The organism is Micromonospora sp. NPDC047521 (assembly GCF_055587305.1).
The window spans coordinates 1-57,671 of record NZ_JBVJGN010000018.1; the positions used below are offsets into that span (position 1 = coordinate 1).

Consider the following 57,671-nt stretch of genomic DNA (forward strand, 5'->3'; position numbering starts at 1 on the left):
TTCAACCACACCCTCACCCGCACCGCCCTGCGCGCCACCGAAGCCGGCACGTACGACGTCATCCACGCCCACGACTGGCTCGTCGCCCACACCGCCGTCACCCTCGCCGAGCACCTCGACCTGCCACTGGTCACCACCATCCACGCCACCGAGGCCGGCCGGCACCAGGGCTGGCTGCCCGAGGAGATGAACCGCACCATCCACGGCGTCGAACACTGGCTCAGCGGCTCGTCCACCCGCGTGATCACCTGCTCGGGGTACATGCGCGACCAGGTCACCACCCTGTTCGACCTGCCGGCCGCGCTTGTCGACGTGGTGCCCAACGGTGTCGACGACCGCGCCTGGCGGGCACGTCCGCGCGCGGTCGCCTCGGCCCGCGCCCGGTTCGCCGGCAGCGGCCCGCTGGTGGGGTACGCCGGGCGGCTGGTCTACGAGAAGGGCGTCCAGCACCTCGTGCACGCGGTGCCCCGGCTGCGCGAGGAGCACCCCGGGCTGCGGGTGGTGATCGCGGGCGACGGCCCTTACCGCGCCGAACTGGAGGCGCAGGCCCGCCGCCTGGCGCTCAGCTCGACGGTCCGCTTCACCGGTTTCCTCGACGCCACCCAACTGCCCGCCGTGCTCGGCGCCACCGACGCGACTGTGGTGCCCAGCCTCTACGAGCCGTTCGGCATGGTGGCGCTGGAGGCGGCGGCGGCCGGCGCGCCCCTCGCCGTGGCCCGCACGGGCGGCCTCGCCGAGATCGTCGAGCCCGGCGTGACGGGTGTGACGTTCCCGCACAGCGACCCGGACGCGCTCGCCGGTGCGGTCGGTCAGCTCCTCGGCGACGAGATCTTCGCCCGTCGGGTGGCCCGCCGGGCGCGCACCATGGTCGGCGAACGGTACGGCTGGGCCACGATCGCGGCGCGCACCGCCGCCAGCTACGCCGGCGCCCGCCGGGAGCACGGCCCTCTCCAGGCCCGGCGTGCCGCCGCCCGGCTGGCCGGCGGACGTACCCGGATCGCCATTCCGGAGGGCAATCTGCTCGCCGCCGTCGACCACGCCGCCTGCTGAGGTTACGTCAGATGACCTATAGGTGACTTCCGATCCGCTGGTTAGGGTGTAGCCCGGACAGCGGCTGAGGAGGAGCGTGCGCAGGTGCTGATCGCTGGTCGGTACCGGCTGCTCGACCTGGTCGGTCGCGGGGGCATGGGTCGGGTGTGGCGGGCCCGCGACGAGATGCTGCACCGCGAGGTCGCGGTCAAGGAGGTCGTGCCGCCGAGCTGGCTGGCCGACCACGAGCGGGCGGAGCTGCGCTCGCGCACCCTGCGGGAGGCGCGGGCGGCGGCCCGGCTCGTTCACCCCGCCGTGGTGCGGCTGTACGACGTCGTGCCGGTCGAGGACAGCCCCTGGATCGTGATGGAGTACGTCCCGTCGCGCACCCTGCAGGACGTCCTGGACGTCGAGGGTCCGCTGGAGCCGGCCCCGGCGGCCCAGATCGGCCTGGCGCTGCTCGGCGCGCTGCACGCCGCGCACACGGCCGGGGTGCTGCACCGCGACATCAAGCCGCAGAACGTGCTCATGGCGCACGACGGGCGGGTGATGCTCACCGACTTCGGGCTGGCCACCTTCGACGGCGGGGACGGCGCGATGACCCGCCCCGGGATGGTGCTCGGCTCCCCGCAGTACGTCGCCCCGGAGCGGGCCGCCGAGGGGGTGTCCACGGTGGCCGCCGACCTGTGGTCGCTCGGGGCCACCCTGCACGCGGCAGTCGAGGGCCGCTCCCCGTACGCCCGCAGCACCGCGATGGCCACCCTGAGCGCGCTTGCCGCCGGACCGCCGGACCCGGCCCCGCACGCCGGGCCGCTCGCACCGGTGCTCGCCGGCCTGTTGAGCCGCGACCCGCGTGAGCGTCTCGACCACGAAGCGGCCCGCCGGCTGCTCATGAGCGCGGCGGGCGGCCACACCGATGCGCCTGTGGCGTCCGACGGGCCCGACCCGCGGGCGGCGTCCGCCCTCGACGAGCCGGCGTCCGACGGCCGGCCCGCCGATGCCGACGAGCCGGCCGCCGACCAGGAGGCCACCATCCCGCTGTCCGAGCCCGACGGGTCCGGCACCGACCCGGCAGACCCCGTCTCCCCCGCCGCTCCGGCTCGTCGGCGCGGCGCGCTGATCGCGGTGGCGCTGTTGGTGGCCGCCGCCGCCGGCGTGGGCACGGCGTTGGCCGTCACCGCTGACGAGCCCCGCGACAACGCCGGCCAACCCGCGGCGTCGCCGTCGAGTCGTCCCCCGGACGGGCCGGGCGGCCCGGGTCGCGGCCCCGACCGGCCCGACCCGCCGCCGGTGGGGCGGGGGGACGTGCCCCCGCCACCGTTCGAATGTGTCCGACCGCACGTGACAGGCGCGCCGGTGCTGGCCGGCGCGCCGCTGCCCGGCGAACGGCTCCGGCCGCCACCCGGCTGGGTCTGGCACGCCGACACCGCAGGCTTCCGGGTCTCCGTACCGGCGACCTGGTACTACTCCCGCGACGGCGCGGTCGCCTGCTTCCAGGACCCGGCGACCGGCCGGGCCTTCAGCGTCGCCGCGGGCGACGGCACCGATCCGCTGGTCCGGCTGCGTGCGACACGCGACGCGGCGGCCGGGGCCGGGGCGTTGCCGGGGTACGACGAGATCCGGCTCGCCGTGATCGACGGCGGGGCGGAGTGGGAGTGCCGCTGGTCGGCGCCGTACGGCGCGTGGCTGCACGCCCGGCAACAGGCCGTCACGGCCGGCCGTTGGACGCTGGGTTGGATCACCGACGACAGGGACTGGATCGGGGCCGGCAGAGACTGGACGACAGTCCGAAACAGTTTCCGACCACCCCCCTGACCTGCACCGTATGGTCATGATCCCGACCACCGTCCGGCGTGGACCGAGACCGGTCAGCGGATGAGAAAACCCGCTTTGGTGGTTATCGTGTAACTCGGGGTGACCGAGGGGGAGCGAACCGTGCAGCAGTTGCTGATCGCGGGTCGGTACCGGCTGCTCGACCTGGTCGGCACCGGCGGAATGGGTCGGGTGTGGCTGGCTCGCGACGAGATGCTGCACCGCGACGTCGCGGTGAAGGAGGTCGTGCCGCCGTCCTGGCTGGCCGAGGCCGAGCGTGAGCAGGTGCGGCTGCGGACGCTGCGCGAGGCGCGTACCGCCGCCCGGCTCAACCACCCGAACGTGGTCCGGATCTACGACGTCGTGCACGACCGGGAGAGCCCCTGGATCGTGATGGAGTACGTGCCGTCCCGCTCGGTGCAGCAGATCCTCGGCGTCGAGGGGCCCCTGAGTCCGCAACGTACCGCCCGGATCGGGTTGGCGGTGCTCGCCGCCCTGCGGGCCGCGCACGCCGCCGGGGTGCTGCACCGCGACGTGAAGCCGCACAACGTGCTGGTGGCCGACGACGGGCGGGTGGTGCTCACCGACTTCGGGCTGGCCACCTTCGACGGTGGTGACGGGTCGATGACCGGTCCGGGAACTGTGCTCGGCTCACCGCAGTTCGTCGCCCCGGAGCGGGCCCGCGAAGGGGTGTCGGATCCGCGTACCGACCTGTGGTCGCTGGGCGCGACGCTGTACGCGACAGTGGAGGGGCAGTCGCCGTACGCCCGGTCGAGCGCGATGGCCACGCTCAGCGCGCTGGCCACCGAACCACCGGATCCGATGCGTCGGGCCGGGCCGCTGCGACCGGTCCTGACCGGTCTGTTGCAGCGTGATCCCTGGCGGCGGTTGACCGCCGCCGAGGCGGAGCCGTTGCTGCGCCGGGCAGCGGCCGACCCTGACGAGCCCGCCGCCGGGACGGCCCCCTCCTCGGCGGTGGCGGCGGTGCGCAGCGCGAGCCGGAACCTGGCCCAGACCCCCCTCGGCCCGCTCGGCGGTCCCGCGCCGCCGACCGCCCGGCCGGCCCCCCGGCCCGCCGGCCGGCGTCGACTGCTCATCGGCCTGGCGGGCGCGGCAAGCGCGCTGGCCATCGCCTGTGGCGTCACGGTGGTGCTGGCGACCCGGGACACCGAGCGGACACCGCCGTCCGGCTCCGGGGGCGGCGCGGCCACCGCCCGGCCGGCCGCGTTCGCCTGCTCGACGCCTCCTCCCCCGACGGCGACTCCTGTGGTGTCGTCGTCGCCGGCCGCCGACGGGCGGTACGGGCTGCGTGAGGGCTGGACCTGGCATGACGACCCGACCGGGTTCCGGATCGCCGCGCCGGTGGGCTGGGCGCGCTGGAACGAGGGTGCGGCGACCTGCTTCCGCGAGGCCGACGGGGCCCGGGTGCTCAGCGTCGAGGCGGGGCCGCCGCGGGACGACCCGCTGGCGTACTGGAAGGCCGAGGAGGCTCGGCTCACCCGTGGCGACGCGTTGCCGGGCTACCGCATGGTGGACATCTCGGCGATGGACATCTTCGAGGGCGGGGCCGTGTGGGAGTGCGGCTGGGAGAACGCGGTGGGCGAGCAGGTGCACAGTTTTCGCCTGCTGGCCAACACGTCGGCCGGTCGTTCCTACACCGTCTCGTGGTTGACAAAAGAGTTCGACTGGCAGGTCAACGCGGCATACTTGCCGATGATCCGGCAGAGCTTCACCCCCGCTCTCTGACACAGTCCTCTGTGGATCGTCCGGGTGATGCCCCTGCGGCGCCGGCGCTGACTACAGTGGCGTAGTTTTGGGCGCTCAAGATCCCTGGGGAGGGTGAGCCGAGATGATGGGACCGTCGCACGCGCTGTCCGGCGCGGCGGTGTGGCTGGCCGGGTCCTGGGCGCTGGACCAGTTCGCCGACTACCACCAGTCACCGCTCGCGTTGGCGGTGGGCACCGCGGTCTGCGCGGGTGGCGCCCTCTTTCCCGACCTCGACATGTCGGGCAAGGTGACAAGGAACCAGGGCGGGGCCACCGTGGCCCGTACCTTCGGGGTCTTCTCGCTCTTCGCTGCCGAGGTGATGGAGAAGATCTCCCTCGGGGTCTACTACGCCACGAAACTCAGCAAGGATCCACGCCGCAACAACGGGCACCGGACGCTCACCCACACGCTCCCGTTCACGGTCCTCGTCGGGTGGGGCACCACCGCGCTGTGCGCCGCGTACGGCAAGTGGGCGGTGATCACCATCCTGTTCTTCATGTTCGGCCTGGCCCTGCGCGGGTTGTTCGACGAGTGGGCCGAGCGGGCCGGCTGGGTGATCATCACTCTCGCGTCGGCGGGGGCGGCCTGGTTCACCTTCGCGAACCTCCCGGGCGGGCGCGGCTATCCCCTGATCGGCACGGCCCTGGGGGTGGGCTGCTTCGTGCACATCCTCGGCGACATGATCACCCGAGCGGGCGTGCCGATCCTGTGGCCCATCCCGATCAAGCGGCGCATGTGGACGATGATCGGCCTGCCGAACAGCATCGCCCTGCGTACCGGCAGCAAGGCCGAGGTTGTCGTGCTGCGTGCCGTGCTGACCGTCGTGGCGGTGCTCGCCACCACCGGCCTGATCGCGCCCTCGGTGCTGCAACGGTTCAACATCGAGATATGACCGGACCGGCGGAGCAGTCCCCGCCCGAGGCCGACCGGCAGGTGCCTGACATCTGGCGGACGCTGGGGCTGCCGGGGCTCGCCGACGTGCACGTGCACTTCCTGCCGCCGCGCCTGCTGCGCCGGGTGTGGGCGTACTTCGACGCGGCCGGTCCCCTGGTCGGCACCGAGTGGCCGATCCGCTACCGGTGGAGCGACACCGAGCGGGTCGCGCACCTGCGCCGGCTCGGCGTGCGGGCGTTCAGCGCCCTGGCGTACGCGCACCGGCCGGGCATGGCGGCGGACCTCAACCGATGGACGCTGGAGTTCGCCCGGGACACCACGGGCTGCCTGGCCTCGGCCACGTTCTTCCCCGAGCCGGACGCCGTCGGGTACGTCGGGGCGGCCCTCGCCGACGGCGCCCGACTGTTCAAGGTGCACCTTCAGGTGGGTGGGTTCGCGCCGACGGATCCGCTGTTGGATCCGGTCTGGGGGTTGCTTGCCGACGCGGCGGTGCCGGTGGTGGTGCACGCCGGGCACGCCCCGGTGGGGACCACGCACACCGGGCCGGACCCGTTCGCCGCCCTGCTCGCCCGTCACCCCCGACTGAGCGCCGTGGTGGCCCACCTCGGGGCCCCCGACTACCGGGCGTTCCTCGACCTGGCGGAGGCGTACGAGCGGGTCCGGTTGGACACGACTATGGCGTTCACCCCGTTCTTCGACCGGTTCGTTCCGTTCCCCGCCGACGAGCTGCCCCGGCTACGCGAGCTGGGTCTGGCCGGCAAGGTGCTGCTGGGCAGCGACTTCCCCAACATCCCCTACCCGTACGCCGACCAGCTGACCGGACTGGTCCGGCTCGACCTCGGCGACGACTGGCTGCGGGCGGTCTGCTGGGACAGCGCCGTGGACCTGTTCGACCTGCGCTGACGACGCGTCACCAGGCCGCGCCCCCGGGATCGCGCCCCGACCCTGCCCGGGACGCCGGGTGCGAGCGCTACGACTTCTTTTCGACATCGGCTATTGACGTCCCCGTAACGGGTGGCCTAGCGTCCTGTCGAACCGCTTCGTCGAAACGCTTCGACGCAGATTCGGGAGCGGTCCCACGCCTGGCCGGAGGAGGTGCGCGTGGCCACCATGCACGACGTCGCCCGCCTCGCCCGGGTCTCGGTCAGCACCGTGTCGTACGTGCTCACCGGCGCCCGCCCGATCTCCCAGGCCACCCGGGACAAGGTGCTCGCCGCCATGGAGGAGCTGCACTACCAGCCCAACGCGATGGCCCGCGGCCTGGCCAGCCGGCGCAGCCGGATCCTGGGCCTGCTGATGCCGATGGACGAGCGTGGCCTGGGCGCCACCGAGACGGCCTTCGTCACCGGCGCCGCCGCCGCGGCCAGCGCCGCCGGCTACCACCTGGTGCTCTCCCCGGTCGGCGGCGGTGACCTCGACGACCTGCGCCGGCTCGCCACCCAGCGGATGCTCGACGGTGTCGTGCTGATGGAGGTGCAGCTCGCCGACGAGCGGGTCACCGTGCTCCAGGAGGCGGACGTGCCGCTGGTCCTGATCGGGCGCACCGGCGACACCAGCGGGCTCTCCTACGTCGACATCGACTTCGAGCAGACCGTGCGGGAGGCCGTCGGGCACCTGGTCGGCCTGGGGCATCGACGGATCGTCTACGTCAACCACTCCGCCGCCACGCTGGCCACCGGCTACGGCCCCGCGCTGCGTACCCGGGACGCCTTCGTCTCGGCGATGACCGACCACGGCCTGGAGCCGGTGATGATCGCCGCCGAGGACAGCGCCGCGGGCGGGCGGGCCGCCCTCGCCGCCGCGTTCGCGCAGGCGCCGGAGCTGACCGCGGTGCTGGCCATGAACGAGACCGCGATCTTCGGCATCCTCGGCGAGCTGACCGGGCGCGGGCTGTCGGTGCCCGACGACGTCTCGGTCGTCTCGATGGTCACCTCACCGCAGGTCGCCGAACTGGCCACCCCGGCGCTGACCGCTATGACGTCCCCCGGGTCGGCGCTGGGCCGGATCGCGATCGAGGCGCTGCTGCGCCACCTGGACGGTCCCGGCGGCGCGCGCCACCAGCAACTGCTGCCGTGCGCGCTGGAGATCCGGGGCTCGACCGCCGTACCACGGACCCGCCAGCTCATGGGGGCCGACAAGTGAAAACAGCCCGCCGCCGCGCTGCAACGCGACGACGGGCCTCATCGAGGTACCGCTAGATACTCAACGAGGAGGATAGCAATGCAGCGATTCCGCCGGATCGTCGCCGCGATCGCCCTGGCGGCGACCGCGACGACCGCCGTGGCCGCGTGCGGCGGTGGTGACAGCGAGGACGACAGCGGGGCCAAGACCCTCAAGCTCTGGCACTACGAGAGCGAGAACAGCGCCATGGGGGTCGGCTGGAACCGGGCCATCGAGATCTTCAAGGCGGAGCACCCGGGCGTCGAGGTGCGCTTCGAGCGCAAGGCGTTCGAGCAGATCCAGCAGAACGCCGGCATGATCATCAACTCGTCCGAGGGCCCGGACATCATGGAGTACAACAAGGGCAACGCGACGGCCGGCCTGCTGTCCTCCCAGGGCCTGCTCACCGATTTGAGCGCCGAGGCCGACAAGCGCGGCTGGGCCGACAAGCTCAGCCCCAGCCTGCAGACCACCGCCAGGTACAGCGACAAGGGCGTGATGGGTTCGGGCAACTGGTTCGGCGTGCCCAACTACGGCGAGTACGTCACTGTCTACTACAACAAGGACCTGTTCGAGCGCAACGGGGTCAAGGTGCCGACAAGCATGGCCGAGATGACCGCCGCGATGGACACGTTCGTCGGCAAGGGCGTCACCCCGCTGGGGATGGCCGGCGCCGAGTACCCGGCCGGGCAGCTCTTCTACCAGTTGGCCCTGTCCAAGGCCGACAGGCAGTTCGTCGACAACTACCAGCTCTACAAGAACCCTGTCGACTTCAAGGCCGACCCGCTCAAGTACGGCGCGGACACCTTCGCCGACTGGGTGCGCAAGGGCTACGTCGCCAAGGACTCGGCGAGCCTCAAGGCCGAGGACATGGGCACGGCCTTCATCGCCGGCAAGACGCCGATGATCGTCTCGGGCAGCTGGTGGTACGGCCGGTTCAAGACCGAGATGAAGGCCAACTGGGACACGTTCCTCTTCCCGGGCAACACCCTGCACGCCGGCTCGTCGGGCAACCTCTGGGTGGTCCCGGCGAACAGCAAGGCCAAGAGCCTGGCGTACGACTTCATCGACATCACCCTGCGTCCGGAGATCCAGGATCTGATCGGCAACAACGGTGGTGTCCCGGTCGCCGGTGACCCCGCGAAGATCAGCGACGCGAAGGACCGCAAGCTGATCGAGGACTTCAACACGGTAAGCAAGCAGGACGGTCTGGCCTTCTACCCGGACTGGCCGGTGCCCGGCTACTACGACGTGTTGGTCGGCGGTTTCCAGGGTCTGATCAACGGGTCCAAGACCCCGGACCAGGTGCTCGACACGATCGCCAAGCCGTACGCCGATGGCGTCAAGGAGATCACCGGCAAGTGACACGGCGAGCGGCGGGCGCGACAGGTACGACCGGCGCGCCCGCCCGCCCCGCCGGGAAGGATCTTCCATGGCAGTCTCCGAGACCGTCGCCGCCACACCCGCGGCGGCGACTTCCACCCCGCCCCCGCCCCGCCGCCGACCTCGCGGCCGCAACGCGGCGTACTGGCTCTATCTGCTCCCCGGAGCGGTGCTGTTCATCCTGGTCATCGGCGCGCCGCTGGTCGGCACCGGCTACCTGTCGCTGACCAAGTGGTCGGGGATCGGCGACCCGACGTTCGTGGGCCTGGACAACTACCGGCAACTCCTGCACGACGACGTGTTCTGGGCGTCGTTCCGCAACACCGTCGCGATGATCATCGCGATGGTCGTGGTCCCCACGGCGCTCGGGCTGCTGCTCGCCGCGGTGCTCTTCGACGTCATCGGCCGCCGCTTCAAGCCCCGCACGGCCGCCGCGCTGCGGGCCGCGTTCTACCTCCCGCAGGTGCTGCCCGTCGTGGTGGCCGGCATCGTCTGGGGCTGGATCCTGCGCCCCGACGGCGCGTTCAACAGCCTGCTCGACGCGGTCGGCCTGGGCGCGCTGCGTCACGACTGGCTCGGCGACCCGGGCACCGCGCTGCCGGCGGTGATGGCCGTGATGATCTGGGTGCAGATCGGCTACCCCGTTGTCGTCTTCATGGCGGCGCTGCAACGGGTCGACCCCGAGCTGTACGAGGCGGCCGAGGTCGACGGCGCGAACTGGCTGCACCGGTTCCGGGCCATCACCCTGCCGCAGATCCGGCCGGAGACCTTCGTGGTGGCCCTGACCTGCACCATCGCCGCGCTGAAGGTGTTCGGGCCGATCTTCGCCCTGACCCGGGGCGGCCCGGAGAACGCCACGAACGTGCCGTCGTACTTCGCCTACTACACATTCTTCAAGAAGCTCCAGGTCGGCTACGGTTCCGCGATCTCCACGGTGCTCACGGTGATCATCGTGCTGGTGGCAGTGCTCTTCATCTGGATGCAGGCCCGCAGCGAGCGCCGCGACCGGGGGTTCTGAGATGGCTGTCATGATCACCGAAACGCCCGCGCCGGCCGGCCGGCCGGTCCGCGACCGGCACCACCGCGGCGCGAGCCGCTGGGTGGTGCTCGCCCTGGTCACCGTCGGCGCGCTCGTCATGCTCGTGCCGTTCGCGTTCATGCTGCTCAACGCGTTCAAGTCACCCGGCGACTACTCCTCGGGCGGGCCACTGAGCTGGCCTGACGAGTTCTACACCAAGGGTCTGCGCACGTACTGGACCACGGTGAACTTCCCGCTCAAGCTCTGGAACTCCACGCTCATCGCCGGTTCCGTGGCGGTCCTCGGCGTGGCCGTCTCCCTGCTCAACGCGTACGCGCTGGGCATCGGGCGGGTCCGTGGACGGCTCTGGATCGTCGGGCTGTTCCTGCTGGCCAACATGCTGCCGCAGGAGGCGCTGATCTACCCGCTGTACTACGTGGCGAAGGAGATCGGCCTCTACAACACCCAACTCTCGGTGATCATCATCTTCACCGTGATCCAGAGCGCGTTCGGCACGTACCTGCTGGCCTCGGTCATGGGGACGTTCCCGCGCTCGCTGCTGGAGGCCGCCGCGCTCGACGGCGCCGGCAAGTGGACCGTGCTGTGGCGGGTGGTCTTCCCCAACCTGCGACCCACCCTCGCCGTGCTGCTCATCTTCTTCTTCATCTGGACCTGGAACGAGTTCCTCATCCCGCTGGTCATGCTCATCGACAACCAGACGCAGACCATCCCGGTCGCGCTCGCGTCGTTGCAGGGTGACCGCCTGATGGACGCTCCGACCACGAACGCCGGCGCGCTGATCAGCCTGGTGCCGGCCATCCTCTTCTTCCTCATCTTCCAGCGCACCCTCGCGCGCGGCATCACGGCAGGAGCCGAGAAGTGAAGTTCACCGACGGGTACTGGCAACTGCGCCCCGGTGTCAGTGTCCTGCGACCCGGCACCGTCGAGTCGGTCCAGCCGGACGACCGCGGATTCACCGTCTTCGCGCCGGCCGGTCGGATCACCGGACGCGGCGACACCCTCAACCGGCCCGTCGTCACCGTCCGGTTCTTCACCCCCGCCCCCGGCGTCGTCGGGGTCACCATCGCCCACCACACCGGCGGGCTGCCCCGCGAGCCGCACTTCGGGTTGACCACCGACGACGCGCACCCGGTCACCGTTGACGTCACGGGCCTCAGCGCGTCACTGACCACAGGTGACCTCACCGCACGCGTCGCGCTCATCGACGGCTGGCGGGTCGAGTTCCTGCACGGCGACCGGCTCATCACCGCGTCCACCGGGCGCAGCATCGGCGTCGTCACCGACGCCGAGGGCCGCCGGCACGTCCACGAGCGGCTCGCGCTGGGCGTCGGCGAGACGGTGTACGGGCTGGGCGAACGCTTCGGCCCGTTCGTCAAGAACGGTCAGACAGTCGACATCTGGAACGCCGACGGCGGCACGGCAAGCGAGCAGGCGTACAAGAACGTGCCGTTCTACCTCAGCAGCGCCGGCTACGGGGTGTTCGTCGACCACCCGGAGCACGTGTCGTTCGAGGTCGGCTCGGAGGTCGTCGCCCAGACCCAGTTCAGCGTCGAGGGGCAGACCCTCACCTACTACGTCATCGACGGGCCCACCCCGAAGGAGGTGCTGCGCCGCTACACGGCGCTGACCGGCCGCCCCGCCCGGGTGCCCGCCTGGTCGTACGGGCTGTGGCTGTCCACGTCGTTCACCACCTCGTACGACGAGAAGACGGTTACCGAGTTCGTCGACGGGATGGCCGAGCGGGGGCTGCCGCTGTCGGTGTTCCACTTCGACTGCTTCTGGATGCGCCAGTTCCACTGGGTCGACTTCGTCTGGGACCCGGCGACCTTCCCCGACCCGGAGGGGATGCTGCGCCGGCTGCACGAGCGCGACCTGAAGGTGTGCGTCTGGATCAACCCGTACATCGCGCAGCGCTCCTACCTGTTCGAGGAGGGCCGCGAGGCCGGCTACCTGGTCCGCAACCCGGACGGCTCGGTCTGGCAGTGGGACAAGTGGCAGGCCGGCATGGCGCTCGTCGACTTCACCAACCCGGACGCCGTGCGCTGGTTCACCGGCAAGCTCAAGGCGCTGCTGGACATGGGCGTCGACTGCTTCAAGACCGACTTCGGCGAGCGGATCCCGACCGACGTGGTCTGGCACGACGGCTCGGACCCGCAGCGGATGCACAACTACTACTCGTACCTCTACAACAAGGCGGTCTTCGAGCTGCTGGAGTCCGAGCGTGGGAAGGGCGAGGCGGTGCTGTTCGCCCGCTCGGCCACCGCCGGCGGGCAGCAGTTCCCGGTGCACTGGGGCGGCGACTGCGAGTCGACGTTCGTCGCGATGGCCGAGTCGCTGCGCGGCGGGCTGTCCCTGGCGGCGTCCGGTTTCGGCTACTGGAGCCACGACATCGGCGGTTTCGAGGGCACCCCCGACCCGGCCGTGTTCAAGCGGTGGGTCGCGTTCGGGCTGCTCTCCTCGCACTCCCGGCTGCACGGCTCCGGCTCGTACCGGGTGCCGTGGGAGTTCGACGACGAGGCCGTGGACGTGCTGCGGCAGTTCACGCACCTCAAGCTCAGCCTGATGCCGTACCTCGCGGCCGCCGCCCAGGAGGCGCACCGTGACGGTACGCCGATGATGCGCCCGATGATCGTGGAGTTCCCGGACGACCCGGCCACCGCGTACCTGGACCGGCAGTACATGCTCGGCTCCGACGTGCTGGTCGCGCCGGTGCTCAGCGCCGACGGGGAGGTCACCTACTACGTGCCCGCCGGCACGTGGACGCACCTGCTCACCGGCGCGCAGGTCACCGGGCCGGCGTGGGTGACCGAGAAGCACGGGTACGACAGCCTGCCGGTGCTCGCCCGCCCCGGCGCGGTCATCCCGTTCGGCTCCCGCACCGACCGACCGGACTACGAGTGGGCGGACGACGTGCGGCTGCGGCTCTACGCACCGGCGCGAGGGCAGCGGACCCGGGTGCGGGTACCGTCTCCCGGGCACGGTCCGGGCGCCGAGTTCGAGGTGCGCTACGACGGTGTGGCGGCCAGCGCCGAACTGGTCACCGGCGCCTCGACGGGCTACATCTGCGAGATCCAGGGGACAGAACGATGACGCAACACCACTTCCCGGAGAGCTTCCTGTGGGGGTCGGCGACCGCCGCGTACCAGATCGAGGGCGCCGCGACCGAGGACGGCCGTGGACCGTCCATCTGGGACACGTACAGCCACACACCCGGGCGGACGCTCAACGGTGACACCGGTGACGTGGCCGCCGACCACTACCACCTGTGGCAGCAGGACCTGGACCACATCGCCGAGCTGGGTCTGGGCGCGTACCGGTTCTCCGTCTCCTGGCCCCGGGTCCAGCCGGGCGGGTCGGGCCGGTTCAACCAGGCGGGCATCGACTTCTACTCCCGCCTCGTGGACGGGCTGCTGGAGCGGGGCGTCCGCCCGGTGGCCACCATGTACCACTGGGACCTGCCGCAGGAGCTGGAGAACGCCGGCGGCTGGGCGGTACGGGACACGGCGCTGCGCTTCCAGGAGTACGCGGCCGGCATCGTGGGCGCGCTGGGCGACCGCGTGCACACCTGGACCACGCTCAACGAGCCGTGGTGCTCCGCGTACCTGGGCTACGCCTCCGGCGTACACGCGCCGGGCCGGACCGAACCGGCGGCGGCGCTGGCCGCGGTGCACCACCTCAACCTCGCCCACGGCCTGGCCGGGCGCGTGGTGCGGGAGGTGGCGCCCGCCGCCGAGCTGTCGGCGACGCTGAACCTGCACGTCATCCGGCCGGCCTCGGACTCCGAGGCGGACCACGATGCGGTACGGCGGATCGACGCCCTGGCCAACCGGGCGTTCCTCGGCCCGATGCTGGACGGGGAGTACCCGGCCGACCTGCTCGCCGACACCGCGTCGGTCACCGACTGGTCGTTCGTCCGCGAGGGCGACGAGAAGCTGATCGCGGTGCCGCTTGACGTGCTCGGAGTGAACTACTACTCCAGCACCCTCGTCCGGGCCTGGGACGGGGTGTCGGCGCGTTCCGACGCGGACGGGCACGGCGCCTCCACCTCGACGCCCTGGGTCGCCGCCGAGCACGTCGACTTCCTGCCGCAGCCCGGCCCGTACACGGCCATGGGGTGGAACATCGACCCGCCGGCCCTGACCGAGCTGCTGCTGCGCCTGCACCGGGAGTACCCGAGCCAGCCGATGATGATCACCGAGAACGGCGCAGCCTTCGACGACGTGGTGTCGGCCGACGGCCGGATCCACGATGACCGGCGCATCGACTACCTGCGCCGGCACATCGGCGCGATGGCCGACGCCCGGGCGCAGGGCGCGGACGTCCGTGGCTACTTCGTCTGGTCGCTGCTGGACAACTTCGAGTGGGGCTACGGCTACGACCGCCGCTTCGGGATCATCCGCGTCGACTACGACACCCAGGTCCGCACCTGGAAGGACAGCGCCCACTGGTACCAGCACCTGGCCGCCACCGGCGAGCTGGACCAGCCGCAGGATTGACGATTTCTCCGCGCCGGCAAGCCTGACCGACGATGGTCCGCCAGGCTTCCGGCGCGGGAGCACCAAAGCGGCGATCGGTGGCAGCAGCAGGGCGGCACCCGGCGTGTCGAGTCGATCAGCTGCCAACGATCAAGGAAAGTCCAGCTCCAGGTCAACACTGGGGCAGACCGAGACCGCCTCGCTGGCTGGGCTGGATCCAGACTTCGGAGATGTAGCCGACACGGCCGTCCAGCTGGACGCCGTAGTACCGGGTCGAGGTGTACAGCTGCGGATTAGTGTCGTCGGCCGGGTCGGAGTCGTTGCCGTTGGTGGTGCGTGGGCCCTGGGTCTGACAGACGGCCGGCTTGTAGGTGTCGCCCGTACGCCGATCGGTTCCGCCGATGTTGCAGCCCTTCTTGCTGCACGACTTTTCCGGGTAGGTGGTCAGGTAGGCCGGTACCGGATCCTCGCCCATGCCGGAAGCACCTCTGGTGGCGAGGTTGTGGACGGTCAGGGCCACCTGGGCGGGAGCCGGGGGCGGCGAGGGTGCCTGGGGCGGCATCTGCCGCTTCGGAGTCTGGGTGGTCGGCAGCGGCCTCAACGGCGGCGCGGTCAGCGTCGGTAGCGGGGCGGCCGCCGTCGGCTTGACGGTCGGGGCTGGGTTGGCGTTGGGCAGGACGATCGGGGCGCAGCCGACGATCAGGCCGACCAGCGGATGAGCCAGACCCGCGGTGTTCAGATAATCCTGCAGGGTCCAGCCATTTTGGGCGTCGTCGATAACTACCGCCAAGCTGAGCGCATCATTGTCGAGCCGTGCGGTCAGGACACTGAAAGCGCAGGCGGCCGACTTGTCGCGAATTTCGGCGCCGCTGCAGGGGTTGGTCAAGCCGCCGTAGGAGCAGATGGTGCGGGACAGGTCCTTGCGGCCGACGCTGAAGGTGCCGTCGTGTTTGGACCCGGCTTTGCCGTTTTGATCGCGGCACTCCAGGTGCCACTTGATCGTAGTCTTGTCGGACTTCGCCGGGACCGTGGCCTTGAATTCGTAGCCGGTGAAGTAGGGCGGGCGGTAGATCGATCCGAATCGCGAATGCTGCAACTTGAACGGGAAGGGCAGGGTCTCGGAGACGCGGCCATCGGTCATCGTGAGCAGGGCCGGACTGCCGCCGAAGCCGTCCGAGAGACTCGTCGCCGACGAGCACGAGACAGAGCCTCTGACCATGACGGTCTGCGGATCCTTATTGCTCGGCGGGCTCCAGGGCCAGGTGACCGCGAATCCCGGGGTTGCCACCAGCAGCACGACAGCCAGGCCCACAACGGCCGAGGCAGCGCCGATCAACAGGCTCGGTCGGTGCATTGCCACGTCGCCTCCCGATTGGACGGACTGGACGCCATGGTGGCAGTTCGGGCGAGCAGGTGCCGAGGCATTCCCAGAGAGCATCGCCGTCGGCTTGACGACAGTGCCGCCTACGGTTGAGGGCCCAGGCCATGATCAGCGGGTGGCTAATGGGCAGGATTGCACACCCTGACCGGGTTGGCAGCGGCTAGACGCCCACGCGCTGCGGCGGGACGGTCAGGCCGTACAGCGCCATCAGCTCCGGGGTGTCGACCCGGCTGCCGTCGGCCACCGAGTCGCAGGCGATGTCGACGATCTGGTCCTTGTGCGCCAGCAGGTACGGGCGTGCGCCCACGTCGGCGCTGGCCAGCGTGGCGATGCCGGGCCAGTGCCGACGGCCGAACAGCATCGGGTAACCGCGCAACCCGTCGTAGGTGGCGCAGACAAGCACGTCCGGGTACGGCAGCGCGGCCACCCGTCGGACCGCCGCGGCGGTCAGGCCCGGCATGTCGACAGGGACCACCACCACCGCCTCGATCCCGTCGTCGTCCATCGCGGCCAGGCCGGCCCTGATGGACGAACCGACCCCGGTGCCCCACGCTTTGTTGATCACAACGGTGGCCCTGCCCAGGTCCGCGGTTTCCCGGACCTGATCGGCGGCGGCACCCAGCACGACCACGATCTGCTCGCAGCCCGCTTCGGTCATCGTGTCGATCATCTGGTTGACCAGTGGCTTCTCACCCTGGTGCAGCAGGGCCTCGGGACCACCGATCCGTCGTCCCCCGCCTGCGGCGATGATCATTGCTGCGATCCGGTTCAGCTGCGCCCCCTCCAGCACGGCACCGACCGTGACCGGTCGGCCCCTCCTACGGACACTGCAACGAGGACGGCGGCTCGCGGGTGGCGGGGCGAAAAGGAGAAATAGTGCAACCGTTACGCATCGGAGCCCACCACCGCCGAGGACGCGATGCCGGACCGGCGGTCACTGACGGGTCGGCACCAACCGGTCAGGCCGCGTCCGCGTAACAGTCGACGATGGACAGATCCAGCGGAAAACGGACAGGCGTGGCACCGAACAGCAGCGCCGACGCCCGCTCCCCCGCCCGGCTGACCGCCTCGGCGACGTCGGCGGCCTCGCCCGCCGGGGCGTGCACGACCACCTCGTCGTGCTGGAAGAAGACCAGCTCGGCGGTGCTGCCGGCCAGCTCCGTCCGCAGGGTCGCCAACAACGTCGACGCCCACTCCGCGGCGGTGGCCTGGATGACGAAGTTGCGGGTGAACCGCCCCCTCGACCGGGCGGCCCGCGCCCGAGGACCCTGCGGATCGGCCGCCGCGTCCGGATCGAGCGGCGCGTCGTCGGGATCACCAAACCCGTACGTGCCCGGCGGGCACGTACGCCCGAGCCAGGACCGCACCAACCCACCCGCCTCACCAGTACGCGCCGCCGCCTCGACGAAGCCGAACGCCGTCGGGTAGCTGCGCTTCAGCACCGCCAACGCGGGCACCGCCGCCCCGCCGGTCTGCCCGTACATCGCACCGAGCAGCGCCACCTTGGCTCGCGCCCGGTCACCGCCGAACGAGTCACGTGCGAGCGCGGCGTAGAGATCGCCGGCCCCGCCCGCCGCCGCCAGCCGGGCGTCGCCGGAGACCGCCGCCAGCACACGCGGCTCCAACTGACCGGCGTCGGCGACCACCAGCCGCCAGCCCGGGTTGGCCACCACCGCCCGGCGGATCACCTTCGGGATCTGCAACGCGCCGCCGCCCCGGGTCGCCCAGTGGCCGGAGACCACCCCGCCCGGCACGTACTCCGGCTGGAACCGCCCGTCGCGCACCCACTGCTCACGCCACGACCAGCCGTGCGCCGTCCAGATTCGGTACAGCTCCTTGTATTCGAGAACCAGCGGCACCGCCGGATGGTCCACGCCGCGCAGCACCCAGGCCCGGGTGTTGGGCAGCTCCACGCCGACCCGCGCGAACGCCTTCAACAGCTCCGCCGGGGAATCGGCGTGCAGCCGGCGTACGCCGAACGCGTCGGCGATCCGGGAAGCCAGGTCGGCCAACCGGCGCGGCGGCCCACCCACCGGGGACGGCTCGCCCAGCAGCTCGGCGAGGATCGCGTCGTGCACCCCGGCCCGCCAGGGCAGCCCCGCGGCGCCCATCTCCACGGCGACCAACGCGCCGGCCGACTCGGCGGCCACCAGCAGCCGGAACCGGCCCGGGTGCTCGGTCGCGGCGACCCGGGCGAGCTGGTCGGCGTACACCTGGGTCAGTGCCTCGATGCCCGGGCCCGGCGGGCCGGGCAGCGCGTCGAAGAGCGCGCCCTGGCCGTGCCCGGGCGGCGCGGCGGCGCGCGGCGGCGGGTCGGGTGGCACCGGGCCGCCGCTCAGTCGGGCCCAGGCGGCGGCAAGCGAGCGGGGCTCCCCCCAGCGGCCGGCGTGCCCGAGCAGCAACGCCTCGGTCAGCTCCACATCGTGGCACCGCTCGACGCGCACGCCGGCCCGCAGCAGCGCCGGGTAGATCGCGCCGGCGGTGGCCCAGACCCAGCGCGGGTGCTCGGCGGCCTCCCGAGCGGCCACCGCCGCCGCGAGGTCGCTGACGGTCTCGACCGGGCCGGCGGGCCGGCCGGCGGCGTCGAGCGGACGCAGCTCTCCCCCGCCCCGCTCGCCCGCCACCACCGCCACCAGCACGAATGTGATTCTGCCTTCCCCGTGCGACAGGAAAACGGGTCGGTGGGTCGACCGGGCGCTCGGTAGCGTGGTCGGGTGCCCCCGCAGATCCCGCACTCCGAGCCCGGCACTCCCGACACTCGCGGTCCGATGCGGTACCTGTGGTGGCTGGTCCGTTGCCAGCCCGGGCGCGTGCTGCGTGGCAGCGTGCTCGGCACGGCCTGGATGGTCGGGCTGGCGGCCCGGCCCTACCTGATCTCCCGGGCCGTCGACGACGGGCTGCGCGCCGGTGACACACGCGCCCTGGTCCTCTGGGTCGCGGCGATCGTCGTGGCGGGAATGGGCCTGTCGTACCTGGGCATCATGCGGCACCGCACGATGACCTTCATCCGGGAGGACGCCAAGGCCCGCTCGGCGGAGGTCCTGCTGCGTCACCTGTCCCGGGTCGGGGCGGCGCTGCCACGCCGGACCGCCGCCGGTGAGGTGGCCACCGTCGGTGGCTCCGACATCGACTGGTCGGCGCAGGTGCTGACGCTGACCGGGCCGGGGGTCGGCGCGGTCGTCGCGTACGGGGTCGTCGCCGTGCTGCTCTGGTCGATCTCCCCGATGCTCGCGCTCTGCGTGCTGGTGGGGGTGCCGGCGGTCGGGCTGGTCGTCGGCCCGCTGCTGCGCCGGCTCGAACGGGCCGAGTCGGCCTACCGCAGGCAGCAGGGCGCGCTCACGGCCCGCTCCGGCGACATCGTGGCCGGGCTGCGGGTGCTCGCCGGGGTGGGCGGCCGGGACCTCTTCGCCCGCCGGTACGCGGACCGCTCGCAGGACCTGCGCGCCGAGGGGTACCGGGTCGGAGCCGTGGTGAGCTGGATCGACGCGGCGACTGTCGCCATCCCCGGGTTGTTCCTGGCGGCGGTGGTGTGGTTGACGGCCCGGATGGCGGTCGACGGCACCGTCACGGTCGGCGAACTGGTCGCCGTCTACGGCTACGTGGCCAGCCTGATCGTGCCTGTCTGGTTCCTGCTGGAGGGCAGTTACGAGCTGATCCGGGGTCGGGTCGCCGCCCGACGGATCGCCGACCTGCTCAACGTGCCACCTGACGACGTGGGCGGGCCGGGTCGCCGGTGGCCGGGCACCGTGCCGGACGCGCGCCACCCCGAGGGCGTGGCCGCACCGGCCGGCCTCGCCGATCTGCACGACCCGGTGACCGGGCTGACCGTACGCGCCGGCCGGCTGACCGGTGTGGCCTGCGACGACCCGGCCGCGGCGGTGGCGCTTGCCGACCGGCTCGGCCGGTACGTCGCCGGCGACACCACCTGGGGCGGCGTGCCGCTGAGCGGGATCGCCCTGGACGAGGTCCGCGCCCGGATCCTGGTCGCCGACCACGACTCGTACCTCTTCGCCGGAACCCTGCGGGACGTCCTGCGCCCCGGGGCCGACGACGAACGGATCGGCGCGGCCCTGCGGACCGCCTCGGCGCAGGACGTCGTGGACGCCCTGCCGGCCGGGCTGGACACTCCGCTGGACGCCCGGGCCCGGACCCTCTCCGGGGGTCAGCGCCAACGGGTACGCCTGGCCCGCGCGCTCCTGGCCGAGCCGGAGGTGCTGATCCTCGTCGACCCGACCTCGGCGGTGGACGCGCACACCGAGGCGCGGATCGCCGAGCGGCTGCGGACCGCGCGGGCCGGGCGGACCACGCTTGTGCTCGCCACGTCGCCGCTGCTGCTCGGCCGGGCCGACGAGGTCGCGTATCTGAGCGGGGGCCGGATCAGCGCCGTCGGCACCCACACCGACCTGCTCGACCGGGATCCGGACTACCGGCACCTGGTGGCCCGGGGCAGCGACGACCCCGACGCCGAGCGGCCCGCCGACGCCGAGGAGGCGTACCGGTGAGCCGTCTGCCGGTCGCGGACCGCGGCACCGTACGACTGGCGCTACGGGACATGATCAGCCGGCACCGCCGGGCCGTCGCTGTCGTGCTGGCGCTGCACAGCGCCGCCGCGGTCGCCGGGCTCGCCCCGCCGTGGCTGCTGGGCACCATCGTCGACCGGGTCACCGCCGGGGCGGGCGTGGCCACTGTGGACCGGCTCGCGCTGGCCATCGCCGGCTGCGTAGTGGTCAGCGCGTTGCTCGCCCGGTTCGCCCAGTACGCCGGTCACCGCTTCGGTGAGCGGGCCGTCGCCGAGCTGCGCGAGCAGTTCGTCAGCCGGACGCTCGGGCTGCCGGTCTCGGTCGTCGAGCGCGCCGGTTCCGGCGACCTGGCGACCCGCAGCTCGGTCGACGTGGCGACGGTCGGGACGACGGTCCGCGACGTGGTGCCCACAATCGTCATCGCCTCGGTGCAGCTGACGTTGCTGTTCGGCGCGGTGTTCCTGCTGCACCCGGTGCTCGGGCTCGCCGCGCTCGCCGGGATGCCCTCGATCGTGGCGGTGACCAGGTGGTATCTGCGCCGGGCCAGCTCGGCGTACCTCGTTGAGGGGGCGGCGGCCGCCGAGTTGACCGAGACGCTCACGAGCACCGCCGACGGCGCCCGTACGGTGGAGGCGCTACGGCTGACCGACGACCGCATCCGGCACGGCACCACCCGCGTCACCCGGGTGTGGCGAGCCCGACGGGCGACCCTGGCGCTGCGGACCGTCTTCTTCTCGGTGGTGGAGGCCAGTTACCCGCTGCCGGTCGCCCTGGTCCTGCTCGTCGGCGGCTACCTGCTCACCCGGGACATGGTCTCGCTCGGCGCGGTGGTGGCCGCCGCGCTCTACCTGCAACAGGCCATCGAGCCGCTGGACCGGCTGTTGCAGTGGACCGAGCAGGCGCAGCGCGGCTTCGCGTCGTACGCCCGGGTGCTGGGCGTGGGCCTGGTTCCGCCGGAGCCGTCCGGCAGCGCGGCCAGTTCGCGTGGCGAACGGCTCGTCGTCCGCGGTGCGCGGTTCTCCTACTCCGACGGGCACGACGTGCTGCACGGCATCGACCTGGAGGTGCGACCCGGTGAGCGGCTCGCCGTGGTCGGGCCGTCCGGCGCCGGCAAGTCGACACTGGCCCGGCTGCTGGCCGGGATCGACGCGCCACGGCGCGGCGTCGTCAGCATCGGCGGCTGCCCGATCACCGACCTCGACCCCGCCGAACGCCGACGGCGGATCGCCCTTGTCACGCAGGAGCACCACGTCTTCATCGGCTCGGTCCGCGACAACCTGTCGTTCGCCGCACCCGACGCGACGGACGACCAGATGCTCGCGGCGCTGCGCACGGTGGGCGCCGACTGGTACGCCGAGCTGCCCGACGGGCTGGACACCGCGCTCGGCGACGGCGCCCGGCAGCTCGGCCCGGCGGAGGCACAGCAACTGGCCCTGGCCCGGCTGGTGCTCGCCGACCCGCACACGCTGATCCTGGACGAGGCCACCGCCGCGCTCGACCCGAGCACCGCCCGGCGTACCGAGCGGGCCCTGGCCGCCGTGCTGGTCGGGCGGACCGTCATCGCGATCGCGCACCGGCTCAACACCGCGCACGACGCCGACCGGGTCGCCGTCCTGGCCGACGGCCGGATCACCGAGATCGGCAGCCACGATGATCTCGTGGCTGCCGACGGGGCGTACGCGGCACTCTGGCACTCCTGGCACACGCAGGCCGACGAGCGCCCGAGGTGACCGCGGGCTACTTCACGGCGCCGGAGGTGAGGCCGGCCTGGATCTGACGTTGGAAGACCGCGTACACGATGATCATCGGCAGGATGGCGATGGTCAGCGCGGCGAACAGCCCGGACCAGTCGGCCTCGTAGCCGGCGTTGACCGAGATGTCGGCGATGCCCTGGGTGAGCACCCACTTGTCCTTGGCGTTGGAGAGCAGCACCAACGGCAACTGGTACTGCGCCCACTGACCGATGATGTTGAAGATCGCCACGCTGATCAGGCCCGGCTTGGCCATCGGCATCATCACCTGGAAGAACAGCCGGGTGTGCCCGCAGCCGTCGATCATCCCCGCCTCGGCCACCGACGACGGCAGCGTCTTGAAGAACGCGGCCAGGAAGAACACGGTGAACGGCAACGAGTAGGCGATGTAGACGAGCACCACACCTGTGTGGGTGTCCAGCAGGCCCAGGTTCTTCACCACGAAGAACAGCGGCACCAGGGCCAGGAACACCGGGAACGCCAACCCGGAGACGAACAGGTAGTAGATCGCCCGGTTGCCCCAGAACTTGTACCGGGCCAGCACGTACGCGGCCATCGAGCCGAGCAGCATGGTGCCGAACGTGCTGCACGACACCACGATCACGCTGTTGAGGAAGTACCGTCCGACGTTCGCCTTGGTCCAGGCCCGGCCGAAGTTCTCCCAGCGCAGCTCCGCCGGCAGCGTCCACGGGCTGCTGAAGATCTCGCTGGTGTTCTTGAACGCGGCGAGGAAGGTCCAGAGGATCGGCACGATCACGATCACCGCCCACACGGCGAGCGCGACGTGCCCCAGGCCCGCGAAGAGCCGTACCTCCGATCGGGGGCCCTTGCGCCCCCGCCCGGCCGGGGCGGACGGGTCACCGGTCTTCGGCGGCAGCGCCGCCGGTGTCGGCGGCAGCGTCGACTGCGGATTCATCAGTACTCCACGCTTTCCCGCTTGGTGAGCCGCAGCGTCAACGCCGCGAACGTGAGGGTGAGGAAGAACAGCGCCACGCCCATCGCCGAGGCGTAGCCGTACTTCGAGTAGACGAACGCGTTGCGGTAGATCTCCATGGCCAGGACCGTGGTGGCGCCGTCCGGGCCGCCACCGTCCACCGAGAGCACCGCCACGATGGCGAACGCGTCGAACGCCGCGATGCCCAGGTAGACCCACGCCACCTGGAGGGTGTCCCAGAGCAGCGGCAGGGTGACCCGGAAGAACAGCGTCACCTTGGTCGCGCCGTCCATCTCGGCCGCCTCGTAGATCTCACCGGGAATGGAGGCCATCCCGGCCGAGAAGAGCACCACGTAGAAGCCGACCGCCTGCCAGACCAGCACCGCGATGATCGACCAGAGGGCCAGGTTCGGCCGGATCAGGAAGAGCACCGGGTCGAGGCCGAGCTTCATCAGCACGCCGTTGATCAGGCCGGACTCGTTGGGCCGGTACACCATCTGGAACAGCACCGCGATGATGGCCACCGCCAGGACCTGGGGGAAGAAGAACACCACCCGGTAGAACTTCGCCCCCCAGACCCCCTGGCGTTGACCACCGCTGCTCTTGCCACCCACGTTGAGCAGGAAGGCGAAGAACAGGGCGATGGCGATGGTGATCAGCGGCAGGGCAAGCAGCAGTACGCCGTGGTGCTGGACCGCCTTCCAGAAGCTGCCGTCGTCGAGCAGCCTCCGGTAGTTGTCGAAGCCCACCCACTGCGGGGCCGACAGCCCCCGCCAGTTGGTCATCGAGATCTGGAACGCCTGCGCGTACGGCGCGATGACGAAGACCACGTACAGGGTGACCGGGGCGAACAGGAACCCGATCACGAACGGATACTTGCCGTGCCGCATGATTCCTACGCTCCGATCAGCGCTTGAACTTGGTGACGGAGGAATCCTTCTTGATCGCGTCGGCGCGCTTCTGGATGCGCTCCACGAAGGCGTCCGCCTTGATCCGGCCGAACATCAGCTCGTTGGTGGCGGTGCGCGCCTCCGTGTCGAGCTCCTTGTACCAGTTGTCGAACAGCATGTTGAACACGTCGTTGCCGGCCGCCTTCAGCGCCGCCTGCGCGCTGGCCACGCCGGGCGGGAACTGGAAGCCCTCGCTGCCGGCCGGGACCACCGTGGCCGCGCCGACGGTCTCGGTGAAGCCCCGGGCGCCCGACTTGGAGAGCATCTGGCGCATGTACTCCATGCCGCCGCGCGGGTTCTTGCTCTTGGACGAGACGAAGTAGCCCTCGCCACCGGCCGCCCGGATGGCCGTCGCGGGCAGCTTGTCCGACGCGGTCAGGCTGGGCACCGGCATGAGCTGGTAGGTGAAGCCCGCCGGCGTGTCCTTCTTCTGCTCGTTCTCCAGCCAGTCGCCGGACGGGTAGAAGGCGACCTTGCCCTGGTTCTGCCGCAGCTGCACGTCGGTGTGCTTGAGCCCCTCGAAGCTCTTGTCCGAGTACTTCGCGCCGATCTCCGCCCACGCCTCGGCGGCCTGCTTGACGGCGTCCTGCTTCCAGGCGCCGTCCTCCAGGTTGTCGATGTTCTTCAGCACGTCCGCGCCGCCGATCTTCGCGGCCTGGCTGAGGATCACGTTCCACTGGTAGTAGGCCGCGTTCGCCCCGGCGTAGCCGTACGGGGTGATGCCCTTGGCCTTGATCTGCTCGCAGAGCGCCTTGAACTGCTCGAAGTTGGTAGGCGCGGTCCAGCCGTTGTCCTTGAAGAGCTTGCCGGAGTACCAGATGCCGTAGACCGTCGAGACGTAGTACAGGACGAACGGCTTGCGCTGCCCGTCGGCGGTGTTGAACATGCCCTGCTCGACGATGCCCGGGATGACGGTGTCGCGGACCTTCTTGCTCGGGTCGTCGACCGACGGCGCGTCCCACAGCTCGGTGAGGTCCTGGAGCTGGCCGTCGTTGACGAGCGCGCCGAAGTCGAGGAACTTCTCACCCGAGTTGTTAACGAACTCCGGCGGGTTGCCGGAGGCGAACCGGGGCTGGAGCACGGTGGAGACCGCCTGGGTCGCCTGGTGCTTCACCTCGGACTTCGGGAACGCCTTCTTGTACAGCGGCTCGTGCACGTCGGTGGCGTACTTCTCGCCGTAGCCGCCGTTGAAGATGACGACCTCGATGGGCGCGTCCTCCTTGACGCCCAGCGGGTTGGTGGCGCTCTTGGTGCCGCCGGCGACCTGCTCGTTCTCCTTGTCGTCGCCGCTCGTGGCGCAGGCGCTGAGCAGGCCGATGGCCGGAGTGGCGAGCACACCCACGGCTGCGGCGCGCCGCAGCACCGTGCGACGGTCGAGTGCGACCGGGTGTTCGGGGGTAATCGACATCGTCGTCTCTCCTTGTGGAATTTCGGGTCAGGCGGTGCGCCGGAGACGCCCGGCGTACCGCGACTCGAGGGCGATGTTGTGCTCGTCCCCACCGGGGACGTTGGCGGAGAGGTAGATAGGGGGCACCTCTCCGGCCTGGTGGAACCGTCGTACGACCTCAGCGGTCAGCAACTGCGCCAGCAGCGCCGTGGTGACCGAGGAGACCGCACAGACCGCGCCGCCGCCCTCGAGCGGCAGCAGTGCATCGCCGTACGGCGCGCCGTTGTCCAGCACGACGTCGGCGAGGTCGGCGAGCCGATGCCCGGACGGGTGCCGTGGAGCCACCCGCGCGGTGTGCTCGACCGAGGTGACCGCGATCAACGGGTGACCGCGCTCGGTGACCAGCGCCGCCAGCTCGACCACCGAGCCGTTGATGCCGGACTGGGACGCCACCACGAACACGTCGCGCGGCTGTGGCGCCGCGAGCGCGTAGATCTGGTGGGCGATGGAGGGGTCGCGTTCCAGCTTGGGGTCGGCGAGCACGTCGCGCGGGGCGTCACCGTGCATCACCAGGTCCCGTACCGAGAGCCGGTTGGTGGGGACCAACCCGCCGGCCCGGGCGACCAGCTCGGCGGCGAACGCCTCCGAGTGCCCGGCGCCGAACGCCTGGAGCACACCGCCGTCGCGCAGGCTGTCGGCGATCAGGTCGGCGGCCCGGGTGATCCCGTCGGCCTCCGAGTCGAGCAGCCGGTCGAGCACCGGGCGGACGGCGTCCGCGTACCCCTGGGCGCTGATCACGAATGGGCTCCCTTCGCTGCCTTGTGCCCGTCGACGGCCTGCGCGGTACGCCGGAAGGCCGCGTGCGCGCGGTCGTGCGTGCGTTGGGCGACGGCGATGTAGAGCAGGTCGAGCACCACCAGCTGGGGGTGCCGGGCGGAGAGGGCGTCCGGCCGGAAGGTGGTCGCCTGGCTGGCGGTGAGCAGCACGATGTCGGCCAGCTCGGCCAGCGGCGAGCGGGGGAAGCCGGTCAGGGCGATGGTGGTGGCGCCCCGGCTGCCGGCCTCGGCGAGCATCTCGATCGTCTCGCGGGTCTGCCCGGTGTGCGAGATGCCGAGCGCGACGTCACCGGCGCGCAGCAACGCCGCGCTGGCCAGCCCCTCGTGGACGTCGTTCCAGGCCCACGCGGCCACCCCGATGCGGTGCAGGCTGAACTGCATCTCCTCGCCGACCAGCGCGCTGCCGCTGGCACCGAAGATGTTCACCCGACTCGCGCCGGCGATCGCGACGGCGGCCCGTTCCACCTCGGCGAGGTCGAGCAGCGTGGCGGTGTCGTGCATGGCGCGGGTGTCGGCGGCCATGATCTGGTCGAGCACCCGGGCCAGGGGGTCGCTCGGCTGGATCTCGCGTCCGATGTCGACGGTCCAGCCGGCCGACCGCGCCCGACCCGTTTCGGAGGCGATGCCGAGGCGCAGGTCGGCGTACCCCTCGAAGCCCATCGCCCGGCAGAAGCGGGTGATGGTCGCCGGTGAGGTGCCACTGCGCTCGGCCAGCTCCACGATTGTGGACCGGGCGGCGGCCTCCGGGTCGCTGAGCACGTGGTCGGCGACCCGGCGCAGGGCACCGGTCAGCTCGTCGAGTCCATTGCGGACCCGGGCCAGGACCCCGTCGGAGGCTGATCCGAGGCTGCCCCGCCGGTCGACCGCGTCGGCGTCGACCACCGCGGTCCCCGCGGCGGTGTCCACCTCATGATCAACCATCGACGCCTCGCATTTTCGAAGGACTGTTAACTGTTAGTGGTAAAATTTCTTACTGAACGCCCCTCCGTGTCAAGACCGTGGGCGAAGTTTTCAAACTGTTACCTGGCGCACAAGCCGCCGCACCCCCGGACCTTGCCCCGCGCGACGGTGCGGACCAGCATGAACAGACCCGTCGCCGCGCTGCGCAAGGAGGCCCGTGCCGATGTCCGACACCGTCGTGGTCGGCCTCGACGTCGGCGGTACGTCCACCCGGGCGACCGCCCTGACCCTCACCGGTGACCGCCTCGGCACCGGACGTGCCGGCGGTGGCAACCCCACCAGCCACGGCGCCGAACGGGCCGCCGCCGAACTGCGCACCGCACTGCGCGGCGCGCTGCACGGAGTCGACCCGAGCCGGGTGGCCGCCGGCACCATCGGGTTGGCCGGAGCCGCCCGACTACTCGCCGACCCGACCGGACGCGCCGCCTTCGACCGCGCCTGGCACGACGCCGGCCTGCGCTGCCCGTACGCCGTTCACGGCGACGCCCTCGTCGCGTACGCCTCCGGCACCGCCGAGCCCGACGGGACGGTCCTCATCGCCGGCACCGGGGCGATCACCGCCAAGGTCCGCGACCTGCGACTGGACCGCGTCGCCGACGGTCACGGGTGGCTGCTCGGCGACGCCGGGTCCGGTTTCTGGCTCGGCCGCGAGGCGGTTCGCCGGCTCCTGGCCGACCTCGACGCCGGCCACACGCCGGGCGCGCTGGCCACTGCGGTACTCACCGAACTGATGGGCAGCGCCGACATCGCTCCACGACCCCGCGACACGGTCGACGCCACCATCCAGGCGGTCACCCGACGACCCCCCGTCGAGTTGGCCCGGCTCGCGCCACTCGTGGTCACCGCCGCCGCCGACGGCGAACCGGTCGCCACCGCACTCGTCGCCGAGGCCGCCGCGCACCTGGCGTCCAGCGTCAGCCGGATCCGCGCGGCCGGAGCCGACACACCCGTCGTGCTGGGCGGCGGACTGCTCACCGCTGACACCCCGCTCGCCACCGCCGTCCGGGCCGAGGTCAGCCGGTACTGGCCGCACGCGCCGCTACGTACCGCCGGCGACGGGGCCGCCGCCGCAGCCTGGCTCGCCGCCCGCGACCTGACCGAGCTGACCGACCCGGCCGCCCTGCACGCCCGCCTCTTCCCCGCCGCCCCCTGACCCCGCCCGCCCGGCGAGATCTGCGCCGCACGCGACCGGCGCCGCACGGGACCGGCGCCGCACGGGACCGGCGCCGCACGCGACCGGCGCCGACGAGGGACCGCGCGCACCGGGGCCGCGCGGTCACGCCGGACCCCACGGGTCGCGCCGGGCCGGCCCGGTGGGCATGATCGCGCTCGATCCTGGATGTAGTCCCCACCTCGCGCCGGGAGGCCACTACATCCTGGATCGAGCGCGATCAAGACGTGCACGACCGCTTGACGCCCGCCCGCGCTCCCCAAGGGGGCGCACACGCCGCCGCCTGCGAGCAAGATCCGGGCACTTTCGGGGAAACTGCTGTCTCGGGGCGGGCTGAGGCAGCAGTTTCCCTGAAGGTGCGCGGATCCTGGGCGGGTGGGCTGGAGGCGGGAGACAGCGATCGGGATCGGTCGGGTTACTTGAGCTGGCCGGCGGTCAGGCCGGTCTGGACCTGGCGCTGGAAGGCCACGTAGATCGCGAGCACCGGCAGCACCGCGATGCTCAGCCCGGCGAAGAGTCGCGCGTAGTCGCCCGCGTAACCCTGGCTGACCGACAGCGCGAACAGCCCCTGGGCGAGCATCCACTTGGACTCGTCGCCCTGCATGAGCACCTGCGGCAGCAGGAACTGGTTCCAGTGGCTGAGGAAATTGAAGATCGCTACGCTGATCAGTCCCGGACGCGCCATCGGCAGCATCACCCGGAAGAAGAGCCGGAAGTGACCGCAGCCGTCGACCATCGCGGCCTCCGCCACCGAGGTCGGCAGGGTCCGGAAGAACGCGGTCAGGAAGAACACCGTGAACGGCAGCGAGTAGGCCGCGTACACCAGGATCAGTCCGACCCAGGTGTTGAACAGGCCGGCGTTGCGGACCACGAAGAAGAGCGGCACCAGGGCGAGGAACACCGGGAACATCAGTCCGCCCACGAACAGGTAGTAGACGAACTGCCGGCCGCGGAACTCGTACCTGGCGAAGACGTACGCGGCGGTGGCGCCCATCAGCATGGTGAGGCTGACCGAGCCGGTGACCACCACGAGGCTGTTGAGGAAGTACCTGCCGATGTGCGCGCCGGTCCAGGCCCGCGCCCAGTTGTCCCAGTGCAGCGCACTTGGCAGCCCCCACGGGTCGGCCAGGATCTCGCCGTTGGTCTTGAACGAGCTGAGGAACATCCACAGCAGCGGCAGGACGGTGAGCAGGCCCCAGATCAGCAGGAAGCCGTGCGACAGGGTGTTGGCGACGCCCAGTTCCCGGCGTACGGGACGGTCCCGCCGGGCGGTAGGGGTCGGCGCGGTCGCGGCGGGCTTGTCCAGTGTGGTCACGAGTACTCGATCCGTTCGCGCCGGCCGATCCGCAGCGACAGCACGGCAACCGAGAGGGTCAGGAAGAACATCACCACGCCGATCGCCGAGGCGTAGCCGAACTTGGTCTCGCTGCCGAAGGCGGTGTCGTACATCCGTACGCCGATCACGTCGGTGGAGAAGTTCGGTCCACCGTTGGTCATGAGCTGCACGAGGATGAACCCGTCGAGGGCGAAGATGGCCAGGTAGACCCAGGCGACCTGCACGGTGTCCCAGAGCAGCGGCAGGGTGACCCGGCGCAGGGTGGTGAACCGGGACGCGCCGTCGAGCAGCACCGCCTCGTAGATCTCCTTCGGCACCGCGGACATGGCCGCGCCGAACAGCACCACGTAGAAGCCGACGTTGCTCCACACCATCACCGCGAGGACGCACCAGAAGGCTGTCGCCGGGTCGCCGAGCCAGGTCGGCGAGGGCAGGCCGAGGCCGTGCAGTGCGCTGGTGAGCAGCCCCTTGTTGGGGTGGTAGACCTCCTTCCACAGCAGCGCGATGATCACCACGGAGAGCACCTGCGGGAAGAAGTAGACGGTGCGGTAGAACGCGCCGCCGCGTACCCCGGTGACTCCGGCGTGGCCCTTGCGTCCGCCCATGGCGAGCATGGTGGCGAAGAACAGCCCGAGCACGATTGTCAGCACGGGCACCAGGGCCAGCAGGATGCCGTTGTTCTTCAGCGCGTTCCAGACGTAGTCGTCGCGCCACAGGGCCCTGAAGTTCGCCAGACCGACCGGGTTGGCGTCGGCGGAGTAGCCGAGCCAGTCGGTGGTGGAGATCTGGAACGCCTGAAGGTACGGCGAGACGACGAAGAACACGTACAGCAGCACCGGCGGCACCAGGAACGTGACGATCAGCGGCCACTTGCCATGTCTCACGAGAAGGACCTCTCCGAGGGGATACGGCCGGTGGGGGTGGTCGTCTCCCCCACCGGCCGGGCGGTCAGGCCGCTCGCTTGTACTTCTTGATCGAGCTGTCCTGGGCGATCGAGTCGGCACCCTTCTGGCACTGGTCGAGGAACTCCGCCGGGCCGATCCGGCCGCTGAAGAACTCGCCGCACGCGGCGTCGACGAGGTTGCGCTCCAGTTTGCGGTAGTAGTTGTTGTAGACCCAGTTGAAGCCGTTGGAGCCTGACGCGTCGAGCGCCTTGACCACTGTGTTCAGCCCGTACGGCAGGTCCACGCCCTCGCTGGCGCCGGCGACGACAGTGAGGCTGGAGACCTTCTTCGTGAAGTCCTGCGCACCCTTGCGGGACAGCATGGTGCGGAAGTACTCGAGCCCGCCGGCGAGGTTGCGGGCCTTGGCGGGCACCATGAACGGCTCGCCCGCGGTGCCCCGGATCGCCTCGAACGGCAGCTTGTCGCCGCTGCCCAGGCTCGGCGTGGGCGCGATTGTCATGTTGAAGCCGGCCGGGGTGACGTCCTTCTGCTCGCTCTCCAGCCAGGATCCGCAGGAGATGAAGGCGGCCTTGCCCTGGCACCAGGCGGTCTGCGACTGCTTGTGGTCCAGGCCGGAGGAGCCGTCGAGGATGTACTTGTCCTTGACGATCTGGTGCCACGCGTCGGCGGCGGTGCGCATCGAGTCGGACTTCCAGGCGTTCGGCTCCAGGTTGTCGATGGCGGTGGCCACCGACGGGCCGCCGAGCTTGATCGCGGTGGAGATCAGCGGCCAGCTCATGTAGCGCGGGTGCAGGCCGGCGTACGTCCAGGGGGCGATGCCGGCGGCCTTGATCTGCTTGCACAGGGCGATGTGGTCGTCCCAGGTCTTGGCGTACGTCCAGCCGCGGTCGGTGAGCAGCTTGTTGGAGTACCAGATGCCGTACGCGGTGTAGGTGTAGTTCATCACCAGGAACTTGCCGTCGTACGAACCGATCTCGACCGCGCCGGGCAGCAGGGTCTCCCGGACCGTCTTGCCTGGGACGTCGAGGCTCGGCGCGTCGAGCAGTTCGCCGAGGTCGGCGATGGCGTTCTGGCTGACCAGGCCGTTGAAGTCGATCTGGCCGGCGCCGGAGTTGTTGACCACGTCGGGCGGGGTGCCGTCGACGAAACGTGGCTGGAGGGTCTTGCTGATCTCCTGGGTGGCGGAGTGCTTGATCTTCGCCTTCGGGTACTTCTCGGTGTACATGGCCTCGTGGGCCTTGGCGTACTCCTCGCCGAAGCCGCCGCCGAAGATCACCACCTCGAGCGGGGCGTCCTCCTTCACGCCGAGCGGGTTCTCGGCGCTCTTGGTGCCCTTGTAGGTCTCGGCATCGCCCTTGTCGCCGCCGCCGGTCGCGCAACCGGTCAGCAGAGCGGCGGCGGGGGTGGCCAGCAGGCCGGCGGCGGCGCTGCGCCGCAGGATGTCACGCCTGTTCATCGGTTCTCCTCGGGTCGGGTCGGGCGGATCGCCGTGTGGGGGAAGGCGTCCGCCGCGCGAGGCACGTTGATTCTCTTCAGTTCATGCTCAGTTGCTGAAGAATTTCTACGACAGCCACGCCCGGACTTCAAGTCCTGAGGGTCGAACCGTTATCACCACCCGCCGCCGCCGAGGGCGGAGTCCGCTCAGGTCTGGGTGGGGAACCCGAGGTTCACCCCGCCGTGCCGGGGATCGAGCCACCGGCTGGTGACCACCTTGCCCCGGGTGAAGAACCGCACCCCGTCCTCACCGTGCGCGTGCAGGTCACCGAAGAGCGAGGACTTCCAGCCGCCGAACGAGTGGTACGCCATCGGCACCGGGATCGGCACGTTGATCCCGACCATGCCCACCTCCACCTCGTGCTGGTAGCGCCGGGCCGCGCCGCCGTCGTTCGTGAAGATCGCCGTGCCGTTGCCGTACGGGCTGGCGTTGACCAGCTCCACGGCCTCGTCGTACGAGCCGACCCGGACCACGCTGAGCACCGGCCCGAAGATCTCGTCGGTGTAGATCGACATGTCAGGGGTCACCCTGTCGAACAGCGTCGGGCCCAGCCAGAAGCCGCCCGGGTCGCCGTCCGGCGTCACGTCCCGCCCGTCCACCACCGGCACCGCGCCAGCGGCCACCCCGGCGTCCACGTAGGAGCGCACCTTCGCCGCGTGGTCGGCGGTGACCAGCGGACCCATGTCGCAGCCCCGCCGCCCGTCACCGGTGCGCAGGCCGGCCATCCGCGCGGCGATCCGCTCGACGAGCGCGTCCGCGACCGGCTCCACGGCCACCAGCACCGAGATGGCCATGCACCGCTCCCCCGCCGAGCCGAACCCGGCGTTGACCGCCGCGTCGGCGGCCAGGTCCAGGTCGGCGTCGGGCAGCACCACCATGTGGTTCTTGGCCCCGCCGAGCGCCTGCACCCGCTTACCGGCCGCGGTGCCGCGCTGGTAGACGTACCTGGCGATCGGGGTGGAGCCGACGAACGACACCGACCGCACCTCCGGGTGGTCCAGCAGCGCGTCGACGGCCTCGGAGTCGCCGTTGACCACGTTGAGCACCCCGTCGGGCAGGCCCGCCTCGGCGAACCACTCGGCCAGCAGCAGCGCCGCGCTCGGGTCCTTCTCGCTCGGCTTGAGCACCACCGTGTTGCCGCAGGCCACCGCCACCGGCACGAACCACAGCGGCACCATCACCGGGAAGTTGAACGGCGAGATCACCGCCACCACCCCGAGCGGCTGCCGGATGGTGTACGAGTCGACCTCGGTGGACACGTTCTCGCTGAACGCGCCGCGCAGCGCCGACGGCAGACCGCAGGCGTACTCGATGACCTCCAGGCCGCGCTGCACCTCGCCGGCGGCGTCGGCGAGCACCTTGCCGTGCTCGGCGGTGATCGCCTCGGCGAGCCGGTCGCGGCGGGCGTGCACCAGCTCGCGGAACGCGAACAGCACCGTCGACCGCTTCGCCAACGACGCGTCCCGCCAGGTCCGCGCCGCGCGGGCCGCGGCCTGCACCGCGACGTCCACGTCCGCGGCGGAGGCCAGCTCCACCTCGGCGGTACGCCTACCGGTCGCCGGGTCGAACACGTCGCCACGCCGCTCGGACGTGCCGCCGACCCGCTTGCCGTCGATGAAGTGTCCGGTGCTCATGCCGCTACCCCCGCCGACGAGCGGATCGCGTCGACGAGGATCGCCAGGCCCTCGCGGGCCTCCTCCTCGGTAAGCGTCAACGGTGGACCCATCCGCAGCACGTTGCCGTAGAGGCCGCCCTTGCCGGCCAGCAGGCCACCGGAACGGCACGCCTCGAAGACCTGGTTGGTCAACGCCGGGTCGGGCTCGCTGGTGCCCGGCCTGACGAACTCGACGCCGAGCATCAGCCCCTTTCCGCGTACCTCGGCGACGCAGTCGAGACCGCCCACGGCGGACCGCAGGCCGTCGGCGAGGATCGCGCCGACGCGTGCCGCGTTCGCCTGGAGGTCGTGCGCGAGCAGGTAGTCGAGCACCGCGTTGCCGGCCGCCGTGGAGATCGGGTTGCCGCCGAACGTGGAGAAGCTGATCGCCGGCACGGCCTCCAGCACCTCGGCCCGACCGACCACCCCGGCCAGGGCGAACCCGTTGCCGATGCCCTTGGCGAAGGTGAGCAGGTCCGGGGTGACGCCGTGCGCCTGGTAACCCCAGAAGTGCTCCCCGGTACGCCCCCAGCCGGTCTGCACCTCGTCGGCGATGAACAGGATGCCGTGCTCGTCGAGGACCTTCTTCCACCCGGCGAAGAGCCCGTCCGGCGGGTGCACGAAACCACCGACGCCCTGGATCGGCTCGGCGATCAGCGCGGCCACGTCACCTGTGGTCTGGGTGGCCAGCACCTCGCGCAGGTCCTCCACCGCCGCGTCGACCTGCTCCTCGGCGCTCAGCCGCGCCAGCAGACCGCGCACCCGGTCACCCGAGTGCAGCCAGGCCACCTGGAGCGGGTTGAGCGCACTGGCCGACCAGTTGCGGTTGCCGGTGACACCCATCGCCGCGTACGACCGGCCGTGGTAGCTGTTGCGCACGGCCAGGATCTGGTGCGAACGGCGGTGGTTGGTGGCGACAAGCAGCGCGGCCTCGTTCGCCTCGGTGCCGGAGTTGGTGAAGAACACCCGGGCGTCTCCGATGCCGGACCGCTGCGCGATCTTCTCGGCCAGCTCCACCTGCTGGCGGATCAGGTAGAGCGTCGAGCTGTGCACGATGCCGGTGGCGAGCTGGCGCTCGACCGCCTCCCGGATCTCCGGGATGTCGTACCCGATCATGTTGGTGAGCACCCCGCCGAAGAAGTCCAGGTAGCTGCGCCCCTGGGCGTCGACGACCCGGCGGCCCGAGCCGGAGACCAGCTCGATCGGCTCGGCGTAGTAGAGCGGCATCCAGGACGGGAGCACGGCCCGGTGCCGGGCCAGCAGGTCGTCGGTCATCGTGGGCACCCTTCAGCGGCGTTCGTGGATACCGCACGCTCCCACCACCAGCCGGCATGGACAACTGCCACTGTGTAGCGCAGGGAGCGTCCGCTCCTGACAGTGCGTCAGCCCGGTCGTGGCGGTCGACCGCGCGCCGGGCGCTCCGATCGGTACGATCCGGCGGTGCCCGAACTCCCCGCCCCGCCAGCGTCCGGGTCGGTGCGCACCGGGCCGGTGCCCGTCGGGCCGGACGTGCCGCTGCCCGCCGGAGCCCCGGATGCATCCGCGATGATCGACGGGATCGCCGGCTGGGTCGGCGCCGACCCGCTGCGCCGGTTGGTCGCCCGTTTCGGCGGCACCTGGCCGGGCGGCGACCTCGCCGACATTCTCCGGTTCCTCGACGACTTCTCCGGCGTCCACTGGGACTTCCGGGGTGGCCGCGAGAGGCCCGACGCCCGGGAGCCGGCACTCGACCCGGACACCGCCGAGCTGGTACGCGTCACCGCCGCCGCGCTCGGGCTCGTCCGACCCGTACCGCCGGCCCGGCCCGCGTACGCCCACCTGGTGGTGCTGGGCGGTCTGGCGCACGCCTGCCTGCGCCGCGTCGCGTACGCCGTGCACCTGCTGCGCGAGGGGCTGCGGGTGACCGGAGAGGTGGCGGTGCTGGGCAGCTTCCGGCCGCTCTCCGAGCTGGAACGCCTGACGCTGGTCGAGGCGGGGGTGCGCGACTGCGCGACGGAGGTGGACGCCCTGGACGCGGCGGTCCGGCTGGCGTTGGGGGTGAGCGCGCCGGCCCTGCGGGACGGGGTCGACGCGGGTCACCCACACCACTCCTGGTCGTCGCGCACCTATCTGCCGGCCGGTCTGCCTCCGGTGCGGGTGCTGGCGGCGCCGTCGAGCGAGCCCCATCGGCGGCGCGCGCACACCGCGGACACCCAGCGGTTCTGGGCCGGGCACGTCCAGCTCGCCACCGACGACGAGGTGCTGCTGGTGACCGCGCCGATCTACGTGCCGTTCCAACACTGCGACGCGCTGCGCACCCTGGCCCTGCCGTACGGCTGCGAGGTCGACACCGTCGGGGTGGACCCCACTCTGCCCGACCTGGCCCGGCTGCCGGAGCCGACGCTCAGCCCCGGCCGCTACCTGCAGGAGATCCGCTCGGCCGTCCGGTCGATGCGCGCCCTGCACGGGGCGCTGGTCACCGGCTGACCCGCGCCACGTCGAGGGCCGGCGCACGGCGGATCGCCGCGCACCGGCCCGGTGGAACCTGGTCAGTTCACGTAGACGGCGGCGTTGCCCTTGGTGCTGTCACGCACCGGCGAGTACGTCGCCGAGAAGTACGCGGTGCCGAAGCAGAGGGACGGGCCGGAGAACTTGGTGAACGGCTGGTTGGTGAAGGTGATCGAGTTGGTGGCGTTGGCCGCCACACCGGTGAGGCTGTTGGTGCTGGTCCGGTAGACGCAGGTGATCGCGCCGAGCAGCGAGTTCAGCACGACGGTGCTCTGGACCGGCGCCGCCGCGGTGCCGGAGATCTTGACCACGCCGGCGCTGGTGACGGAGGTGGCGTACGGCAGGTTGTTGAGGGCGATGCTCTGCACCCCGGTGGTGCCGAACACGTTTGTGGTGCAGGTGCCGAAGCTCTGGGCGGTGAGACTCTCGGTGGCGGTGCCCGGGGCGGTCGGGTTGGTGAGCACCTTGGCGCTGAAGCTTGACGCGGCGCACTTGATGCCGGTGGTGCCCGAGGTCGAGTTGTAGAAGGTGGCGTTGGTGCCGGTCTTGAGGCTGGCCTGGATGACGTCGTTGACGGCGACGGCGGTGCCGCCGGCCGTGGGGTAGGTCAGGACGTTGCTGGCGAGCGCTGCCGACGGGTCGGCGGAGGCTGGCGTGCCGGCCAGGAGGCCGGTGAGCAGCGCGAGGGCGACGAGGCCCCCGCCGATCTTTCCGTACCTGGGCATGTTGCTTCCTTCCGGTGGTGGGACGGGAACGAGCGGACCGCACAGGCGGTCACCGCCGGGCGGGTAGGTCCGGGCGGCGAGTGTGGCCGTCCATGGTGGACGGCGGTGGTGGAGGTGCCGGGCGACCGTCGGGTCGACCGCGGATGACGGAAGGCGCCGCGGGGTCAGCGGGCGGCTCGGCGTGGTGCACTGCGGCGGAGCCGCGTCACCTGCGCCTTTCCGGCATTGGGAGAGCGTTCGTGTTCGGCGATAATGACAGCCATCGAGCCCTCCTTCGACGAGTCGGGGTGACCATCCGGGAGATCACCAATGGTGACGGGGAGCGAACTGAGCGTGAGGAAAGTTATAAACCCCGGAGGGTCGTAAAGTCAACGAATCAACGGAGGTCAATGAGTTGACCACGCAGAGCCACCCCCCGCCGGTGCCGGCACCCCTGCCCGGCGCGCGCCCGGGCCGCGACCCGGACCGCGCGATCAAGCGCGGCCCGCGACGGGTCTCCGCGGAGGTCGTGGCCGCCACCCAACGTGACCGTCTCTTCGACGGGCTCGTGCACGAGGTGGCGACGAAGGGCTACGACAACGCCCGAGTCAGCGACATCTGCCACGCCGCAGGCGTGACCCGGCCGGCCTTCTACGCCCTGTTCACCGGCAAGGAGGACGCCTTTCTCGCCGCGTACCGGCACGGGATCGCAGTGGTGTCGCAGCTGATGGAGAGCGCCTACCGCGAGGCCGGCCCGGCCTGGCCGGACGCGGCACGGGCCGCGCTGCGCACCCTGCTGGAGGTGCTGGCGAGCGTGCCGGCGTTCGCGCGGATGGCGCTCGTCGAGGTGGAGGCGGCAGGCCCCGACGCCCGCCGCGAGCGCGACGCGCTGCTCACCAGCTTCCGCCGGTTCTTCGCCGACGCCGGCCCGGGGCCGGTGCTCGCCGACGTGGGCCGCGACGAGCTGGTGTCCACTGTGGTCGGCGGCATCTACGCCACGGTCCGCGGCCGGGTGGCGAGGGGTCGGGCGGCGGAGTTGCCGCAACTGCTGCCGGTGCTCACCTACGCGGCCACGGCGCCGTTCCTGGGCACCGGGGGTGCGATTCAGGCGACCCGGCCGATACGGCCGGACGACGGCCCGAGCACGACCGCGCCGTGCGCACCGACCCACCACTCCTGATCGCCCGGTAGGAAACCGCAGCGGTTTTTCACTTTGGCCGCATTTAACAAATACCGCCCAAATGGCCGCCACATGGCGTTGACCTGTCCTTTACTCAGCGGTAACTTCGGCTCTGCGCCCACAAAGCACAGGTCAAGGATGCAATTCCCATTGTCGCTGATGAATTGATCTTAAGGGGAGCCGCCATGTCGGAGGAAACCACACCAATCGCAGCAGGCCCGCCGCGCAGTGGCGTGCGCTGGCGCCGGTTCACCGCCACGTTCGGCGTCGTCGTGGCGGGCGCCGCCGGCATGATCATGCTCACCGCCCAGGGCGTGCTTGGCGCGCAGTTCGCCATCTCAGGCATGCCGTTCACCGTCACGGCCGACAGGCTCACCGGCACCGGGTTCGAGCAGTTCGCCACCCTCGACCAGATGATCCCGGACAGCCCCAACCAGGGCGACACCGGCGGACAGGTCCTGGTGATGGTCTCGGCGATCGACAAGGCGGAGCTGACCAACCTCTGCCAGAGCATCAACCTCGGTGGCATCTTCCTGAAGATCACCGCCGGCGGCGGCGACCGACCGGTCACCGCTCGGACCCTTGTGGTCGACGGTGACGAGGTCAACGGCGACGCCGCCTTCCGCAACATCGACGTCGGGCAGGACGCCAGCACCCTGGACAAGGTGCCCGGCGTGAAGGGCAACCCCGGCGTCTTCTCGCAGCAGGCCGACTCGGTCGTCATCGAAAACCTGCGGCAGAACAACTACGCCACCACGGCGGCCGTCTTCAACCTGCCCAACCTGCGCATGGCGTTCACCTCCGACGGGTGCTGACGTGAGCACCGAACAACACCAGGCAGCGCCTGCCGTCCGCGGATCCCGCGGGCGGTGGCGCCGCTGGCGGCGGGCCCGCCCATTCACCGCCGCCGTGCTGATCGCCCTCGGGGGCGTGGAGATGCTGGCCACCCTGCGCGCGCCGCTCGGAGTGCTGCTGCACATCGGACCGCAGGGGCTCGCCGCGTACCTGGTACCCGCCATCCTCGTCATCTGCGGGGTGCTGCTGATCACCACCCCGCAGCAGCGGGTCTTCTACGCCGTGGTCTCGCTGGTGCTCGGCCTGGTCTCCTGGCTGACCTCGAACCTGGGCGGCTTCGTGGTCGGGATGCTGCTGGCCCTGACCGGCGGGGCACTCGCCTTCGCCTGGACCCCGGACAAGGACGGCCACCCCACCGGCGCCGCGACGGAACCCGCGTCGCCCGAGAACGACGACGAGGACGACACCGCGCTGCTGCCCGGGAAGCCGTCACCGGACCCCAGCCCGGTCGACCGGGGCTGAGTCAACGGGCGGTGTCGGCGACCGCCTGCGCGAACACCTCGGAGCGGTGCTCGAAGTTGCGGAACCGCCCGTAGCTCGGGGCCGCCGGGGAGAGCAGCACGACGCCGCCCGCCGGAGTCAGCTTGCGCGCCAGCCCGACCGCGGCCACCAGATCCTCGGCAAGCTCGGTACGCACCATCGGCAGCCCGGCCAGCGCCTCGATGATCCGGGGGCCGCTGTCCGGGATGCCGATGACCGTGATCTCCCGCTCCGCCAGGTGCTCGGCCAGCGGCGTGTAGTCCAGGCCCCTGTCGTTGCCGCCGACGATCACGGTCAACGGCCGTCCGTCGTACGCGTCGATGGCGTGCATGGCCGCGTACGGGCTGGTGGCCAGGGTGTCGTCGACGAACGTCAACCCCGACGGGTCGGTGATCTCGGTGAGCCGGTGGGCCAGCCCCTGGAACTCGGCGACGGCGATGGCGAGGCTGTCCTTCTCGGCCACCACGTCGACGCCGAGCGCGTCGAGCACGGCGAGGGCGACGCACAGATTGCCCTCGTTGTGCCGGCCGACAAGCGGCAGCACGGCGCGCGGGAACAGCGGCTGGTCGCCGACATGGAACCAGGGCGTGCCGTCGGCACCGGTGGCGACGTGGGTGGTGTCCGGACGGCCGGCCCGCACCGCTGGCAGCTCCCCCAGCTCGGCGGCGAGCCGGGGATCGCCACCGTTCACCACGATCGTCTGCGGATCGTGGGCGAGCAGGTTGAGCTTGTCCCGGTAGTACTCGCGTTCCCCGCCGTGCGCGTCCAGGTGCTCGGGGAACAACGCGGTGACCACCGCCACCCGGGGCGAGTCGGTCAGGTCGCTGCACTGGTAGCTGGACAGCTCCAGCACGTACAGCTCGGACTCGGGCAGATCGAGTGTGGGCACGCCGATGTTGCCGCCGAAGACGTTCGGCCGGCCCATCGCGGTGAGCAGGTGGCTGATCAGGCTGGAGGTGGTGCTCTTGCCCTTGCTGCCGGTGACCCCCACGGTGCGCGCCGCGTGGTCGGCCATCCAGAGCGCCGTGCCCTGGGTGACAGGTACGCCGCGCCGGCGCAGCTCGACCAGCCACGGGTGGGTCTGCGGCACACCTGGCGAGCGGACCACCACGTCGGCGGCGGCGAGCCGTTCGAAGCCCGCCTCGCCGGTGACCAGCGGCGCCGCCTCGGCCAGCGGGCCGTCCCAGGGCAGCGACAGGAAGTTCGCGCTGTCGTCGACGGCGACCAGGTCGGCGGGGCCGTGCGCGGCGATCGCGGTCACAGCGGCCCGGCCCTCCCGGCCGGTCCCCCAGACGGCGACGGTACGTCCGCGCAGGTCAGACAGGCGCACGGGACTCTCCTCGGGATCACGGCGGCGGTTGGGCGGGCCCGGTCCGGACACGGCCGGACGAACCAGGGCCTAGTATGGCGTGTGCCCAACGAGCAGCTCCGGCGGATGGACGCCTTCACCTTCCCGTCCTACTCGATCGACTTCGCGACCGGCGAGGTGTTGTTCGACTACGCGCTGACCGGCCCGGGCGGCGAGCAGCGGTTCACCGAGGTGATCACCCTCCCGCTGCCGGCGGAACCGCCGTCGGACGAGACGGTGGCCACCCTCAACCGGGTGCTGGAGGTGCTGCACCTGGTCGCCGGGGTCAGCTACTACAAGGCCGCCGCGCCGCCCCGGCTCGTGCTGCCGGCGCCGCTGGGCGCGGCCACCGTCGACTACGTCACGGCCATCTACACCAGGGGCCTCGCCGAGTACGCGTACCGCAACCAACTGCCGCACGTGCTCCAGCTGCGCCCGGAGGTGCCGGCCGGCTCTCCGGAGCCACCACGGGTGTACGACACCTCGGACCGCCGCCCCCTCTCCGCCGTCGGCGGCGGCAAGGACTCGATCGTCAGCCTGGAGGCGCTTCGCCGCGCCGACCTGGACCCGGTGCCGTTCTCGGTCAACCCGAACCACGTGATCGTCTCGGTGAACGAGGCGTCCGGGCTGACCCCGCTGGCTGCCCGGCGGCGGATCGACCCGGTGCTGTTCGACCTGAACGCGTCAGGCGCGCTGAACGGGCACATTCCGGTCACCGCCATCAACTCGCTGATCGCCGTGGCCACCGCCGTGCTGCACGGGCTCGGCCCGGTGGTGATGTCCAACGAGCGCTCGGCGTCCGACCCGAACCTCGTCTGGGACGGTCACGAGATCAACCACCAGTGGTCCAAGGGCGTCGAGGCCGAAGGGCTGCTGCGGGCGTCGCTGGCCGAGCACGCCGGCCTCACCGAACCGTACTTCTCGCTGCTGCGCTCGCTGTCCGAGCTGCACATCGCCCGGATGTTCGCCGAGTTCACCAGGTACGACGACGTGGTGACCAGCTGCAACCAGGCGTTCAAGCTGCGCGACGCGTCCGAGCGCTGGTGCCGTGACTGCCCGAAGTGCCGGTTCGTCTTCCTCGCCATGGCGCCGTTCATGGCCCGGGAGCGGGTGGTGGGCATCTTCGGCGGCGACCTGCTGGCCGACCCGGAGCAGATCCCCGGCTACCGGGAACTGCTCGGCGTGGACGGGCACAAGCCGTTCGAGTGCGTCGGCGAGGTCGAGGAGTCGGTGGTGGCCCTCGGCCTGCTCGCCGAACAGGACCAGTGGCGCGACGCCCCGGTCATCCGGGCCCTTGTCGACGCCGTACCGGCGACGGCCTGGTCCGCGGTGGCGAATTCGGACGTCTTCACCCCCGGCGGCCCGAACCACATCCCCCCCACCTACGCGAAGGCCCTGACCGCCCTCGGCGCCTGACCCTCCCTGCGTTGATCATGAGGTTGTAGCCACTCGCACCGGCGTGTCACGGCAACAACCTCATGATCAACGCGGGTGGCGGGGAGGGCGGGCGGGGTCGGCCGGGTCAGGGGGTGCGGACTGCTTCCAGGGCCAGCAGGGCCACGTGCAGGGAGAGGCTGGTCTCCACCGAGTCCAGGTCTGCGTCCAGGATTCGGGCGATGCGGGCCAGTCGTTCGTAGAAGGCCGGGCGGGACAGGTGGGCAGCGGCCGCGCCTGCTGACTTGTTACGGCCCTGCTCCAGGTAGGCGCGCAGGGTGTCGAGCAACTGCTCCCGGGGGTGCCGGGCGTCGTACTCCAGCAGCGCGCCGAGTTCGCGCTCGACGAAGGTCTGCAACCGGGGCTCGTCGCGCAGCAGGTGCAGCAGCCCGGCCAGGCCGACGTGGGGCAGCCGGAAGATCGGCAGGTCACGCCGGTCCCGGCGGGCGGCCTCGGCGATCTGCCGCGCCTCGACCAGCGACCGGCGGGCCTCGCGCAGACTGCTCACGCCCGACCCGGCGGCCACGATCACCCCGCCACCGCCGCCACCCCTGGACGGGTCGACACCTGCCACCGCCCGCGCGGGCTCCACACCTGGCGCCGGGCGCGACACATCGGCGCCGGTGGCCGACCGGGACGCCTCGCCGGCGGGCGCGCGGCCGGTGCCGGCGTCGAGGCGTACCCGACGAAGTGCACTGGCGAACGCGGACAGCGCGCGGTCCTCGGCGGCCGGGTCAGCGAGTGCCAGCAGGGCACCCACCGAGTTGTCGTCGACGGCGCTCGTGAGCGCGGTCAGCTTCGCCTCCCGCAGGGCTTGGCCGACCGCTTCGGACAGGTCGCGCAGTCGGGCCTGACCGGCCTCGGGGCCGGACTCCCCGGCGGGGTCGTCCGCGCGGTGGCGGACCATCACGCCGACGAGGTGTCGCCTGTCGAGCAGGACGCCGAGCGCCTTGGCCCGAAGCGCCACCTCGTCCACCGGCCGGGAGTGGTCGAGCAGCGCGGTGAGCAGGGTGCGGTGGATCTGCCGTTCCAGGCCCTCGGCGTCGCGGCGGATCAGCCGGCCCAGCGCGAGGGTGGACGCGGCCCGCTCGATCAGGATGCTGAGCCGGGTGGGCGGGCCGGCGGCCGGCTCGCCGGCCTGGACGCTCGGCATGTCGCCGTTGGCCGGCCAGCGCAGCAGCAACCGACCCCAGTCCTGCCCCCGGGCGCCGACGGCGGTCACCAGCCAGCCGCTGTCCGGGTCGTACGCGGTGCGCCCGGCCGGCCGGATCCGCCGCGAGTGCTGCTCCCAGCCGTCCAGCAGCAGCTCCGCGCTCTCGCCCGCGTGGTCGTACCCGAGGACCTGCCGGGACAGGTTCTCCAGCACCACCGGGCAGCCGGACAGCTCGGCGGCCTGCCGGATGACCTCGGCGGCGTCGGCGCCCTCGACGGAGAGGTCGTTGAACCGCTGGTGGATCTCCTCGGTGGCGCGCAGCTCGGTGAGCTGCGCGTCGACGATCAGCGCGTGCACCGCCTCGGTGATCCGCACGAACGGGGTGGCCCGGCGCAACTCCACCAGGGGCAGGCCGCGCCGCTCGGCGGTGGCCGCCATCACCCGTGGCACCCCGCTGACGTAGCGGCGGCCCAGTTCGACGACGAGCCCGGAGACTCCGACGTCGGCGAGGTCGCCGATGAACGCGCGCAGTCCCGCGTCGTCGCCCGGCAGCCCGATGCCTGTGGTGAGGACCAGCTCTCCGCCGCCGAGCAGGGTGGCGATGTCCGGCACCTCGGCGACGTGCACCCAGCGGACGGGCCGGTCCAGCCCCGCGTCTCCGGCGACGACCCGCGGGGCGCCGTGGCGGACCGGGTCCAGGGCGAGGACCTCACGGACGGTAGGGAACACGGCCGCAACGCTACCGTCCGTGACACCGGCTCTCGACCTGGCGGGGTGGTGCTCAGTCCACGCCGAACTCCATGGCGGCCCGGTCGAGCGCCTCGTCGTCGGCGGAGGCGACGCCCCGCGAGGCGATGGCTTCCGCCCCGCCCTCGGGCATGGCACCGATCAGCCCGGTCGAGGCGGCCTGCGCGGCGCCGATCATCCGCTGCGGAGCCCCGCCGCCGACCATGCCCAGCGAGGCGTACTGCTCCAACTTCGCCCGCGAGTCGGCGATGTCCAGGTTGCGCATCGTGAGCTGGCCGATCCGGTCCGACGGGCCGAACGCCGAGTCCTCGGTACGCTCCATCGACAGCTTGTCCGGGTGGTAGCTGAACGCCGGGCCGGTGGTGTCCAGGATCGAGTAGTCCTCGCCCCGGCGCAGCCGCAACGTGACCTCGCCGGTGACCGCCGTGCCGACCCAGCGCTGCAACGACTCGCGCAGCATCAACGCCTGCGGGTCCAGCCAGCGGCCCTCGTACATGAGGCGACCGAGGCGCCGGCCCTCGTTGTGGTAGTTCGCCAGGGTGTCCTCGTTGTGGATGGCGTTGACGAGCCGTTCGTACGCGGCGTGCAGCAGCGCCATGCCGGGCGCCTCGTAGATGCCCCGGCTCTTGGCCTCGATGATCCGGTTCTCGATCTGGTCGGACATGCCCAGGCCGTGCCGGCCGCCGATGGCGTTGGCCTCCAGCACCAGGTCCACGGGGCTGCCGAACTCCTTGCCGTTGATCGTCACCGGGCGGCCCTGGTCGAAGCCGATCGCGACGTCCTCGGTGGGGATCTCCACCGACGGGTCCCAGAAGCGGACGCCCATGATCGGGTTGACCGTCTCGATGCCGGTGTCGAGGTGCTCAAGGGTCTTCGCCTCGTGCGTGGCGCCCCAGATGTTGGCGTCGGTGGAGTACGCCTTCTCGGTGCTGTCCCGGTACGGCAGGTCGCGGTCGAGCAGCCACTCGGACATCTCCTTGCGCCCACCGAGCTCGGTGACGAAGGCGGTGTCGAGCCACGGCTTGTAGATGCGCAGCTGCGGGTTGGCCAGCAGGCCGTACCTGTAGAACCGCTCGATGTCGTTGCCCTTGAAGGTCGACCCGTCGCCCCAGATCTGGACGTCGTCGGAGATCATCGCGCGGACCAGCAGGGTGCCTGTCACGGCGCGGCCCAGCGGGGTGGTGTTGAAGTACGCCCGCCCGCCGGAACGGATGTGGAAGGCGCCGCAGGTCAACGCCGCCAGGCCCTCCTCGACCAGGGCGGCGCGGCAGTCGACCAGTCGGGCGACCTCGGCGCCGTAGCTGAGCGCACGACCGGGCACCGACGCGATGTCGGGCTCGTCGTACTGGCCGATGTCGGCCGTGTAGGCGCAGGGGACGGCGCCCTTGTCGCGCATCCACGCGACCGCGACCGAGGTGTCGAGGCCGCCGGAGAAGGCGATGCCGACACGTTCGCCGATGGGCAGGGAGGTGAGAACCTTGGACACGGGGAAGATTATTCAACAAGACGCATGGTCATGCAAGCTGATCGTCGCGACCCAGTTCCCAGAACGCCACGGCAGCGGCGGCGGCGACGTTCAACGAGTCCACTCCGCGCCGCATCGGGATGACCACCCGCACGTCGCTGGCGGACTGGGCCGCCGCCGTGAGGCCCGGCCCCTCGGCTCCGAGCAGCAGCGCCGCCCGCTCGCGCTGCGCCGGGGTCAACCGCTGGATCGGTACGGCGTCCGGTGCCGGCGTCATGGCGAGCACCGTGAAGCCCGCCTGCCGCACCTGGTCCAGACCCGCCGGCCAGGGGTCGAGCTTGGCGTACGGCATCGCGAATACCTCACCCATGCTGACCCGCACGCTGCGCCGGTACAGCGGATCGGCACAGGACGGCGACAGCAGCACCCCGTCGATGCCGAGCGCGGCGGCCCCCCGGAAGATCGCCCCCAGGTTGGTGTGGTTGTTGACGTCCTCCAGGATCAGGACCCGGCGCGCGGCGTCGAGCACCTCGGCCGCCGTCGGCAGCGGCCGGCGGTGGAACGACGCCAGCACCCCCCGGTGTACGTGGAAACCGGTGGCCTGCTGCAGCACGTCCTGCGTCGCCGCGTAGACCGGCGAGTCGCCGGTGTCCAGGTCGGCGATTTGGTCGACCCGCTTGGCGTCGACCAGGTACGACCGGGCCGGGTAGCCCGCGCGCAGCGCCCGGCGCAGCACCAGCTCCCCCTCGGCGATGAACAGGCCGTGCGGCGGCTCCCAGCGGGTGCGCAGTTCGACGTCGGTGAGCGCGCGGTAGTCGGCGATCCGGTCGTCGTCAGGGTCGGTGATCTGGTGGACGGGCACCCGACGATTCTGCCGGACGGCGAGCCCCGCCCTCCGACGCCCGCCCGCCGGGGTGGTTTGTCCGAAGAAGAAGGGGAATGACCGGCGGAGCATCGGACCGGACGGGAAGGATCAGCCAGGTGAGCGCAGACCAGACCACCCCGGGCGAAGCGGGCGCTCTGCCCCGGCACCCCACTGTCGCGGACCACATCGTGTCCCGGCTGGCCAGCTGGGGTGTGCACCGCTACTTCGGCTATCCCGGTGACGGCATCAACGGCATGACCTCCGCGCTGCAACGCACCAACGATCGGGCCCAGTTCATCCAGGTACGGCACGAGGAGACTGCTGGTTTCGCCGCCTCCGCCCACGTCAAGTACGGCGGCGGACCGCTGGGGTGCGCCCTCGTCACCAGCGGCCCGGGCGCCATCCACCTGCTCAACGGCCTGTACGACGCCAAGCTCGACCACCAACCGGTGGTCGCCCTGGTCGGGCACACCGCGACGACCGCCGAGGGCGGGGGCTACTACCAGGAGGTCGACCTGCTGGCCCTCTACAAGGACGTGGCGGCGGCGTTCCTGGCCCAGCTCGACCACCCCGCGCAGGTGCGCCACCTGGTCGACCGGGCGTGTCGTACGGCGCTGGCCCGGCGTACCGTCACCGCCCTGATCCTCCCCCTGGACCTCCAGGACGAGCCGGCCGTCCCGGACCTGCCGCACGCACACGGCTACTACCAGACCAGCAACGCGCCGAGCAGCACGCCGACCGTGCCGCCGGCGGCGGACCTGCGCCGGGCGGCCGAGGTGCTGCGCGGCGGGCAGCGGGTGGCCATGCTGGTCGGGCAGGGCGCACTGGGCGCGCGCGACGAGGTCCGCGAGATCGCCGACCGACTCGGGGCCGGCGTCGCCACGGCACTGCTCGGCTTCACCGCCGTCGACCACCGCGAGCCGTGGGTGACCGGCGCGATCGGGCTGCTCGGCACCCGACCGAGCTGGCAGTTGATGACCGGCTGCGACCGGCTGCTGATCGTGGGCAGCAACATGCCGTACTCGGAGTTCTACCCGCCGCCCGGGCAGGCCCGCGCCGTGCAGATCGACCTGGACGGCACCCAGCTCGGGCTGCGGTACCCGACCGAGGTGAACCTGACCGGCGACGCGGCCCCCACCCTGCGGGCGCTGCTGAACGAGCTGGGCCCCGGCCCCGGGCCGACCGCCTGGCGGGCGAAGGTCGCCGAGACCACCTCGGCGTGGCGCCGGACGCAGCGCGACCTGGCCGAGCAGAGCGCCGACCCGGTCAACCCGCAACTGCTCTTCCACACGCTCAACCAGCGGCTCCCCGACGACGTGATGCTCGCCGTCGACTGCGGCACCACCACCGCCTGGTACGCCAGGCACATCCAGGTCCGCCCGGGAATGCTGGCCAGCCTGTCCGGCACGCTGCTGTCCATGGGCGGCGCCATGCCGTACGCGTTGAGCGCCAAGTTCGCCCACCCGGACCGGCCGCTCGTCGCGCTGATCGGCGACGGCGCCATGCAGATGAACGGCGTCAACGAGCTGATCACGGTGGCGAAGTACTGGCGCAGCTGGGCCGACCCCCGGTTCGTGGTGCTGGTGCTCAACAACCGGGACCTGGCGTTCGTCAGCTGGGAGCAGCGCTCCTCGGAGGGGACGCCGATGTTCCCGGACAGCCAGCAACTGCCGGACATCGCCTATCACCAGTGGGCGGAGGTCCTCGGGCTGCGCGGTGAGCTTGTCGACTCCCCGGAGCAGGTGTCGAGCGCCTGGGACCTGGCGCTCACCGCCGACCGACCGGTGGTGATCAACGCGCTGGTCGACCCGGCCGAGCTGATGCTGCCGCCGCACTTCACCGCCGAGCAGGCCCGCAAGACCGCGGCGGCGGTGCTGCGCGGCGACACCGACTGGGCGGGCATCATCCGCCGCGGCCTACCGTCCACGATCGCCAGCTACCGCCCCCGCCGCCGGGAGAGCTGACCGGGGCCGGCCCCGGCGACCGGTCTGCCGCAACTCGGCTTCGGTGCGTTCGGCCGGCGCCTCCCCACCAGCGGTGGGGAGGCGCCGTCGTGTCGCGAGGTCAGCCGCGGCGGTCCAGCCAGCGCTGGAGGGCGCTGCGCGGGTCCTGGGTGGGCTGGCGGTCCGGCACCACGGGGGCGCGTTCGACAGGGCGGCGGGGCTCACCGGCCAGGTCACGGCTGGGCGCGGCGAACATCTTCTCCGGCTGACCCTTCACGGCTGTGGCGATGACCCGGGCGACCGCGTCGATCACCTTCGACTGCACCGCGGAACCCACCGAGTCGGCCGGGTCGTCCGGGTTGGCGGCGATGCCGGCCACCGCGACCTGCGGGGTGAAGCCGACGAACGTCTCGGTGGAGTTCTGCTCCGAGCTGCCCGTCTTGCCGGCCACCGGTCGACCGTCCAGGATGTCGTCGACACCTGTGGCGGTGCCACCGTTGCACTGCCCGTACGGCGACTGCTGCCCCACCGGGCACCTGGCGGCGTCGGTCGCGGCGCGGGCCACGTCGGCGTCCAGGACCCGCTTGCAGGACGGCTCCCCCACCGGCACCTTCTCGCCGTCGGCGGCGGTCACCGAGACCACAGGCAGCGGCGTGCAGTAGGTGCCCTCGGCGGCCACCGTGGCGTACGCGTTGGCCAGGTCCAGCGGGGTGGTGGCTGCCACGCCGAGGGTGAACGAACCCCAGTTCGCGGCGTTGTCCTTGGCGAACGCGGCGTCCGAGTCGGCGCGGAACGTGATGCCGAGCCGCTGGGCCATCTCGACCACCTTGTCCTGGCCCACCTGCTCGGCCAGCCAGACGAAGTAGGTGTTCACCGAGCGGCCGAAGCCGTCCCACATCATCCGGTACCCGTCCATCCAGTCCGGGTTGGCGTTGGCCGGGCACCAGCGGCCGTCACAACTGCCCGGTCCCTCGGCCGGGTACCGGGTCGGCAGCTTGGCGGGCGCGTCGAAGCCGGTGGAGAGCGTACGGCCCGACTCCAGCGCGGCGAGCATCGTGAACAGCTTGAACGTCGACCCCGCCTGGTACCCGTCGACGCTGGCCCCGCCGGAGATCAGCGGGTTGACGGTGTTCGGGTAGTTCGCCTGGCCGGCCGGGTTGTCCGCGAGGCTGTAGTGCCTGTTGACGGCCATCGCCAGCACCCGACCGGTGCCCGGCTGCACGGCGGCGATCGGCAGGGCGCGCTTGTTGCCGTACCCGTAGACCTTTGTGGCCTGCTGCTGGGCGGTGGCCTGGACCTTGGGGTCCAACGAGGTGACCACGGTGTAGCCGCCCGAGCGCAGGGCCTGCTCCCGCTCGGCCACGGTGGCCCCGAACGCCGGCTGGGTCAGCCACCAGCGCCGCAGGTAGTCGCAGAAGTAGCCCCAGTCGTCGTGGCCCTGGGACACGGCGGTGCAGCCGTTGGGCTGGGCGGTGGGGCGCAGGGTCAGCGGCTCCGCCTTGGCCTGCGTGGCCTGGGCGGCGGTGACCGCCCCGGTGGCGACCATCGAGTCCAGCACGTACGACCGGCGGGCGAGTGCCGCGTCCCTGTCGCCGTCGATGGGGCTGTACGCGTCAGGCGACTGCACCAGGCCGGCGAGCAGCGCCGACTCGGCGAGGGTCAACCGCGCCGGGGCCTTGCCGAAGTAGCGCTGGCTGGCCGCCGCGATGCCGTACGCGCCGGAGCCGAAGTAGGCGATGTTCAGGTACCTGTCGAGGATCTCGTCCTTGCCGAGGCTCTTCTCCAACGCGCCCGCGTACCGGATCTCCTGGATCTTGCGCCCGATTGTGGGGTCGGTCGCGGCGGCCCGCTCCTCGGCGGTGCGGGCGGGGTCGGTCTTGAGGACGTTGCGGACGTACTGCATGGTGAGCGTCGAGCCGCCCTGCTCGGTGCCGCCGCCCTTGACGTTCGCCACCAGCGCCCGGGCGAGGCCGCGCAGGTCAGCGCCGCCGTGGTCGTAGAAGCGCCGGTCCTCGGCCGCCACGATGGCCTGGCGCATGACCGGGGCGATGTCCTCCAGCGCGACGTCGGTGCGGTTCACGTCGTAGAACGTGGTGATCAGCGTCTTGCCGTCGTTGGCGTAGAGGTACGACCGCTGCGGGGTGGCCGGGGTGCGCAGCGAGTCGGGCAACGCGGCGTACGACCCGAGCGCCGAGCGCGCGGCGAACCCGAGCAGCAGGTTGCCCGGCAGTGCGGCGACTGCCAGGACCAACCCGGCCAGAAGGCCGGCGAGCAGCACGGTGAACAGCCGCGACAGCGGCGAGCGGGGGGCGGCCATGCAACCCAGGATTGCCACAAAAAACACCAACCGACCACCCCCGCGGCCCGACTGTCACCAACTTCACGGCTCCCCACCCACCCCCCAACCCCCACCCCAGCTCGGTGATCAAGAGGTTTGCGTCAGATGAGGGCCGGTTCCTGACGCAAACCTCTTGATCACCGACGAAAGGGCAGGGCCGGGGAGGAGGGACCGGGTTACGGGGCTGAGGTGCTCAGGCTGGCGGCGGCTGCGTCTCTTGCGGTTTCGCGGGGCATCAGGCGGCCGGAGCGGTAGCCGATGCCGATGCCGGCGACCAGCACGAAGATCGCGCCGAAGGTCTGGAGTGAGCCGATCAGCGCCCCTCCGAGGCCGAGCAGCGGCGCCGCGATGATCAGCATGACCCCGTCACCGAGGCTGAACGTGCCGGAACGGGCCACCGCCCACCCGGTCAGGAACCAGCCCGCGCTGTAGAAGGTCGCGCCGAGCAGCACCAGCGAACGCGCGGTGGTGCCGAAGACCGGCGTCTGCTCGGCGAGCCCGGCGAACGGCAGCATCAGTACCGTGCCGGCGATGCTCACCAGCAGCCCGGCGGCGGCCGCCCGGCGGCTGCGGGTCGCGGCCAGCAACCCGGTGAGCGCCAGCAGCGCGAGCAGGCCGAGCCAGACCGCGGCCACCCAGCCGATCAGGTACGCCGCGCGGCCGTCGGCCGGATAGGGGTCGTTGCCCACCCCGCCGTCGCTTGCCATCGCCACCGCGCCGTAGAGGATGGCGTACGCGGGCAGCAGCCACACCGCAGCCCGCGCGAACCGGCGTATCGACCAGGCCCAACTGGCGTTCGTGGCGGGGCCGGCCGGGGTCGGCTCACCGACGAACGGCAGGACGCCGAATCCGCCACCGCTGCGCCGGGAGCCCAGCGGGGCGACCGGGTCGTGCGCGCCGGGCACGGGGGCCGAGGACCACATCCGATTCGCCGGATCCTTCATGCGTCACCTCGCTCGTCCGCGAGCGGTGCGAGACGCGCCGGGGCGCCCCGATTGCCTGGTCACCACCCGTCCTAGGACCGATCGTGGCAGGCGTCGGAGCGCCCCATGAGCATTTCTCGTATTTAGCCGCCGTGGCGGCCGGGGGTACTGATCAGCCGCGCTCGCGCTGGTCGGCCGGGTCGTTGACCAGGCTGTCCGGCGAGACCGGCTCCGGCGCGGGCAGCCCCTGCGGCTTGTTGCCGCCGGTGGCCTGCGCCTCGGCGACGCGTACCTCGTCGTGGATCTGCTGGGCGGCGTCGGCCGCGGCCTGCGCCGCCTGCGCGGCCTCGCGCTCGACCTGGCTCGCGTGTTCGGCCGCCTCCGGCGCGGGCAGGTCCCCCACCATCTGGCTCAGCCCGCCGAGCGCGCCACCCATGCCCTCCAGGGCCTTGGTCAGCTCGGCCGGGACGATCCAGACCTTGTTGGCGCTGCCCTGGGCGATCTGCGGAAGAGCCTGCAGGTACTGGTAGGCGAGCACCTTCTGGCTCGGGTTCGCCTGGTGGATCGCGTCGAAGACCGTCCGGATCGCCTTCGCCTGACCCTCGGCCTGCAGGATCCGGGCCTGCCGGTCACCGTCGGCCCGCAGCACCGCGGACTGCTTGTCACCCTCGGCGGTGAGGATCACCGACTGCTTGTGACCCTCGGCGGTGAGGATCGCCGCGCGACGGTCACGCTCGGCGCGCATCTGCTTCTCCATGGAGTCACGGATGCTGGCCGGCGGCTCGATCGCCTTGATCTCGACCCGGGTGACCTTGATGCCCCAGCGGCCTGTGGTCTCGTCGAGCACACCGGAGAGGTGCCTGTTGATCTCGTCCCGGCTGGTCAGCGCGCGCTCCAGGTCCAGCGAGCCGATCACGTTACGCAGCGTGGTGACGGTCAGCTGCTCGATGGCCTGCAGGAAGCTGGAGATCTCGTAGGTCGCCCGGACCGAGTCGACCACCTTGAAGTAGAGGACGGTGTCGATCGAGACCACCAGGTTGTCCGAGGTGATCACCGGCTGCGGCGGGAAGCTGACCACCTGCTCGCGCATGTCGACCTTGGTGCGCACCGCGTCGATGAACGGCACCAGCAGGTTGAGGCCGGGGTTCAGCGTGCGCTTGTACTTGCCGAGCCGTTCCACCACATCCTGGCGCTGCTGCGGCACGATCCGCACCGCTTTGGCCAGCGTAATCACGGCGATCAACGCCACCGCGATGATCAGCACACCGATGACCGTCATCCGTTCACCCTCTCGCTTCCGGCAGCTCGCCGGCGGAAGAAACATCGTCCTGCCACACCAGGGCTGTCGCGCCCCTGACCTTTATCACCCGAACCCGTTGACCGGGCTCGAAAGTCTGCGTCGTGTCGTACGACCGGGCTGTCCACAGCTCACCGTCGATCTTGACCAGGCCGTGGTCGGCGTCCACCCGCTCCAGCACCTGCGCCGTGGAGCCCTCGATCGCCTCCACACCGAACGGCTGCTCGCCACTCTCCAACGCGGACCGGCCGTGCCGCCGGATGACCGGTCGGACGACAACCAGGCTCAGCGCCGACACCACCGCGAAGACGAGCGCCTGCACGGCCACCGGCGCGCCCAGGGCGGCAGCGCCCGCAGCGGCGAACGCACCGACCCCGAACATGATCAGAAAGAGGGTCGTCGTGAAGATCTCGGCGACCGCCAGCACCACACCCAAAACGATCCACACCACGGCGTCCACACCGCAAGGGTGACACGTTAATGCACGAGCAGCCCACCCGTGATGATCAGTAGGCTCGGCGCAGTGACAGCCGTCCACCGAATCCGCCGGCCGAACGAGGAGATCCCCGTGACCCTGCTGCAGGCGACCGCCCGACAGATCGACGACCAGGTCGCCCGGGCACAGATCGACGGTCGTACCCCGTCACTGGTGCTGGGCGTGTTCCGTGACGGCACGCTCGTCCACCTGGCCGCCGCCGGCGAACACCCCCGCCCGGGCAGCGACCTGCAGTACCGGGTCGGATCGATAAGCAAGACGATGACCGCGACGCTGATCATGCAACTGCGCGACGCCGGCCGCCTCAGCGTCGACGACCAGTTGGAGAAACACCTGCCGGGCACCGACGTCGGCTCGCTCACCCTGCGTCAGCTACTCGGGCACGCCAGCGGGATGCAACGCGAACCCGAGGGCGACTGGTGGGAACGGACGGCGGGCGTCGACCTGGCGACCCTGCTCGCGACAGTGACCGCCGACAAGATCGCCTATCCGCCGCACACCGCGTACCACTACTCCAACCTGGCGTACGGGCTGCTCGGCGGAGTGCTCGAACGGCTCACCGGGACACCCTGGAACGACCTGCTCGACGAGCGGATCCTCACCCCACTGGGGATGCGCCGCACCACGTACACGGCCACCGAGCCGTACGCCCGCGGCTACGTCGTCCATCCCTGGCACGGCACGCTGCGCGAGGAGCCCCGCACCGACACCGGCGCGATGGCCCCCGCCGGGCAGCTCTGGTCGACGATCGAGGACCTGGGCAGGTGGGCGGCCTTCCTCGCCGACCCCGACCCGTCGGTGCTGGCCCCCGCCACGCTCACCGAGATGTGCGCCCCCGTGGTGATCAGCGATCTCGACTCCTGGACCGGCGGGCACGGCCTGGGGCTGGAGCTCTACCGCGATGGGGAACGCGTGTACGTCGGGCACGGCGGCTCGATGCCCGGGTACGTGGCCGCCCTCACGGTGCACCGGCCGACCCGTACCGCCGTTGTCGGTTTCGCCAACTCGTACGGCTTCCCGATCACCGGGCTCGGCCGCCGGCTGCTGACCACGGTGCTGGACGCCGAGCCGGCGTTCGCGCAGCCGTGGCGGCCGGCCACCGCCACGCCTGCCGCCGGCCTGACCGAGCTGACCGGCCGCTGGTGGTGGATGGGCACGTCGCTGGACCTGAGCTGGGACGCCGGTGACCTCGTCGCCCACGTACGCGGTGAGCGGGTGAGCCGGTTCACCGCCGAGGGACCGGACCGCTGGCGGGGACGGTCCGGCCCGGAGAACGGCGAGATCCTGACGGTGCGGCGCGACGACGACGGACGGGCGGTGGCGATCGACATCGCCACGTTCGTCTTCACGCGCAGTCCCGACGAGGTCCCCTGACCCGCCACCTGACGGGTCGGGCCGTCAGGGCGCTTCGGTGACGAAGTCGATGAGGCGTTCCATGGCGTTGATCAGGGGGGTCTCCACGTCGGCGAAGCTGTTCACCCGGGACAGGATGTGCCGCCACATGTCGGCCGGCTCGGCCACCCCGAGGGCCGCGCAGACCCCCTCCTTCCACGGTCGCCCCGGCGGCACCACGGGCCACGCCGCGATACCGAGCGCAGCCGGCTTGACCGCCTGCCAGACGTCCACATAGGGATGGCCCGTCACCAGCACGTACGGCGAGGTGACCCGGGCCACGATGCGGCTCTCCTTGCTGCCGGGCACCAGGTGGTCGACGAGGACGCCCAGTCGCCGGGTCGGTGCGGGGCCGAAGTCGCGGACGTCGGCGTCGAGGGCGTCGATGCCGTCCAGCGGCTCCACGACGACGCCCTCGATCCGCAGGTCGTCGCCCCAGATCCGTTCGACGAGCGCGGCGTCGTGGATGCCCTCCACCCAGATCCGGCTGGCCTTGGCGACCTGGGCGCGGACGTTGTCCACGGCAACCGAACCGGACGCGGTACGTCGGCGGGCCGCCGGCACCGGGGCACGGGTGGGGCGGCGCAGGGTGACCGGGCTGCCGTCGAGCAGGAACGCCGCCGGCAGCAGCGGGAAGTTGCGCCGCTTGCCGTGCCGGTCCTCCAGGACCACGGCACCTGCCTCGAAGCCGACCACCGCACCGCAGAACCCGGAGTCGGCGTCCTCCACCACGAGGTCCGGTTCGGCGTCCACCTCGGGGGTGACCCTGCGCCGCCGCCAGTCCCCCGCCAACACGTCCTCGCCGTATCGCCCCGCCATGTCGATCACGCTAACTCCCGCGCCAGCACCCCGGTCCCCCGACACACCGCGTGCGTCACGAGGTGGATTCGAGGCGGCCCAGTGCGGTGTCGACAGGTGCCGGCCAGACGGAGTCCTTCAGGCCGAGGGCGTCGCCGAGGTGGGCCCAGGTGAGCCGCTGGATCAGCGCGACCCGCTCGGGGCTCTCGTCAGTCGTCTCCCTGGCTTCGTAGTCGGTCGTCGGGCGGCAGGTTCCGCTCATATGCGGAACTTCGTTCCGACAAAACGTACGGAACGTCGTTCCGTGTCTCCAAGGGATGCGACGGAGGTGACGGTGACCAGCACCGGGTCGGGCGAGATCGATCGTTCCCGGCACGGACCCGGGCAGTTCGGGGCACGCAGGGCGGCCGGAGCGGCAGTCGAGACAGGGCCGGTCGTGACCACGTACCCTTTCGGCATGTCCACCCCCGCAACGGGCGCGGCCACACTCGCGCCGCGCCGGTCGAGCCGGTTCGTTGCCTGGGTGCGCGCGTGGCGAGCCGGGTTGGTGCCGTACGACGAGGTCGCCGACGCCATCGCCGGCGACGAGGAACATCTCGTCGCGGACGCCCCGGGCACCTGGACCGACGTCCCGCTGGGCGCCGCGCTGCCCACCCTGGCCAAGCTCTCCCCCGACGAGATCCGCCTGGTGCTGCCCGCACCCGGCGACCCCCGGGGTCTGCCCGGCCCCGGCGACTTCGCCGGCGCGGCGCTGGTGGCGGGTGAGGCGGTGGTCGCCGGCGGGCTCGGGTTGATCCCGGAGGTCCGCTCGCACACCTCCGGCTCCGGAGACTGTTTCGAAACCGTCCTGTGGCGGGTGTACCCGCTGCCGGCCAACGCGCCCGCCGCGTCACTCTCGTTGCCTGGCGCCGCCGAGGCGGAGGCCGAGCTGGCCGCCGCGCTGGCCGAGACGACCGCCGCGCTGACCCGCCTCGACGTCGCCCAGTGGCGGCCCGAGCTGGCAGGCGCGCTGGCCGCGCTGCGCCGCCCCGACGGCACCACCGATCTGCCACCAGGCTTCGACCCGAGGGCCCGTCGGCTCTTCGCCCGGGCCGCGGTGCTCGACCGGGTGCTCGCGCTGGCCGGGCACTCCGCGCCCGGCGGCGCGATCAACAACTACGAGGCGCAGCAACGGGACGCGGCGCTGCGACCACTCACCGCCGCCTGCCGCCAGGCCCTGGTGGCCGCCTGCAACGCCCCCCTGCGCCCCTGACCAGCCGCCGGTCGAGGGCGGCCGGTCAGACCTCGTCGAGCAGGTCCGCTACCGAGTTGATGATCCGGGACGGGCGGTACGGGTAACGCTCGGCCTCGGTGCGGCTGCTGATCCCGGTGAGCACCAGGATGGTCTCCAACCCGGCCTCCAAACCACACAGGATGTCGGTGTCCATCCGGTCACCGATCATCGCGGTGCTCTCCGAGTGCGCGTTTATCGTGTTCAGCGCCGAGCGCATCATCATCGGGTTCGGCTTGCCGACGAAGTACGGCTCCACCCCGGTCGCCTTGGAGATCATGGCGGCGACCGAGCCGGCGGCGGGCAGCGCGCCCTCCACGGACGGGCCTGTCACGTCAGGGTTGGTGCAGATGAACCGGGCCCCGTCGTTGATCAGACGGACCGCCTTGGTGATCGCCTCGAAGCTGTAGGTGCGGGTCTCACCGAGGACCACGTAGTCCGGGGCGAAGTCGGTGAGGACGTACCCGACGGCGTGCAGCGCCGTGGTCAGCCCGGCCTCGCCGATCACGTACGCGGTGCCGCCCGGCCGCTGGTCGGCGAGGAACTGCCCGGTGGCCAGCGCGGACGACCAGATCGACTCCTCCGGCACGTCCAGCCCCATCCGGCTGAGCCGGGCCGTCAGGTCCCGAGGCGTGTAGATCGAGTTGTTGGTGAGCA

The 57,671-nt window shown here is 71.5% G+C and carries 46 protein-coding genes and 1 pseudogene (1 of these 47 running past the window's edge); 22 read left to right on the forward strand and 25 right to left on the reverse strand.

Translation table 11 applies throughout. The features are described 5' to 3' along the window. The 11 genes from ACZ6N8_RS27870 to ACZ6N8_RS27920 form a co-directional block, all read left to right on the forward strand. The coding region (locus ACZ6N8_RS27870) for a glycosyltransferase family 4 protein (RefSeq protein WP_466013613.1) at positions 1–1,050 on the forward strand (1,050 nt) is incomplete at its 5' end. An 84-nt stretch (positions 1,051–1,134) separates the two neighbouring features. Further along, entirely contained in the window at positions 1,135–2,844 is a 1,710-nt protein-coding gene (locus ACZ6N8_RS27875) for a serine/threonine-protein kinase (RefSeq protein ID WP_466013615.1), read from the forward strand. Between the two features lie 120 nt (positions 2,845–2,964). Then, complete coding sequence (locus ACZ6N8_RS27880) at positions 2,965–4,587, forward strand: serine/threonine-protein kinase (RefSeq protein ID WP_466013617.1); 1,623 nt, start codon at positions 2,965–2,967, stop codon at positions 4,585–4,587. Positions 4,588–4,690: 103 nt separating this feature from the next. Then, positions 4,691–5,500, forward strand: a complete 810-nt coding sequence (locus tag ACZ6N8_RS27885) for a metal-dependent hydrolase (protein ID WP_139585151.1) — start codon at positions 4,691–4,693, stop codon at positions 5,498–5,500. Beyond that, positions 5,497–6,405 carry an amidohydrolase family protein gene (locus ACZ6N8_RS27890; RefSeq protein WP_466013619.1) on the forward strand — a complete coding sequence of 303 codons (909 nt, stop codon included), beginning with the start codon at positions 5,497–5,499 and terminating at the stop codon, positions 6,403–6,405. The genes ACZ6N8_RS27885 and ACZ6N8_RS27890 overlap by 4 nt, the downstream gene beginning before the upstream one ends. 207 nt (positions 6,406–6,612) lie before the next feature. Then, positions 6,613–7,644: a LacI family DNA-binding transcriptional regulator gene (locus ACZ6N8_RS27895; protein WP_466013734.1), complete on the forward strand. Its 1,032-nt coding sequence runs from the start codon at positions 6,613–6,615 to the stop codon at positions 7,642–7,644. 78 nt (positions 7,645–7,722) lie between these two features. Further along, complete coding sequence (locus tag ACZ6N8_RS27900; protein WP_466013620.1) at positions 7,723–9,027, forward strand: ABC transporter substrate-binding protein; 1,305 nt, start codon at positions 7,723–7,725, stop codon at positions 9,025–9,027. 67 nt (positions 9,028–9,094) lie between these two features. Next, positions 9,095–10,063: a carbohydrate ABC transporter permease gene (locus tag ACZ6N8_RS27905; RefSeq protein ID WP_466013622.1), complete on the forward strand. Its 969-nt coding sequence runs from the start codon at positions 9,095–9,097 to the stop codon at positions 10,061–10,063. Positions 10,064–10,073: 10 nt separating this feature from the next. Then, a complete protein-coding gene (locus tag ACZ6N8_RS27910) occupies positions 10,074–10,946 on the forward strand; it encodes a carbohydrate ABC transporter permease (RefSeq protein ID WP_466013624.1) in 873 nt (290 codons plus the stop codon). Next, a complete protein-coding gene (gene yicI / locus ACZ6N8_RS27915) occupies positions 10,943–13,174 on the forward strand; it encodes an alpha-xylosidase (RefSeq protein WP_466013626.1) in 2,232 nt (743 codons plus the stop codon). The genes ACZ6N8_RS27910 and yicI overlap by 4 nt, the downstream gene beginning before the upstream one ends. Further along, positions 13,171–14,580: a GH1 family beta-glucosidase gene (locus ACZ6N8_RS27920; RefSeq protein WP_466013629.1), complete on the forward strand. Its 1,410-nt coding sequence runs from the start codon at positions 13,171–13,173 to the stop codon at positions 14,578–14,580. The genes yicI and ACZ6N8_RS27920 overlap by 4 nt, the downstream gene beginning before the upstream one ends. Before the next feature lie 151 nt (positions 14,581–14,731). Here the strand turns inward: ACZ6N8_RS27920 and ACZ6N8_RS27925 are convergent, their stop codons facing one another. The 3 genes from ACZ6N8_RS27925 to ACZ6N8_RS27935 form a co-directional block, all read right to left on the reverse strand. Continuing rightward, positions 14,732–15,919 (reverse strand): hypothetical protein, encoded by a 1,188-nt coding sequence (locus tag ACZ6N8_RS27925; RefSeq protein ID WP_466013631.1) that lies wholly within the window; start codon positions 15,917–15,919, stop codon positions 14,732–14,734. Between the two features lie 181 nt (positions 15,920–16,100). Beyond that, positions 16,101–16,694: a nucleotidyltransferase family protein gene (locus tag ACZ6N8_RS27930; protein ID WP_139585168.1), complete on the reverse strand. Its 594-nt coding sequence runs from the start codon at positions 16,692–16,694 to the stop codon at positions 16,101–16,103. Positions 16,695–16,899: 205 nt separating this feature from the next. Further along, a complete protein-coding gene (locus ACZ6N8_RS27935) occupies positions 16,900–18,609 on the reverse strand; it encodes a bifunctional 3'-5' exonuclease/DNA polymerase (protein ID WP_466013736.1) in 1,710 nt (569 codons plus the stop codon). A 99-nt stretch (positions 18,610–18,708) separates the two neighbouring features. Between ACZ6N8_RS27935 and ACZ6N8_RS27940 the strand changes: the two genes are divergently transcribed. Together ACZ6N8_RS27940 and ACZ6N8_RS27945 are read left to right on the forward strand one after the other, a co-directional pair. Beyond that, the gene (locus ACZ6N8_RS27940; RefSeq protein WP_466013738.1) at positions 18,709–20,442 is read left to right on the forward strand and encodes an ABC transporter ATP-binding protein; all 1,734 of its coding nucleotides are present in this window, start codon (positions 18,709–18,711) and stop codon (positions 20,440–20,442) included. A gap of 50 nt (positions 20,443–20,492) precedes the next feature. Next, positions 20,493–22,190, forward strand: coding sequence for an ABC transporter ATP-binding protein (locus ACZ6N8_RS27945; protein ID WP_466013740.1), 1,698 nt, complete (start codon positions 20,493–20,495; stop codon positions 22,188–22,190). A 7-nt stretch (positions 22,191–22,197) separates the two neighbouring features. On the opposite strand, the gene ACZ6N8_RS27950 is transcribed toward ACZ6N8_RS27945, so the two are convergent. Genes ACZ6N8_RS27950 through ACZ6N8_RS27970 form a run of 5 tightly spaced genes read right to left on the reverse strand, consistent with a single transcriptional unit; the run spans position 22,198 to position 27,239 of the window. Next, positions 22,198–23,127 carry a carbohydrate ABC transporter permease gene (locus ACZ6N8_RS27950; protein ID WP_466013633.1) on the reverse strand — a complete coding sequence of 310 codons (930 nt, stop codon included), beginning with the start codon at positions 23,125–23,127 and terminating at the stop codon, positions 22,198–22,200. Continuing rightward, positions 23,127–24,035 carry a carbohydrate ABC transporter permease gene (locus ACZ6N8_RS27955; RefSeq protein ID WP_466013635.1) on the reverse strand — a complete coding sequence of 303 codons (909 nt, stop codon included), beginning with the start codon at positions 24,033–24,035 and terminating at the stop codon, positions 23,127–23,129. The genes ACZ6N8_RS27950 and ACZ6N8_RS27955 overlap by 1 nt, the downstream gene beginning before the upstream one ends. Before the next feature lie 16 nt (positions 24,036–24,051). Continuing rightward, positions 24,052–25,503 carry an N-acetylglucosamine/diacetylchitobiose ABC transporter substrate-binding protein gene (gene ngcE, locus ACZ6N8_RS27960; protein WP_466013637.1) on the reverse strand — a complete coding sequence of 484 codons (1,452 nt, stop codon included), beginning with the start codon at positions 25,501–25,503 and terminating at the stop codon, positions 24,052–24,054. 27 nt (positions 25,504–25,530) lie between these two features. Continuing rightward, entirely contained in the window at positions 25,531–26,280 is a 750-nt protein-coding gene (locus ACZ6N8_RS27965) for a sugar isomerase domain-containing protein (protein WP_393140080.1), read from the reverse strand. Continuing rightward, positions 26,277–27,239 carry a MurR/RpiR family transcriptional regulator gene (locus ACZ6N8_RS27970; protein ID WP_466013639.1) on the reverse strand — a complete coding sequence of 321 codons (963 nt, stop codon included), beginning with the start codon at positions 27,237–27,239 and terminating at the stop codon, positions 26,277–26,279. Before ACZ6N8_RS27970 ends, ACZ6N8_RS27965 begins: the two co-directional genes overlap by 4 nt. A 202-nt stretch (positions 27,240–27,441) precedes the next feature. On the opposite strand from ACZ6N8_RS27970, the gene ACZ6N8_RS27975 reads away from it, so the two are divergent. Continuing rightward, positions 27,442–28,431 (forward strand): N-acetylglucosamine kinase, encoded by a 990-nt coding sequence (locus ACZ6N8_RS27975; RefSeq protein WP_466013641.1) that lies wholly within the window; start codon positions 27,442–27,444, stop codon positions 28,429–28,431. A gap of 433 nt (positions 28,432–28,864) precedes the next feature. On the opposite strand, the gene ACZ6N8_RS27980 is transcribed toward ACZ6N8_RS27975, so the two are convergent. The 5 genes from ACZ6N8_RS27980 to ACZ6N8_RS28000 form a co-directional block, all read right to left on the reverse strand. Beyond that, positions 28,865–29,764 (reverse strand): carbohydrate ABC transporter permease, encoded by a 900-nt coding sequence (locus ACZ6N8_RS27980; RefSeq protein ID WP_466013643.1) that lies wholly within the window; start codon positions 29,762–29,764, stop codon positions 28,865–28,867. Then, the gene (locus tag ACZ6N8_RS27985; protein ID WP_466013645.1) at positions 29,761–30,669 is read right to left on the reverse strand and encodes a carbohydrate ABC transporter permease; all 909 of its coding nucleotides are present in this window, start codon (positions 30,667–30,669) and stop codon (positions 29,761–29,763) included. Before ACZ6N8_RS27985 ends, ACZ6N8_RS27980 begins: the two co-directional genes overlap by 4 nt. A 64-nt stretch (positions 30,670–30,733) precedes the next feature. Then, entirely contained in the window at positions 30,734–32,146 is a 1,413-nt protein-coding gene (gene ngcE, locus ACZ6N8_RS27990) for an N-acetylglucosamine/diacetylchitobiose ABC transporter substrate-binding protein (RefSeq protein WP_466013647.1), read from the reverse strand. A 185-nt stretch (positions 32,147–32,331) separates the two neighbouring features. After that, positions 32,332–33,819, reverse strand: a complete 1,488-nt coding sequence (locus tag ACZ6N8_RS27995; protein WP_466013649.1) for a CoA-acylating methylmalonate-semialdehyde dehydrogenase — start codon at positions 33,817–33,819, stop codon at positions 32,332–32,334. Beyond that, the gene (locus tag ACZ6N8_RS28000; RefSeq protein ID WP_466013651.1) at positions 33,816–35,114 is read right to left on the reverse strand and encodes an aspartate aminotransferase family protein; all 1,299 of its coding nucleotides are present in this window, start codon (positions 35,112–35,114) and stop codon (positions 33,816–33,818) included. Before ACZ6N8_RS28000 ends, ACZ6N8_RS27995 begins: the two co-directional genes overlap by 4 nt. A gap of 165 nt (positions 35,115–35,279) precedes the next feature. On the opposite strand from ACZ6N8_RS28000, the gene ACZ6N8_RS28005 reads away from it, so the two are divergent. Then, the gene (locus tag ACZ6N8_RS28005; protein ID WP_466013653.1) at positions 35,280–36,305 is read left to right on the forward strand and encodes a hypothetical protein; all 1,026 of its coding nucleotides are present in this window, start codon (positions 35,280–35,282) and stop codon (positions 36,303–36,305) included. A gap of 62 nt (positions 36,306–36,367) precedes the next feature. On the opposite strand, the gene ACZ6N8_RS28010 is transcribed toward ACZ6N8_RS28005, so the two are convergent. After that, complete coding sequence (locus ACZ6N8_RS28010) at positions 36,368–37,051, reverse strand: Tat pathway signal sequence domain protein (protein WP_466013655.1); 684 nt, start codon at positions 37,049–37,051, stop codon at positions 36,368–36,370. Positions 37,052–37,445: 394 nt separating this feature from the next. Here ACZ6N8_RS28010 and ACZ6N8_RS28015 point away from each other — a divergent pair, with 394 nt between their 5' ends. The 3 genes from ACZ6N8_RS28015 to ACZ6N8_RS28025 all read left to right on the forward strand — a co-directional run bounded on the left by ACZ6N8_RS28015 (position 37,446) and on the right by ACZ6N8_RS28025 (position 39,527). Next, the gene (locus ACZ6N8_RS28015; RefSeq protein WP_466013657.1) at positions 37,446–38,210 is read left to right on the forward strand and encodes a TetR/AcrR family transcriptional regulator; all 765 of its coding nucleotides are present in this window, start codon (positions 37,446–37,448) and stop codon (positions 38,208–38,210) included. A gap of 185 nt (positions 38,211–38,395) precedes the next feature. Next, positions 38,396–39,025: a DUF6230 family protein gene (locus tag ACZ6N8_RS28020; RefSeq protein ID WP_466013659.1), complete on the forward strand. Its 630-nt coding sequence runs from the start codon at positions 38,396–38,398 to the stop codon at positions 39,023–39,025. A gap of 1 nt (position 39,026) precedes the next feature. After that, complete coding sequence (locus ACZ6N8_RS28025) at positions 39,027–39,527, forward strand: DUF6114 domain-containing protein (RefSeq protein WP_466013661.1); 501 nt, start codon at positions 39,027–39,029, stop codon at positions 39,525–39,527. 1 nt (position 39,528) lies between these two features. On the opposite strand, the gene murD is transcribed toward ACZ6N8_RS28025, so the two are convergent. Then, complete coding sequence (murD, locus tag ACZ6N8_RS28030; protein WP_364362805.1) at positions 39,529–40,875, reverse strand: UDP-N-acetylmuramoyl-L-alanine--D-glutamate ligase; 1,347 nt, start codon at positions 40,873–40,875, stop codon at positions 39,529–39,531. Between the two features lie 81 nt (positions 40,876–40,956). Here murD and ACZ6N8_RS28035 point away from each other — a divergent pair, with 81 nt between their 5' ends. Further along, entirely contained in the window at positions 40,957–42,309 is a 1,353-nt protein-coding gene (locus ACZ6N8_RS28035) for a MurL-like N-terminal domain-containing (protein ID WP_466013664.1), read from the forward strand. Between the two features lie 106 nt (positions 42,310–42,415). On the opposite strand, the gene ACZ6N8_RS28040 is transcribed toward ACZ6N8_RS28035, so the two are convergent. The 3 genes from ACZ6N8_RS28040 to ACZ6N8_RS28050 are packed head-to-tail and all read right to left on the reverse strand — an operon-like array spanning position 42,416 to position 46,554. Then, positions 42,416–44,209, reverse strand: coding sequence for a PucR family transcriptional regulator (locus tag ACZ6N8_RS28040; RefSeq protein ID WP_466013666.1), 1,794 nt, complete (start codon positions 44,207–44,209; stop codon positions 42,416–42,418). Between the two features lie 52 nt (positions 44,210–44,261). Beyond that, entirely contained in the window at positions 44,262–45,713 is a 1,452-nt protein-coding gene (argG, locus tag ACZ6N8_RS28045; protein ID WP_466013668.1) for an argininosuccinate synthase, read from the reverse strand. Positions 45,714–45,741: 28 nt separating this feature from the next. Then, positions 45,742–46,554 carry a TrmH family RNA methyltransferase gene (locus ACZ6N8_RS28050; RefSeq protein WP_466013670.1) on the reverse strand — a complete coding sequence of 271 codons (813 nt, stop codon included), beginning with the start codon at positions 46,552–46,554 and terminating at the stop codon, positions 45,742–45,744. Positions 46,555–46,631: 77 nt separating this feature from the next. Here ACZ6N8_RS28050 and ACZ6N8_RS28055 point away from each other — a divergent pair, with 77 nt between their 5' ends. Beyond that, positions 46,632–48,521, forward strand: a complete 1,890-nt coding sequence (locus tag ACZ6N8_RS28055) for a thiamine pyrophosphate-requiring protein (RefSeq protein ID WP_466013672.1) — start codon at positions 46,632–46,634, stop codon at positions 48,519–48,521. Positions 48,522–48,621: 100 nt separating this feature from the next. On the opposite strand, the gene ACZ6N8_RS28060 is transcribed toward ACZ6N8_RS28055, so the two are convergent. From ACZ6N8_RS28060 to ACZ6N8_RS28075, 4 genes are all read right to left on the reverse strand, one after another. Then, positions 48,622–50,817: a transglycosylase domain-containing protein gene (locus tag ACZ6N8_RS28060; protein WP_466013674.1), complete on the reverse strand. Its 2,196-nt coding sequence runs from the start codon at positions 50,815–50,817 to the stop codon at positions 48,622–48,624. A 197-nt stretch (positions 50,818–51,014) separates the two neighbouring features. Then, on the reverse strand, positions 51,015–51,782 hold the full coding sequence (locus ACZ6N8_RS28065) for a hypothetical protein (protein ID WP_466013676.1): 768 nt from the start codon (positions 51,780–51,782) through the stop codon (positions 51,015–51,017). Between the two features lie 151 nt (positions 51,783–51,933). Continuing rightward, entirely contained in the window at positions 51,934–53,040 is a 1,107-nt protein-coding gene (locus ACZ6N8_RS28070) for an SPFH domain-containing protein (protein WP_466013678.1), read from the reverse strand. Positions 53,041–53,044: 4 nt separating this feature from the next. Continuing rightward, a complete protein-coding gene (locus ACZ6N8_RS28075) occupies positions 53,045–53,518 on the reverse strand; it encodes an NfeD family protein (protein ID WP_466013680.1) in 474 nt (157 codons plus the stop codon). Positions 53,519–53,626: 108 nt separating this feature from the next. On the opposite strand from ACZ6N8_RS28075, the gene ACZ6N8_RS28080 reads away from it, so the two are divergent. Next, positions 53,627–54,928, forward strand: a complete 1,302-nt coding sequence (locus ACZ6N8_RS28080) for a serine hydrolase domain-containing protein (protein WP_466013682.1) — start codon at positions 53,627–53,629, stop codon at positions 54,926–54,928. A 24-nt stretch (positions 54,929–54,952) separates the two neighbouring features. Here ACZ6N8_RS28080 and ACZ6N8_RS28085 read toward each other — a convergent pair whose 3' ends face one another. Beyond that, positions 54,953–55,765 (reverse strand): DUF3097 domain-containing protein, encoded by an 813-nt coding sequence (locus ACZ6N8_RS28085; protein WP_466013684.1) that lies wholly within the window; start codon positions 55,763–55,765, stop codon positions 54,953–54,955. A 55-nt stretch (positions 55,766–55,820) separates the two neighbouring features. Then, positions 55,821–55,964, reverse strand: a pseudogene (locus tag ACZ6N8_RS28090) (chlorophyllase); the annotation flags it as partial. Between the two features lie 237 nt (positions 55,965–56,201). On the opposite strand from ACZ6N8_RS28090, the gene ACZ6N8_RS28095 reads away from it, so the two are divergent. Continuing rightward, positions 56,202–56,996 (forward strand): hypothetical protein, encoded by a 795-nt coding sequence (locus tag ACZ6N8_RS28095; RefSeq protein ID WP_279518916.1) that lies wholly within the window; start codon positions 56,202–56,204, stop codon positions 56,994–56,996. A 25-nt stretch (positions 56,997–57,021) separates the two neighbouring features. Here the strand turns inward: ACZ6N8_RS28095 and ACZ6N8_RS28100 are convergent, their stop codons facing one another. Next, positions 57,022–57,671: the 3' portion of an HAD-IIA family hydrolase gene (locus ACZ6N8_RS28100; protein WP_030337797.1), read on the reverse strand. The gene runs 130 nt beyond the window's last position; only the last 650 of its 780 coding nucleotides appear in the window; its start codon lies off the right edge, out of view; its stop codon occupies positions 57,022–57,024.

Coding starts and splice junctions, on each gene's coding strand:
- ACZ6N8_RS27885 (WP_139585151.1), top strand. CDS start 4,691: ATGATGGGACCGTCGCACGCGCTGTCCGGCGCGGCGGTGTGGCTGGCC.
- ACZ6N8_RS27890 (WP_466013619.1), top strand. CDS start 5,497: ATGACCGGACCGGCGGAGCAGTCCCCGCCCGAGGCCGACCGGCAGGTG.
- ACZ6N8_RS27895 (WP_466013734.1), top strand. CDS start 6,613: ATGCACGACGTCGCCCGCCTCGCCCGGGTCTCGGTCAGCACCGTGTCG.
- ACZ6N8_RS27900 (WP_466013620.1), top strand. CDS start 7,723: ATGCAGCGATTCCGCCGGATCGTCGCCGCGATCGCCCTGGCGGCGACC.
- ACZ6N8_RS27905 (WP_466013622.1), top strand. CDS start 9,095: ATGGCAGTCTCCGAGACCGTCGCCGCCACACCCGCGGCGGCGACTTCC.
- ACZ6N8_RS27910 (WP_466013624.1), top strand. CDS start 10,074: ATGATCACCGAAACGCCCGCGCCGGCCGGCCGGCCGGTCCGCGACCGG.
- ACZ6N8_RS27920 (WP_466013629.1), top strand. CDS start 13,171: ATGACGCAACACCACTTCCCGGAGAGCTTCCTGTGGGGGTCGGCGACC.
- ACZ6N8_RS27930 (WP_139585168.1), bottom strand. CDS start 16,694: ATGATCATCGCCGCAGGCGGGGGACGACGGATCGGTGGTCCCGAGGCC.
- ACZ6N8_RS27940 (WP_466013738.1), top strand. CDS start 18,709: ATGCGGTACCTGTGGTGGCTGGTCCGTTGCCAGCCCGGGCGCGTGCTG.
- ACZ6N8_RS27945 (WP_466013740.1), top strand. CDS start 20,493: ATGATCAGCCGGCACCGCCGGGCCGTCGCTGTCGTGCTGGCGCTGCAC.
- ACZ6N8_RS27950 (WP_466013633.1), bottom strand. CDS start 23,127: ATGAATCCGCAGTCGACGCTGCCGCCGACACCGGCGGCGCTGCCGCCG.
- ACZ6N8_RS27955 (WP_466013635.1), bottom strand. CDS start 24,035: ATGCGGCACGGCAAGTATCCGTTCGTGATCGGGTTCCTGTTCGCCCCG.
- ngcE (WP_466013637.1), bottom strand. CDS start 25,503: ATGTCGATTACCCCCGAACACCCGGTCGCACTCGACCGTCGCACGGTG.
- ACZ6N8_RS27970 (WP_466013639.1), bottom strand. CDS start 27,239: ATGGTTGATCATGAGGTGGACACCGCCGCGGGGACCGCGGTGGTCGAC.
- ACZ6N8_RS27975 (WP_466013641.1), top strand. CDS start 27,442: ATGTCCGACACCGTCGTGGTCGGCCTCGACGTCGGCGGTACGTCCACC.
- ngcE (WP_466013647.1), bottom strand. CDS start 32,146: ATGAACAGGCGTGACATCCTGCGGCGCAGCGCCGCCGCCGGCCTGCTG.
- ACZ6N8_RS27995 (WP_466013649.1), bottom strand. CDS start 33,819: ATGAGCACCGGACACTTCATCGACGGCAAGCGGGTCGGCGGCACGTCC.
- ACZ6N8_RS28000 (WP_466013651.1), bottom strand. CDS start 35,114: ATGACCGACGACCTGCTGGCCCGGCACCGGGCCGTGCTCCCGTCCTGG.
- ACZ6N8_RS28010 (WP_466013655.1), bottom strand. CDS start 37,051: ATGCCCAGGTACGGAAAGATCGGCGGGGGCCTCGTCGCCCTCGCGCTG.
- ACZ6N8_RS28020 (WP_466013659.1), top strand. CDS start 38,396: ATGTCGGAGGAAACCACACCAATCGCAGCAGGCCCGCCGCGCAGTGGC.
- ACZ6N8_RS28055 (WP_466013672.1), top strand. CDS start 46,632: ATGACCGGCGGAGCATCGGACCGGACGGGAAGGATCAGCCAGGTGAGC.
- ACZ6N8_RS28060 (WP_466013674.1), bottom strand. CDS start 50,817: ATGGCCGCCCCCCGCTCGCCGCTGTCGCGGCTGTTCACCGTGCTGCTC.
- ACZ6N8_RS28065 (WP_466013676.1), bottom strand. CDS start 51,782: ATGAAGGATCCGGCGAATCGGATGTGGTCCTCGGCCCCCGTGCCCGGC.
- ACZ6N8_RS28070 (WP_466013678.1), bottom strand. CDS start 53,040: ATGACGGTCATCGGTGTGCTGATCATCGCGGTGGCGTTGATCGCCGTG.
- ACZ6N8_RS28085 (WP_466013684.1), bottom strand. CDS start 55,765: ATGGCGGGGCGATACGGCGAGGACGTGTTGGCGGGGGACTGGCGGCGG.
- ACZ6N8_RS28095 (WP_279518916.1), top strand. CDS start 56,202: ATGTCCACCCCCGCAACGGGCGCGGCCACACTCGCGCCGCGCCGGTCG.